Annotated in this window: 65 protein-coding genes and 2 pseudogenes (1 of these 67 cut by a window edge); 37 read left to right on the top strand and 30 right to left on the bottom strand. The window is 66.8% G+C overall.

Annotated elements, in window-relative coordinates:
* Positions 1–42 carry the 3' end of a DUF7836 family putative zinc-binding protein gene (locus DMP03_RS14455; RefSeq protein WP_172967171.1) on the top strand. Its footprint begins 135 nt before the window's first position, so only the last 42 of its 177 coding nucleotides appear in the window; its start codon lies off the left edge, out of view; the stop codon is at positions 40–42.
* On the opposite strand, the gene DMP03_RS13995 is transcribed toward DMP03_RS14455, so the two are convergent.
* On the bottom strand, positions 39–437 hold the full coding sequence (locus tag DMP03_RS13995) for a translation initiation factor IF-2 subunit beta (protein WP_152121159.1): 399 nt from the start codon (positions 435–437) through the stop codon (positions 39–41). The genes DMP03_RS14455 and DMP03_RS13995 overlap by 4 nt on opposite strands.
* Positions 438–589: 152 nt before the next feature.
* On the opposite strand from DMP03_RS13995, the gene DMP03_RS13990 reads away from it, so the two are divergent.
* From DMP03_RS13990 to DMP03_RS13935, 12 genes are all read left to right on the top strand, one after another.
* Positions 590–829 carry a UPF0058 family protein gene (locus DMP03_RS13990; RefSeq protein ID WP_152121158.1) on the top strand — a complete coding sequence of 80 codons (240 nt, stop codon included), beginning with the start codon at positions 590–592 and terminating at the stop codon, positions 827–829.
* Positions 830–916: 87 nt separating this feature from the next.
* A complete protein-coding gene (locus DMP03_RS13985; RefSeq protein ID WP_152121157.1) occupies positions 917–1,834 on the top strand; it encodes a DNA-3-methyladenine glycosylase family protein in 918 nt (305 codons plus the stop codon).
* Between the two features lie 99 nt (positions 1,835–1,933).
* The gene (locus DMP03_RS13980; protein WP_152121156.1) at positions 1,934–2,311 is read left to right on the top strand and encodes an ArsR/SmtB family transcription factor; all 378 of its coding nucleotides are present in this window, start codon (positions 1,934–1,936) and stop codon (positions 2,309–2,311) included.
* Positions 2,304–3,431, top strand: coding sequence for an ACR3 family arsenite efflux transporter (arsB, locus tag DMP03_RS13975; RefSeq protein ID WP_152121155.1), 1,128 nt, complete (start codon positions 2,304–2,306; stop codon positions 3,429–3,431). The genes DMP03_RS13980 and arsB overlap by 8 nt, the downstream gene beginning before the upstream one ends.
* On the top strand, positions 3,428–3,826 hold the full coding sequence (locus DMP03_RS13970; RefSeq protein ID WP_152121154.1) for an arsenate-mycothiol transferase ArsC: 399 nt from the start codon (positions 3,428–3,430) through the stop codon (positions 3,824–3,826). Before arsB ends, DMP03_RS13970 begins: the two co-directional genes overlap by 4 nt.
* A 38-nt stretch (positions 3,827–3,864) precedes the next feature.
* The gene (locus DMP03_RS13965; RefSeq protein WP_152121153.1) at positions 3,865–4,146 is read left to right on the top strand and encodes an acylphosphatase; all 282 of its coding nucleotides are present in this window, start codon (positions 3,865–3,867) and stop codon (positions 4,144–4,146) included.
* A 38-nt stretch (positions 4,147–4,184) separates the two neighbouring features.
* Positions 4,185–5,615: an NAD(P)H-hydrate dehydratase gene (locus DMP03_RS13960; protein WP_152121152.1), complete on the top strand. Its 1,431-nt coding sequence runs from the start codon at positions 4,185–4,187 to the stop codon at positions 5,613–5,615.
* A 68-nt stretch (positions 5,616–5,683) separates the two neighbouring features.
* Positions 5,684–6,952: a Glu/Leu/Phe/Val family dehydrogenase gene (locus DMP03_RS13955; RefSeq protein ID WP_152121151.1), complete on the top strand. Its 1,269-nt coding sequence runs from the start codon at positions 5,684–5,686 to the stop codon at positions 6,950–6,952.
* A gap of 130 nt (positions 6,953–7,082) precedes the next feature.
* The gene (locus DMP03_RS13950; RefSeq protein ID WP_152121150.1) at positions 7,083–9,194 is read left to right on the top strand and encodes an acetate--CoA ligase family protein; all 2,112 of its coding nucleotides are present in this window, start codon (positions 7,083–7,085) and stop codon (positions 9,192–9,194) included.
* Positions 9,191–10,261: a phosphotransacetylase family protein gene (locus DMP03_RS13945; RefSeq protein ID WP_152121149.1), complete on the top strand. Its 1,071-nt coding sequence runs from the start codon at positions 9,191–9,193 to the stop codon at positions 10,259–10,261. The genes DMP03_RS13950 and DMP03_RS13945 overlap by 4 nt, the downstream gene beginning before the upstream one ends.
* Positions 10,262–10,269: 8 nt before the next feature.
* Positions 10,270–10,734 (top strand): metal-dependent hydrolase, encoded by a 465-nt coding sequence (locus DMP03_RS13940; RefSeq protein ID WP_152121148.1) that lies wholly within the window; start codon positions 10,270–10,272, stop codon positions 10,732–10,734.
* Between the two features lie 31 nt (positions 10,735–10,765).
* A complete protein-coding gene (locus DMP03_RS13935; protein ID WP_152121147.1) occupies positions 10,766–11,305 on the top strand; it encodes a phosphatase PAP2 family protein in 540 nt (179 codons plus the stop codon).
* Here the strand turns inward: DMP03_RS13935 and DMP03_RS13930 are convergent, their stop codons facing one another.
* Genes DMP03_RS13930 through DMP03_RS13905 form a run of 6 tightly spaced genes read right to left on the bottom strand, consistent with a single transcriptional unit; the run spans position 11,306 to position 17,023 of the window.
* On the bottom strand, positions 11,306–12,130 hold the full coding sequence (locus tag DMP03_RS13930; RefSeq protein ID WP_235908822.1) for an SAM-dependent methyltransferase: 825 nt from the start codon (positions 12,128–12,130) through the stop codon (positions 11,306–11,308).
* A complete protein-coding gene (locus DMP03_RS13925; protein WP_152121146.1) occupies positions 12,103–12,513 on the bottom strand; it encodes a 6-pyruvoyl trahydropterin synthase family protein in 411 nt (136 codons plus the stop codon). Before DMP03_RS13925 ends, DMP03_RS13930 begins: the two co-directional genes overlap by 28 nt.
* Positions 12,510–13,511: a zinc-dependent alcohol dehydrogenase gene (locus tag DMP03_RS13920; RefSeq protein WP_152121145.1), complete on the bottom strand. Its 1,002-nt coding sequence runs from the start codon at positions 13,509–13,511 to the stop codon at positions 12,510–12,512. The genes DMP03_RS13925 and DMP03_RS13920 overlap by 4 nt, the downstream gene beginning before the upstream one ends.
* On the bottom strand, positions 13,508–14,263 hold the full coding sequence (locus tag DMP03_RS13915) for a GTP cyclohydrolase IIa (protein WP_152121162.1): 756 nt from the start codon (positions 14,261–14,263) through the stop codon (positions 13,508–13,510). The genes DMP03_RS13920 and DMP03_RS13915 overlap by 4 nt, the downstream gene beginning before the upstream one ends.
* A gap of 22 nt (positions 14,264–14,285) precedes the next feature.
* Positions 14,286–15,092, bottom strand: coding sequence for a CDP-alcohol phosphatidyltransferase family protein (locus tag DMP03_RS13910; RefSeq protein ID WP_152121144.1), 807 nt, complete (start codon positions 15,090–15,092; stop codon positions 14,286–14,288).
* Positions 15,089–17,023 carry an aldo/keto reductase gene (locus DMP03_RS13905; protein ID WP_172967170.1) on the bottom strand — a complete coding sequence of 645 codons (1,935 nt, stop codon included), beginning with the start codon at positions 17,021–17,023 and terminating at the stop codon, positions 15,089–15,091. Before DMP03_RS13905 ends, DMP03_RS13910 begins: the two co-directional genes overlap by 4 nt.
* Positions 17,024–17,105: 82 nt before the next feature.
* On the opposite strand from DMP03_RS13905, the gene DMP03_RS13900 reads away from it, so the two are divergent.
* Entirely contained in the window at positions 17,106–18,212 is a 1,107-nt protein-coding gene (locus tag DMP03_RS13900; protein ID WP_152121142.1) for a glycosyltransferase, read from the top strand.
* Between the two features lie 27 nt (positions 18,213–18,239).
* Positions 18,240–18,614 carry a DUF7475 family protein gene (locus DMP03_RS13895; RefSeq protein WP_152121141.1) on the top strand — a complete coding sequence of 125 codons (375 nt, stop codon included), beginning with the start codon at positions 18,240–18,242 and terminating at the stop codon, positions 18,612–18,614.
* Positions 18,615–18,659: 45 nt separating this feature from the next.
* Here the strand turns inward: DMP03_RS13895 and DMP03_RS15010 are convergent.
* The 5 genes and pseudogenes from DMP03_RS15010 to katG form a co-directional block, all read right to left on the bottom strand.
* Positions 18,660–19,318: pseudogene (locus DMP03_RS15010) on the bottom strand (DUF7260 family protein).
* 81 nt (positions 19,319–19,399) lie between these two features.
* Complete coding sequence (locus tag DMP03_RS14450; RefSeq protein ID WP_172967169.1) at positions 19,400–19,537, bottom strand: DUF7552 domain-containing protein; 138 nt, start codon at positions 19,535–19,537, stop codon at positions 19,400–19,402.
* Positions 19,534–19,746, bottom strand: a complete 213-nt coding sequence (locus DMP03_RS13885) for a DUF7552 domain-containing protein (RefSeq protein WP_152121139.1) — start codon at positions 19,744–19,746, stop codon at positions 19,534–19,536. The genes DMP03_RS14450 and DMP03_RS13885 overlap by 4 nt, the downstream gene beginning before the upstream one ends.
* A 61-nt stretch (positions 19,747–19,807) precedes the next feature.
* Positions 19,808–20,920 (bottom strand): M24 family metallopeptidase, encoded by a 1,113-nt coding sequence (locus DMP03_RS13880; protein WP_152121138.1) that lies wholly within the window; start codon positions 20,918–20,920, stop codon positions 19,808–19,810.
* 123 nt (positions 20,921–21,043) lie between these two features.
* On the bottom strand, positions 21,044–23,200 hold the full coding sequence (katG, locus tag DMP03_RS13875; RefSeq protein WP_263970165.1) for a catalase/peroxidase HPI: 2,157 nt from the start codon (positions 23,198–23,200) through the stop codon (positions 21,044–21,046).
* Between the two features lie 217 nt (positions 23,201–23,417).
* Between katG and DMP03_RS13870 the strand changes: the two genes are divergently transcribed.
* The 4 genes from DMP03_RS13870 to DMP03_RS13855 all read left to right on the top strand — a co-directional run bounded on the left by DMP03_RS13870 (position 23,418) and on the right by DMP03_RS13855 (position 26,987).
* A complete protein-coding gene (locus tag DMP03_RS13870) occupies positions 23,418–24,479 on the top strand; it encodes a metal ABC transporter substrate-binding protein (RefSeq protein ID WP_152121136.1) in 1,062 nt (353 codons plus the stop codon).
* Positions 24,476–25,222, top strand: coding sequence for a metal ABC transporter ATP-binding protein (locus DMP03_RS13865; protein ID WP_152121135.1), 747 nt, complete (start codon positions 24,476–24,478; stop codon positions 25,220–25,222). Before DMP03_RS13870 ends, DMP03_RS13865 begins: the two co-directional genes overlap by 4 nt.
* A complete protein-coding gene (locus tag DMP03_RS13860) occupies positions 25,219–26,214 on the top strand; it encodes a metal ABC transporter permease (protein WP_394349309.1) in 996 nt (331 codons plus the stop codon). The genes DMP03_RS13865 and DMP03_RS13860 overlap by 4 nt, the downstream gene beginning before the upstream one ends.
* Before the next feature lie 212 nt (positions 26,215–26,426).
* Positions 26,427–26,987 carry a response regulator transcription factor gene (locus DMP03_RS13855; RefSeq protein ID WP_152121134.1) on the top strand — a complete coding sequence of 187 codons (561 nt, stop codon included), beginning with the start codon at positions 26,427–26,429 and terminating at the stop codon, positions 26,985–26,987.
* Here DMP03_RS13855 and DMP03_RS13850 read toward each other — a convergent pair.
* The gene (locus tag DMP03_RS13850) at positions 26,962–27,999 is read right to left on the bottom strand and encodes a sensor histidine kinase (RefSeq protein WP_152121133.1); all 1,038 of its coding nucleotides are present in this window, start codon (positions 27,997–27,999) and stop codon (positions 26,962–26,964) included. The genes DMP03_RS13855 and DMP03_RS13850 overlap by 26 nt on opposite strands.
* Before the next feature lie 86 nt (positions 28,000–28,085).
* On the opposite strand from DMP03_RS13850, the gene DMP03_RS13845 reads away from it, so the two are divergent.
* Positions 28,086–28,565, top strand: a complete 480-nt coding sequence (locus DMP03_RS13845; protein ID WP_152121132.1) for an acyl-CoA thioesterase — start codon at positions 28,086–28,088, stop codon at positions 28,563–28,565.
* Here the strand turns inward: DMP03_RS13845 and DMP03_RS13840 are convergent.
* Both DMP03_RS13840 and DMP03_RS13835 read right to left on the bottom strand, forming a co-directional pair.
* The gene (locus DMP03_RS13840) at positions 28,545–29,501 is read right to left on the bottom strand and encodes a PfkB family carbohydrate kinase (protein WP_152121131.1); all 957 of its coding nucleotides are present in this window, start codon (positions 29,499–29,501) and stop codon (positions 28,545–28,547) included. The genes DMP03_RS13845 and DMP03_RS13840 overlap by 21 nt on opposite strands.
* A complete protein-coding gene (locus tag DMP03_RS13835; RefSeq protein ID WP_152121130.1) occupies positions 29,498–29,938 on the bottom strand; it encodes a universal stress protein in 441 nt (146 codons plus the stop codon). Before DMP03_RS13835 ends, DMP03_RS13840 begins: the two co-directional genes overlap by 4 nt.
* Before the next feature lie 70 nt (positions 29,939–30,008).
* Between DMP03_RS13835 and DMP03_RS13830 the strand changes: the two genes are divergently transcribed.
* On the top strand, positions 30,009–30,467 hold the full coding sequence (locus tag DMP03_RS13830) for a hypothetical protein (protein ID WP_152121129.1): 459 nt from the start codon (positions 30,009–30,011) through the stop codon (positions 30,465–30,467).
* Here the strand turns inward: DMP03_RS13830 and DMP03_RS13825 are convergent, their stop codons facing one another.
* On the bottom strand, positions 30,468–31,025 hold the full coding sequence (locus DMP03_RS13825; RefSeq protein ID WP_152121128.1) for a YbhB/YbcL family Raf kinase inhibitor-like protein: 558 nt from the start codon (positions 31,023–31,025) through the stop codon (positions 30,468–30,470). It abuts the gene before it with no gap.
* Positions 31,026–31,105: 80 nt separating this feature from the next.
* Here DMP03_RS13825 and DMP03_RS14445 point away from each other — a divergent pair, with 80 nt between their 5' ends.
* On the top strand, positions 31,106–31,279 hold the full coding sequence (locus DMP03_RS14445) for an HEWD family protein (RefSeq protein WP_172967168.1): 174 nt from the start codon (positions 31,106–31,108) through the stop codon (positions 31,277–31,279).
* 65 nt (positions 31,280–31,344) lie between these two features.
* On the top strand, positions 31,345–31,515 hold the full coding sequence (locus DMP03_RS14440) for a hypothetical protein (RefSeq protein ID WP_172967167.1): 171 nt from the start codon (positions 31,345–31,347) through the stop codon (positions 31,513–31,515).
* On the opposite strand, the gene DMP03_RS13820 is transcribed toward DMP03_RS14440, so the two are convergent.
* Genes DMP03_RS13820 through DMP03_RS13805 form a run of 4 tightly spaced genes read right to left on the bottom strand, consistent with a single transcriptional unit; the run spans position 31,512 to position 36,388 of the window.
* Positions 31,512–31,946 (bottom strand): universal stress protein, encoded by a 435-nt coding sequence (locus DMP03_RS13820; RefSeq protein ID WP_152121127.1) that lies wholly within the window; start codon positions 31,944–31,946, stop codon positions 31,512–31,514. The genes DMP03_RS14440 and DMP03_RS13820 overlap by 4 nt on opposite strands.
* A 30-nt stretch (positions 31,947–31,976) precedes the next feature.
* Positions 31,977–32,486, bottom strand: coding sequence for a gamma carbonic anhydrase family protein (locus tag DMP03_RS13815; RefSeq protein ID WP_152121126.1), 510 nt, complete (start codon positions 32,484–32,486; stop codon positions 31,977–31,979).
* A 37-nt stretch (positions 32,487–32,523) separates the two neighbouring features.
* Positions 32,524–33,483: a DUF368 domain-containing protein gene (locus DMP03_RS13810; protein ID WP_152121125.1), complete on the bottom strand. Its 960-nt coding sequence runs from the start codon at positions 33,481–33,483 to the stop codon at positions 32,524–32,526.
* Between the two features lie 7 nt (positions 33,484–33,490).
* Positions 33,491–36,388 (bottom strand): oligosaccharyl transferase, archaeosortase A system-associated, encoded by a 2,898-nt coding sequence (locus tag DMP03_RS13805; RefSeq protein WP_172967166.1) that lies wholly within the window; start codon positions 36,386–36,388, stop codon positions 33,491–33,493.
* A gap of 89 nt (positions 36,389–36,477) precedes the next feature.
* On the opposite strand from DMP03_RS13805, the gene DMP03_RS13800 reads away from it, so the two are divergent.
* The 4 genes from DMP03_RS13800 (at position 36,478) to DMP03_RS13785 (ending at position 39,810) form a co-directional block, all read left to right on the top strand.
* Positions 36,478–37,413 carry a glycosyltransferase family 2 protein gene (locus tag DMP03_RS13800; protein WP_152121123.1) on the top strand — a complete coding sequence of 312 codons (936 nt, stop codon included), beginning with the start codon at positions 36,478–36,480 and terminating at the stop codon, positions 37,411–37,413.
* Positions 37,414–37,475: 62 nt separating this feature from the next.
* Positions 37,476–38,567, top strand: coding sequence for a glycosyltransferase (locus DMP03_RS13795; RefSeq protein ID WP_152121122.1), 1,092 nt, complete (start codon positions 37,476–37,478; stop codon positions 38,565–38,567).
* Between the two features lie 45 nt (positions 38,568–38,612).
* Positions 38,613–39,596, top strand: coding sequence for an S-layer glycoprotein N-glycosyltransferase AglJ (aglJ, locus tag DMP03_RS13790; RefSeq protein WP_152121121.1), 984 nt, complete (start codon positions 38,613–38,615; stop codon positions 39,594–39,596).
* Between the two features lie 4 nt (positions 39,597–39,600).
* Positions 39,601–39,810 carry a ribbon-helix-helix domain-containing protein gene (locus DMP03_RS13785; protein ID WP_075935967.1) on the top strand — a complete coding sequence of 70 codons (210 nt, stop codon included), beginning with the start codon at positions 39,601–39,603 and terminating at the stop codon, positions 39,808–39,810.
* On the opposite strand, the gene DMP03_RS13780 is transcribed toward DMP03_RS13785, so the two are convergent.
* Both DMP03_RS13780 and DMP03_RS13775 read right to left on the bottom strand, forming a co-directional pair.
* Positions 39,807–40,214, bottom strand: coding sequence for a hypothetical protein (locus DMP03_RS13780; protein ID WP_152121120.1), 408 nt, complete (start codon positions 40,212–40,214; stop codon positions 39,807–39,809). The two genes, DMP03_RS13785 and DMP03_RS13780, sit on opposite strands and share 4 nt — an antisense overlap.
* A gap of 36 nt (positions 40,215–40,250) precedes the next feature.
* Positions 40,251–40,910, bottom strand: coding sequence for a hypothetical protein (locus DMP03_RS13775; RefSeq protein WP_152121119.1), 660 nt, complete (start codon positions 40,908–40,910; stop codon positions 40,251–40,253).
* A 75-nt stretch (positions 40,911–40,985) separates the two neighbouring features.
* Here DMP03_RS13775 and DMP03_RS13770 point away from each other — a divergent pair, with 75 nt between their 5' ends.
* On the top strand, positions 40,986–41,474 hold the full coding sequence (locus DMP03_RS13770; protein ID WP_193221861.1) for a cupin domain-containing protein: 489 nt from the start codon (positions 40,986–40,988) through the stop codon (positions 41,472–41,474).
* On the opposite strand, the gene DMP03_RS13765 is transcribed toward DMP03_RS13770, so the two are convergent.
* Complete coding sequence (locus DMP03_RS13765) at positions 41,471–41,755, bottom strand: DUF5779 family protein (protein ID WP_152121118.1); 285 nt, start codon at positions 41,753–41,755, stop codon at positions 41,471–41,473. The genes DMP03_RS13770 and DMP03_RS13765 overlap by 4 nt on opposite strands.
* A 257-nt stretch (positions 41,756–42,012) precedes the next feature.
* Between DMP03_RS13765 and DMP03_RS13760 the strand changes: the two genes are divergently transcribed.
* From DMP03_RS13760 to DMP03_RS13725, 8 genes are all read left to right on the top strand, one after another.
* Complete coding sequence (locus tag DMP03_RS13760) at positions 42,013–43,209, top strand: LeuA family protein (RefSeq protein WP_152121117.1); 1,197 nt, start codon at positions 42,013–42,015, stop codon at positions 43,207–43,209.
* 270 nt (positions 43,210–43,479) lie between these two features.
* A complete protein-coding gene (gene ilvB, locus DMP03_RS13755; protein ID WP_152121116.1) occupies positions 43,480–45,216 on the top strand; it encodes a biosynthetic-type acetolactate synthase large subunit in 1,737 nt (578 codons plus the stop codon).
* A complete protein-coding gene (gene ilvN, locus DMP03_RS13750; protein WP_152121115.1) occupies positions 45,213–45,848 on the top strand; it encodes an acetolactate synthase small subunit in 636 nt (211 codons plus the stop codon). Before ilvB ends, ilvN begins: the two co-directional genes overlap by 4 nt.
* The gene (ilvC, locus tag DMP03_RS13745) at positions 45,848–46,876 is read left to right on the top strand and encodes a ketol-acid reductoisomerase (protein WP_152121114.1); all 1,029 of its coding nucleotides are present in this window, start codon (positions 45,848–45,850) and stop codon (positions 46,874–46,876) included. The genes ilvN and ilvC overlap by 1 nt, the downstream gene beginning before the upstream one ends.
* A complete protein-coding gene (locus DMP03_RS13740; protein WP_075935958.1) occupies positions 46,869–47,084 on the top strand; it encodes a hypothetical protein in 216 nt (71 codons plus the stop codon). The genes ilvC and DMP03_RS13740 overlap by 8 nt, the downstream gene beginning before the upstream one ends.
* 73 nt (positions 47,085–47,157) lie before the next feature.
* Positions 47,158–48,576, top strand: a complete 1,419-nt coding sequence (leuC, locus tag DMP03_RS13735) for a 3-isopropylmalate dehydratase large subunit (protein ID WP_152121113.1) — start codon at positions 47,158–47,160, stop codon at positions 48,574–48,576.
* Positions 48,576–49,172 (top strand): 3-isopropylmalate dehydratase small subunit, encoded by a 597-nt coding sequence (gene leuD / locus DMP03_RS13730; RefSeq protein WP_152121112.1) that lies wholly within the window; start codon positions 48,576–48,578, stop codon positions 49,170–49,172. The genes leuC and leuD overlap by 1 nt, the downstream gene beginning before the upstream one ends.
* On the top strand, positions 49,169–50,134 hold the full coding sequence (locus DMP03_RS13725; RefSeq protein ID WP_152121111.1) for an isocitrate/isopropylmalate dehydrogenase family protein: 966 nt from the start codon (positions 49,169–49,171) through the stop codon (positions 50,132–50,134). The genes leuD and DMP03_RS13725 overlap by 4 nt, the downstream gene beginning before the upstream one ends.
* Position 50,135: 1 nt before the next feature.
* Here the strand turns inward: DMP03_RS13725 and DMP03_RS13720 are convergent, their stop codons facing one another.
* From DMP03_RS13720 to DMP03_RS13695, 6 genes are all read right to left on the bottom strand, one after another.
* The gene (locus DMP03_RS13720) at positions 50,136–50,321 is read right to left on the bottom strand and encodes a hypothetical protein (RefSeq protein ID WP_152121110.1); all 186 of its coding nucleotides are present in this window, start codon (positions 50,319–50,321) and stop codon (positions 50,136–50,138) included.
* On the bottom strand, positions 50,318–50,761 hold the full coding sequence (locus tag DMP03_RS13715; RefSeq protein WP_152121109.1) for a DUF5799 family protein: 444 nt from the start codon (positions 50,759–50,761) through the stop codon (positions 50,318–50,320). Before DMP03_RS13715 ends, DMP03_RS13720 begins: the two co-directional genes overlap by 4 nt.
* 228 nt (positions 50,762–50,989) lie before the next feature.
* Positions 50,990–51,382, bottom strand: a complete 393-nt coding sequence (locus tag DMP03_RS13710; RefSeq protein ID WP_152121108.1) for an OsmC family protein — start codon at positions 51,380–51,382, stop codon at positions 50,990–50,992.
* 57 nt (positions 51,383–51,439) lie between these two features.
* Positions 51,440–52,174, bottom strand: coding sequence for a metal-dependent hydrolase (locus DMP03_RS13705; protein WP_152121107.1), 735 nt, complete (start codon positions 52,172–52,174; stop codon positions 51,440–51,442).
* 74 nt (positions 52,175–52,248) lie between these two features.
* Positions 52,249–52,545 carry a hypothetical protein gene (locus tag DMP03_RS13700; RefSeq protein WP_225870832.1) on the bottom strand — a complete coding sequence of 99 codons (297 nt, stop codon included), beginning with the start codon at positions 52,543–52,545 and terminating at the stop codon, positions 52,249–52,251.
* A 48-nt stretch (positions 52,546–52,593) separates the two neighbouring features.
* Entirely contained in the window at positions 52,594–52,818 is a 225-nt protein-coding gene (locus DMP03_RS13695; RefSeq protein ID WP_235908830.1) for an ArsR/SmtB family transcription factor, read from the bottom strand.
* A gap of 187 nt (positions 52,819–53,005) precedes the next feature.
* Here DMP03_RS13695 and DMP03_RS13690 point away from each other — a divergent pair, with 187 nt between their 5' ends.
* Positions 53,006–53,368, top strand: a complete 363-nt coding sequence (locus DMP03_RS13690) for a hypothetical protein (RefSeq protein WP_152121106.1) — start codon at positions 53,006–53,008, stop codon at positions 53,366–53,368.
* 542 nt (positions 53,369–53,910) lie between these two features.
* Here the strand turns inward: DMP03_RS13690 and DMP03_RS14860 are convergent.
* Positions 53,911–54,022: pseudogene (locus DMP03_RS14860) on the bottom strand (transposase); the annotation flags it as partial.

The raw sequence follows: 54,022 nt of genomic DNA, 5'->3' as shown, positions 1-54,022 counted from the left end.
GCCCGTACCGAACGCGACCTCGAGACGATGCAGACGCTTTAGCTTCCGGCGCGCGTCCGCTCACCGCAGGCTTCACACTGTCTGTAGGTCGTTCCGTTCTCCTCGACGAGCTTCGTATCCGGGAGGGTACACTCCGGACAGATGACGAAGTCGTCGGCGTACGCCTCCAGCGCCTCGCGCACGCGCGACTGCTTGAACGAACCGGTCAGCCGGACCCGACCGTCGTCGAGACTCGCCGCGGTACCGAGCTCCGACTGGAGATACTTCACGACGTGGTCGGTATCACGGTTCAGCCGCGTCACGATGTCGTCGAGATTCTCCAAGAGCGTGAAGTTGCCGTCGGCACGCAGCGACGGATCGGGCAGCGAGAAGCGGCTCGCACTGCTGCTCGCGTCCGTCTCTTCCAGCGCGCGGTCGAGATGGTCGTCGTAGCTCATATTTGAGGGTGTGGCCCACCGCGCAAAAGCCGTTCGTCATCCTCGTCCATGGAAGACGGCTGTTGTTGCCGGTAGCTGGCGATATACACGAATGTGTGGTAACTGTTCTCAGGATAATAATATAACCCTCCAAGCGTAAGCGGTGGTTGTCTATGAAAAAGCAGGAGCTGATTCACCTTCACGGGCTTCTCGCGGAGGTACGAACCCACTACGAAGAGCTTTCGAACACCACCATCGAACACGACGACTACGCTTCTCTCGGCGTGCGGCCGACATCTATCCACAAATCGAAGACCGACCACAAGCAGGCGGTGTTTGCACTCGCAGACGAGCTCACCGACGGGATGGAAGACGAACAGACCCAGCAGCCGACGCCGGCAGCCGCCGACTAACTCCTCGGACACGCGGGTCCACAGACTACCACACCCGACAGCGACCGCTATCGCAACCACAAAGCGCGCGCGCCACCCACCACGGGTATGCACGAGGGGACGATTCCTGTCGCCGAGCTTCCGGGCGGCTTCGACATGCAGGCGACCGTCGAGTCCGGCCAGACGTATCTCTGGGACCGCGCCGACGGAGGCATGTTCGAAGACGACCACGCGTGGGGGAGCGACGCGTGGTACCACACCGTACTACCAGCAACTTTAATTGACATCGACGAGCCGCAGGTGATTCGCGCCCGACAACGCGACGGCCACGTCGAGTGGAACGCCTCCACGCCCGAGGCTCCTGCGTATCTCACTCACCTGCTCCGGCTGGACGACAACCTCGACGCCATCGTCGACGACTGTCCCGACCTCCCGCTGTTGGAGCGTGCCTTCGCCGAGTATCGCGGGATGCGACTCGTCCGTGACCCGCCGTTTCCGTGTCTCGTCTCGTTCATCTGCTCGGCGCAGATGCGCGTCGAACGCATCCACGGAATGTGTACCCGACTCGCACAGCAGTACGGCGACGCGGTCTCATTCGGCGGTGACACCTACTTCGCGTTCCCGACGCCCGCCCAGCTCGCGGACGCCACGGAGACCGACCTCCGCGACCTCTCGCTCGGCTACCGTGCGCCCTACGTCCAGCGAACGGCCGAGATGGTCGCTACCCGAGAGGCGGACCCCGCACACGCGCGTGACCTCGACTACGAGGCCGCACGCGAGTATCTCACCCAGTTCGTCGGCGTCGGAGACAAGGTGGCTGACTGCGTCCTCCTTTTCTCGCTCGACTTCCTCGAGGCGGTCCCCCTCGACACGTGGATTCAGACGGCCATTGAGGAGTACTACCCCGACTGTGACGGTGACAACTACGCCGACACCTCACGGAAGATTCGCCGGCAGTTCGGCGACCGCTACGCCGGCTACGCACAGACCTACGTCTTCTTCTATCTGCGCACCGGCGGCGAGTAAGCTCCCCACCGTCCCGTTCGGCTCCGCGCGACGCTGTACGACTCCCTAATCACCCCGCACGCACAACGCTTACAGTTGAGCGAGTATTCAACTGTACTGATGGCACAGTCAGCAGACCGGCTCGGCCGGTATCTCGAAGACGAACTCGGTTCGTGTTGCGACGAAGACGTACAGCAACGCCTTACGGAGCTGGAATCTCTCGGCGAGGGGTTACATGGACTCGACGTGCTCTCCGCGTTGGCCAACGAGACGCGCTACCGACTGGTGCGTGCTCTCGTCGCTACCGACGGTGAACTCTGCGTCTGTGAGTTGAACGCGCTTTCAGACGTATCTGAAAGCGGGTTGAGTCACGCCCTCTCGAAGCTGGCCGACGCCGGTCTCGTCGCGAGCCGGACCGAGGGACGGTGGAAACACTACCGGGCGACGACCCGGGCGGTCGCGCTCGTGACCGTTCTCGACGGGACCTTCGATGAGTGAGGTCCACGAGCACGGGCCGAACTGCGGCTGTGAGGCCTGTGGCGACCCGCGGTCGATGGACTTCCTCGACAAGTATCTCTCCGTCTGGATTCTGGGTGCGATGGCCGTCGGCGTCGGTATCGGCGCGCTCGCACCCGACGTGACGGCACCAATCGAACGGTTCCGGCTGGTCGAGATTGGGCTCATCCTGATGATGTATCCGCCGCTCGCGAAAGCCGAGTACGGGAAGCTCCGTGCGGTGTTCTCGAACTGGCGCGTCCTCAGCTTGAGTCTCGTGCAAAACTGGCTCATCGGGCCGACGCTGATGTTCGGGCTGGCGGTCGTCTTCTTCGGCGGCGTCGTACCCGGCCTGCCCGCCCGCCCGGAGTATTTCCTCGGCTTGGTGTTCATCGGGATGGCCCGGTGTATCGCGATGGTGCTCGTCTGGAACGAACTCGCCGACGGCTCCACCGAGTACGTCACCGGACTCGTCGCGTTCAACAGCCTCTTTCAGATTCTCACCTACGGCGTCTACGTCTGGCTGTTCGCGCTCGTCGCGCCCTCGCTGCTCGGACTCGACGCGCTCGCGACTCAGATCGACACCTTCGCCGTCTCGCCGCGACAGGTCATCGAGGCCATCGCCGTCTTCCTCGGGATTCCCTTCGCCGCGGGCTTTCTCAGTCGCTACGTCGGCACGCGCGCCAAGAGCAAGGAGTGGTACGAACAGACCGTCGTCCCGCGTATCGACCCGCTCACGCTGGTCGCCCTGCTGTTTACCGTCGTCGTGATGTTCGCCACGCAGGGCGGACGCATCCTCGCGACGCCGGGGGACGTGCTCCTGCTCGCGGTCCCGCTCACCGTCTACTTTGTCGTGATGTTCCTCGTGAGCTTCGCGATGGGGAAATCCGCCGGCGCGGACTACGAGACGACGACGGCCATCGGCTTCACCGCCGCCTCCAACAACTTCGAGTTGGCCATCGCGGTCGCGGTCGCGGTGTTCGGCGTCGGCTCCGGCGTCGCCTTCGCGACCGTCGTCGGTCCGCTCATCGAGGTGCCCGTGCTGCTCGCGCTCGTCAACGTCGCGCTCGCCTTCCAGCGCCGTCTCGACTGGCGGAACACGTCGAACCTCTCACAATCATGACCACGACACTCGCATTCGTCTGTGTACAAAACGCCGGCCGCTCGCAGATGGCCACCGCCTTCGCCGAGCGCGAGCGCGACCGCCGTGACCTCGAGTACGACATCCTGACCGGCGGCACCCACCCGGCCGATTCAGTCCACGAGGAAGTCGTCGACGCGATGCGGGAGGTCGGTATCGACCTCGCTGACCGGACGCCCCGCGCCGTCACCGACGAGGAACTGGCCCGCGCCGACGCCGTGGCGACGATGGGCTGTTCGACGCTCACGCTCCCCGACGGCGTCGAGAGCCACGACTGGGCGCTTGACGACCCCGACGGGGAATCCCCCGAGGAAGTCGCGGCCATCCGCGACGAAATCGAACGCCGGGTCACCAGACTGTTCGACTCCCTCGACTAGCCCCGAGACTTTCCTTTCGCCCCCGTGTATTCTCGCCGATGAGCGAGGAGCGAACCCGCGCACACGTCTTCGTCTCCGGTCGCGTACAGGGCGTCTTCTACCGCGCGAACACCCGCGACACCGCCCGCGAACACGGTGTCGATGGTTGGGTCACGAACTTGGACGACGGGCGCGTCGAGGCCGTCTTCGAGGGGCCACGCGAGGCGGTCGACTCCACGGTCGAGTGGTGTCACGAGGGGAGTCCGCAAGCCCGGGTCGAGGACGTGACCGTCGAGTACGGCGACCCCGAGGGCGAGGACGGCTTCGTGATTCGGCGCTGACGGCTGGCTTTTACTCCTCGGCCGTCGAAGTCGCCGGTATGATTACGAGCGACGAGATGGCCGTAGTGGACGCGAACAGCGAGGCGCTCGGCGTCCCGCGCAAACAGCTGATGGAGTCGTCCGGGAACGCGGTCGCACGCGAGGTGCGTGCGCGAACCGAAGCGGGTGACGCTGTCGCACTCGTCTGTGGCCGCGGCAACAACGGCGGCGACGCTCTCGTCGCCGCGCGCTTTCTCCGCACGCGCGACGTGACCGTCCACCTGCTCGGTCGCCCCGAGACGATTACGACAGATATCGCCCGCGAGAACTGGGACGCCCTCGGACAGACCGATATCGACGCCCGCGTCGTCACCGACTCGCGCGACTTCGACCTCGACTCGCCGGCACTCGCCGTCGACGCGATGCTCGGGACGGGCGTGACGGGTGCGCTTCGCGAACCGGAGGCCACGGTCGCATACGCGCTCAACGACGCGGATGTCCCCGTGCTCGCGGTCGATACGCCCTCCGGTGTCGATGCCGATACTGGCACCGCCGCGGGGGTCGCCGTCGACGCCGACGCGGTCGTCACCTTCCACGACACCAAACCCGGGCTTTCGGAGGTCGACGCCGAGGTGACCGTCGCAGACATCGGAATTCCCACCGCTGCGGAGACCTTCGTCGCCAGTGGCGACCTCCTCCGGCTCTCGCGACTGCCGGACTCACACAAGGGCGACCACGGGGAGGTGCTCGTCGTCGGCGGCGGCCCGTACACCGGTGCACCGGCGCTCGCCGCACAGGCCGCCCTCCGTGCCGGGGCCGACCTCGTGCGCGTCGCCTGCCCGGACGCGATTGCGAGTGACGTACAGGGGTACGCCGAGGACCTCATTGTCCACGGCTACGAGGGCCGGCGACTCGCGTCCGACCACGTCGACGAGGTCCTCGCTCGTGCCCAAGAGCACGACACCGTCGTCTTCGGACCGGGCCTTGGCGACCACGATGCCACCCTCGATGCCGTCGCCTCCTTCCTTGAGCGGTACGACGGTACCGCGGTCGTGGACGCCGACGCCCTGCAGGTCGTCCCCGAGGTCGAGACCGACGCCACGCTCGTCTGTACGCCACACCAGGGCGAACTGCGCGCGATGGGCGGCGAGACGGCCGACGACCCCGAGCGCCGAGCATCGCTGGTCGAGTCGTTCGCGACCGAGGTCGGCCACACGCTCCTCGTGAAGGGAGCCGAAGACGTGATTTCAGACGGCGAATATACCCGCCGCAACCGGACCGGCAACCCCGGCATGACCGTCGGCGGGACCGGTGACGTACTCGCCGGCACGGTCGGGGCGCTCGCCTGCCTGCTCTGCCCTCGCGACGCGGCGGCCGTCGGCGCGTACGCCAACGGCCGGGCGGGTGACCTCGTCCACGAGTCGCTGGGTGCGGGACTCACGGCGAGTGACCTCGTCGACGCGTTGCCCCGCGCCTTCGAGGGCGAGTAGCCTCGCAATTTTTGTCGCGACTCGGGCGAAGTAACATGGCTTAAATACGACGACCGTCACGGAGGTGTATGGCAGAGGACGCACTGGGCAACATGCTCGCTCAGATGGACAACGCCGAGCCGTACGCCGACATCGACGCCGACGTGTTCGAGCGACTCAAACACCCCGAGCGCACGCTGAAGGTGACACTCCCCATCGAGCGCGACGACGGGAGCGTCGACGTGTACGAGGGGTACCGGTGTCAGTTCGACTCCGCGCGCGGTCCGTTCAAGGGCGGCGTCCGCTATCACCCGAGCGTCACGCAAGACGAGGTGACGGCCCTCGCCGGCTGGATGACGTGGAAGACCGCGCTCGTCGACCTCCCGTACGGCGGCGCGAAGGGCGGCGTCGTCGTCGACCCGAACGACATGTCCGACCGCGAAGTCGAGAGTCTCACTCGCCGCTACACCGAGGGTATCCGTCGGATGATCGGCCCGGACATGGACGTGCCGGCCCCCGACATCAACACCGGCGGCCAGGAGATGGCGTGGATGATGGACACCTACTCGATGTACGGCGGCTACGTCATCCCCGACGTGGTGACGGGCAAACCGATCGAGGTCGGCGGCACCGCGGGCCGCGTCGAGGCGACCGGCCGGGGCGTCGCCGTCACCACCCGCCGCGCGTTCGACTTCTTCGACCGCCGACTCGAAGACGCCACCATCGCCGTGCAGGGGTTCGGCAACGTCGGCTCCGTCACCGGCCGACTGCTCTCCTCGATGGGCGCGAACATCGTCGCCGTCTCGGACGTGTCCGGCGCGCTCCACGACCCCGACGGACTCGACGTGATGGCTATCGAGCAGTACATCTCCGAGAACGGCGTGATGGCCGGCTACGAGGACACCGACAACGGGTACGACGACGCCGACCAGATCACGAACGGCGACCTGCTCCGGCTCGACGTGGACGCGCTCATCCCCGCCGCCATCGAGAACGTCATCACCCCCGACGTGGCCGAAGACATCCGCGCCGACGCCGTCATCGAGGCCGCGAACGGTCCGACGACGTTCGACGCCGACATGATTCTCCGCGAGCGCGACATCCCCGTCGTCCCCGACATCCTCGCGAACGCAGGCGGCGTCATCGTCTCGTATCTGGAGTGGGTACAAAACTCCCAGCAGTATTCGTGGGACCTCGAACAGGTGAACGACGACCTCGAAACCCGGCTGGCGCGCGCCTTCGACGAGACCCTCGACGCCTACACGGCTCGTGACGCCCCGGACCTCCGGACCGCAGCGTACATCGTCGCGCTCGAACGCGTCGGCAGCGCCCACGAGATGCGCGGTCTGTTCCCGTGAGCCGTCGGCCCTGACCCAGCGTCACCGGGTGTAGCTTCTTGTGTCGTGCGTGCCAACCTCCATCGAGGATGACACACACGATGCAGTATCCGACGACCTCTAGCGAGCGTCGCGGCCGCCGAGGTGAGCGATGACCGAGGGGACACCCGATGTCGCCGGACTGTTCGCTCCCGACCGCGTCGCCGTCGTCGGCGCGACAGAACGGGAGGGGTCTGTCGGGAGGGCCGTGACCGAGAATCTGCTCGACGGCTACGCCGGCACGACGGTCCCGGTGAATCCGCGCCGCGAGACGGTGCTCGGGGAACCGTGTCTCGATGCCGTCGCCGAGGCCGACGCCGACGTGGCGGTCATCGCCGTCCCGCCCGACTCCGTCGTCGACGTCATCGACGAGTGTGGCGAGGCGGGCGTCGCCAACGTCGTCGTCCTGACGGCCGGCTTCGGGGAGACGGGAGCCGACGGGGCCGCCCGCGAACGCGCGCTCCGCGAGACGGCCGAGGCGTACGACATGGCGCTCGTCGGTCCCAACAGCCTCGGCGTGATGGCGACTTCGCTGTCGATGAACGCGACGTTCGGCCCGGCGCTCCCGCCTTCGGGGAACGTCTCGTTCATGAGCCAGTCGGGCGCGTTCGTCACCGCCGTCGTCGACTGGGCGCTCGAAGCGGGGCTTGGATTCAACGACATCGTCTCGCTTGGCAACAAGAGCGTGCTCGATGAGACTGATTTCGTCCGGGCGTGGGGCGGTGACCCCGACACGGACGTTATCGTCGGCTACCTGGAGAGCGTCGTCGACGGGCGCGGTTTCGTGCAAGCGGCCCGCGAGACGACGCCGGACACTCCGGTCGTCGTAGTGAAGTCGGGGCGTACCGACGCCGGCGCGCAGGCCGCCTCCTCCCACACAGGTGCGATTGCCGGCGCGGACAGCGCCTACGAGGCCGGCTTAGACGCCGCGGGCGTACTTCGCGCCACGTCGGTCCAGGAGCTGTTCGACAGCGCCCGCGCGCTCGCCGGCGGTCTCATTCCAGACACCGACGGCGTGGCCGTCGTGACCAACGCCGGCGGCCCGGGTGTGATGGCGACCGACGCCGTCGGCGACGCCGACCGCCTCCGGCTCGCGTCCTTCTCGGAGACGACCGTCACCGACCTGCAGGAGACGATGCCCGCCGAGGCGAACGTGTACAATCCGGTCGACGTAATCGGCGACGCTGACGTCGATCGGCTCCAATCCGCCCTCGACACCACGCTCGCCGACGGTGACGTGGGGTCAGCGGTCGTCATCACCGCCCCGACCGCGACGCTCGATTTCGCCGCGCTCGGTGGCGCAGTCGCCGACACCGCGGCCGAGCACGACGTGCCGGTCGCCGTCTGTCTGATGGGCGGCGAGACGCTCGCGCCCGCCCGTGAGACGTTCCGCGACCGGTCGATACCCTCCTACTTCGACCCCGCCCGCGCGGTCGGTGGGCTGGAGGCGCTCGCCGAGTACCGCGACATCCGCGGCCGGCGCTACGAGGAACCCAAACCGATCGACGCCGACCGCGAGCGCGTGCGCGAGATACTCGCACAGGTTGAACAGCGCGGGGACAACCGCCTCGGCGTCGAGGCGATGGAGCTGTTCGACGCCTACGGGATTCCGACGCCCGAGGGCGAGGTCGTGGACGACCCGACCGCCGCCGCCGAGGTCGCCGCCCGCATCGACGGCGACGTGGTGATGAAAATCGTCTCCCCGGGTATCCTCCACAAGTCCGACATCGGTGGCGTCAGGGTCGGCGTCTCGGCCGACGACGTTGCGGACACCTACGAGGACCTGGTGAGCCGCGCGAAGAGCTACCAACCGGACGCCCGGATTCTCGGCGTCCAGGTACAGGAGATGCTCGACCTCGACGAAGGGGTCGAGACCATCGTTGGGAGCCACCGCGACCCGCAGTTCGGCCCGCTTGTCATGTTCGGGCTGGGCGGCGTCTTCGTGGAGGTGCTCGAAGACACCACCTTCCGGCTCGCGCCGGTCGCCGCGGGGGAAGCAGAACAGATGACCGCCGACATCGACGCCGCGCCGCTGTTGCGCGGCGCGCGCGGTCGCACGCCCGTCGACTTGGCGGCGACCGTCGACGCGATACGGCGCGTCTCCCAGCTCGTGGCCGACTTCCCGAGCATCGTCGAACTGGACGTGAACCCACTGGTCGCGACGCCCGACGGGGTCCGGGCCGTCGACCTGCGACTCACCGTCGACCCCGACCAACTCCAATGAACCCGTTACTCGTCACAGCAACCGCCGAACGCACCGGCAAGACCGCGATTACCGTCGCGCTTGCTCGCATCGCCGCCGACCGAGGCCGGTCGGTCGGGTATATGAAACCGAAGGGGACACGCCTCCAGAGCGTCGTCGGCAAGACGCTCGATGAGGACCCCATGCTCGCGCGGGCCGTCCTCGGGACGGACGCGGAGATGCACGAGATGGAACCGGTCGTCTACTCCCCGACGTTCATCGAGGGAGCAATCCGCGGCCGCGAGGACAGCACGGAGCTTCGTGACCGCATTCGTGAGGCGTACGACGGTCTCGCCGACGGAACGGACCGGATGTTCATCGAAGGCGGGGGGAACGTGCACACGGGCGGCGTCGTCGGGTTAACCGACCCCGAGGTGGCCGAACTCCTCGACGCCGACGTGGTGCTCGTCGCCGAGTACACCGAACCGGGCGATATCGACGACGTGATCGCCGCGATCGAGGATGTCGGCGACCGACTCGCCGGGGTCGTGTTCAACCGCGTCGACGACGCCACCTACGACGCAGTCGAGGCAGACGTGGTACCGTATCTCTCCACCCGCGACGTACCGGTGCTCGGTATCCTCCCCGTCGCCCCCGAACTGACTGGCGTCACCGTCACAGAGCTGGCGAGTGAACTCGGCGCCGACACGCTCGTCGAGGGGAATCAGGACGTGCTCGTCCAGCGGTTCGCCGTCGGTGCGATGGGTGCAGAGGCCGCGCTTCGTCACTTCCGGCGCTCGCGCGACACCGCCGTCATCACCGGTGGCGACCGCTCGGATATCGCGACCGCGGCTATCGAGGCCAACAGCGTCCGGTGTCTCGTCCTCACCGGCGGCCACCAGCCCTCGGGGTCGGTGCTCGGCAAGGCCGAGGAGTCGGACACGCCCGTGCTCTCGGTCCCCGGTGACACGCTCACGACTATCGACCGAGCCGAGGCCATCATCAGCGGCGGCCGAACGCAGGACGAGGAGACCGTCGCGGTCGTGCGTGACCTGCTGGAGACACACGCCGACGTGGACGCGCTCCTCGGCGCGGGCAGCGAGGACTGAGAGCGGCCGTGCTGTTCGCTACCCATCTCGTGATTGCGTGGTTGCTCGCACGAGCGCGCGGGCTGTCCGTCGTCGCCGCCGTCCTCGGAGCCGCGCTTCCCGATCTCGTGGACAAGCCGCTCGCCTCGGCGGGCGTGGTGGACCTGTTTCACACCGTCGGCCACACCGCGCTCCTCGCGCCGCTGTTTCTCCTGCTCGCGCTCCGCGGAGGGCGGTGGCTCGCGCTCGCGGTCGGGTGGGTCTCACATCTCGCTGCCGACGCGCTCCACATCGTCGTCAACGGCCGGCCGACGGACGCGTTCTTCCTCGGGTGGCCCCTCGTCGAGCCGCCGACGCCCCTCGCGATTCCCCCGGGCGAGTTCGTCTGGTACTACCTGTGGAGTCGCTCCTTCTTCATCGAGGTGGGCATCTGGCTGGTCGCGGCGTGGGTCGTGAGCCGGGCGCTTCGCACGCGGGCGAGCGACCACCGGTAGGCCTATCGGCGTCCTCTCGATACGTACGGCGATGGACGTGCCCGGGAGGCTGCTCGACTGGCTGTTCGCGCTCGACACCCAGACCGCACTGCTGCTCGCGGAGCTTCGGGCGCCGCTGGCGACGAAACTGCTCACCTCGGTCACTGGACTCGGCTCCGCGACTGCGGCGCTGGTCTTTCTCGGACTGTTCTTCGCCGCCGGCTGGCGCGAGGAGACCGAACGCGCCGGTATCGCACTCGCAGTCACCGGCCTCGTCGTCGCGACCCTGATGACGGTCGTCGCGCGCCCGTTTCCACCCATGCCCGTGTGTCAGACCACGGGTGAGGCCGTCGCGTCCTCGTTCCCCTCGGGACACGCCGCCGCGGGCACGGTGTTCGCGCTCACGGCGCGGCGTTCCGAGAAGCTTCCCGTCGCGGTCGTCGCGCCGCTGGCGCTGTTCGTGGCCGTCTCTCGCGTCTATCTCGGCACGCACTACCTGACGGATACGGTCGCCGGGGTCGCAATCGGGGCGGGAGCCGTCGCGCTCGCCGGGGTCGTGCTCGCCCGGTGGTCGCCGCTCACCGGCCGATAATCAGGGCCGCCACACCACGTCGTGGTTGTTCGCCACGTAGGTGAGCCGGTCTTCGGCGAGCTGTGCCCGTCGCGCCGCGAGCCACTCCGCGGCGTGCTCGCCGAGCGCATCCTCGATGATGTCGAGAATCGACGACAGGAAGTAGCGCTCGTCGGCCGGATACTCGCCCGCGTGTGGTCGGACCATCCAGTCGGAGCTGCCGACCGCAAGCACCGTCGCGTCGCGCTCGCCGAGCGCGTTGAGGAGCGTGGTCGCCGCGCGGCTCTGTCCGTCCGTCGCGTCGATGGTGTCGTGAAACGCCCCGAGCACCGTCTCGTCGTCGGGGTGGCGGGGGAGAAACGTCGTCTTCCCGTCGAACGTGAGCGGCGCGTACGCGACGCCGCCGGCTGCGACGCGCTCCTCCACGGCGTCGAGCGCTCCAGCCGTCGACACGAGGTCGAAGAAGGACTGCGCGTACAGCAGGTCACACGGCTCCGTCTCGGTCGCGAGTGCGTCGCCGACGGTGAACTGCATCTCGGAGAGCTCCGCCTCGCGTCGAGCGAACAGCCGCGAGACGAGCGACCGGGCGAACGCCGCCAGCCTCGGGTCGGTCTCGACGCCGTGGTAGGAGTCGAGACTCGTCCACTCGGTCAGCGTCGGAACCGACAGCCCGACGCCGGGACCCCACTCGACGACACGCGGGGTCGCCGGTAGCTCCGCGAGCAGTCGGCGGCGAACGCGGTCGTTGCGCGCGCGCTCGTCGACGCTGTGTTTGGCCGTCAGATAGCGCCGCTGTCCGTGGTCGTGGCCGTCGGCGGTCACAGTCGACGCTCGTGGCTCGCCCACGCGAGGTCGTCCTCCCAGAGTCGAACCGTGAGCGCGGTCGGGTTCGGGTCGGCGAGATGCTCGACCAGTCGGTCGCCGAACGCTTTCGCGAACCGCTCGACGCTCGGATTCGCCCCGTCGAACTCGGGGAGGTCGTTGAGCAGGGTGTCCCGGTAGCGGTTTTCAAGCGCGTCGAGTCGCTCCTCGACGGCGTCGATGTCGACGAGATAGCCGAACTCGTCCAGCGTCGCCCCGGCGAACTCCACCTCGGCCGTGAAGACGTGGCTGTGTGGCTCCCCCTCGACGGGACCGGGATCGGGGACGGTGAGGTAGTGTTGGGCGACGAACTCACGGCGGACGGTGAGCGTGTACGACTCGGCTGGCTGGGGTGTGGTGTCTGTCATCGATAGGTGAAGGTGACGTGTGGTCGCTTGACGGTGCCGTCCGCGAGTGTCCGGTAGGCGTCGGCTGCGGCGTCGAAGGCGAACGCCTCACCGCACAGCCGCTCGGTGTCGAGCGTCTGGAGGTGGTCAAACGCCACGTCGAACCGGCGTTCGCGGTCCCACCGACCCCGGAGGTCGGGGTCGATGGTGCTTACCTGACTGGATTCGAGGCTGATGCGCTCGCGGTGGAACGACCCGCCGAGATTAATCGGAGCGCGCTTCTTGCCGTACCACGAGCCGACGACGACGCGCCCGTCGTAGCCGACCGTCTCGATTGCGTCGTCGAGCGTCGCCGGTTGCCCGGACAGCTCGTACACCATGTCGACGGCCGAGGGTGCGGCGTCGCTGCCGACGGCCGCGGGCGCGATAGCTCGGTCCGCGCCGAACTGCGCTGCCAGTCGCCGGCGGGTGGCAACAGGCTCGACGACGGTGAGATTCGAGAGCGGAAACTGCGAGAGGACGTGGACGGTACACAGTCCGACCAGTCCCGCGCCGAAGACGACGACCTCCTCCCCGACGCGGGGGTTCCCGTCGAGGACGAGATTCGTGGCGGTCTCTACCGACGGGAGCAGAGTCGCTTCCGTCGGTGTGATTCCCTCGCGCAAGGGGACGAGCGTGTCTGTGGACGCGACGAACCGGTCTGCGTGTGGCTCGAACGCGAAGACGGTCCGACCGCGCCACGACTCGTCGACGCCCGCGCCACAGTCGGTGACGGTACCCACGGCAGCGTAGCCGTACGGCAGCGGGTACTCGAAGGTGCCGGCGAGCGCCTCAATGGTCTCGTCGACGGCGGTCTCTTCGGGGAACTCGCCGCGGTAAACGAGCAGCTCGGAGCCGGGACTAATGCCCGACTCGGCCGTCTCGACGACGACTTCGCCCTCCTCGGGGGCGTCCAGCGTGACGGATCTGACCTCGACCTCGCAGGGGTCCGTGAAGTAGAGTCGGCGCGCGTCGATCATCGTTCGACGAGGCTGAACGCGGCGTGAATGCGCTCGCCCGTCTCGCGGCAGTGTTCGAGTGCGTGTTTCGCGCCGTCGCCGGCCGCGTGGGCGGTCGGCCCGCGTCCGACACCGACCTGTAGCTCCACCCCCGTCGTCTCCCGGACGTGGTCGTTGACGGAGTCGAGCGTCGACGGCGTCAGCGACGGACAGACGGCGATGGCGTTGTCGCCGCCGACGAACTGGGTGACCGCCCCGTGACGCTCCCACATCTGTTCGCGGAGTTCGAGTACCGCCCGGCGGATGGTGTGGCTCGCCTCGGCAGAGGAGACGCGGTCGGTCAGTGTGCCAGTCGCGTCCACCACGTCGAAGTGGGCGATCGTCACGGTTCCCGCGGTCGCGTCGTCGACGACCCGGTGGTCGTGGACCTCGGTCCGGTCTGCGTCCTGTGCGCTGCCGGCCTGCTGGAGGACGCCGTTGGCGGCTTCGAGGGCCGTGCGAGGCGTTCCGGCCGTGCCGACGCCGACGCTCACGGTTACTGGGTACTGATTCGCGACCTGCGTCTGGAGCCGTTCGAAAATCGCCGGGCCGGCCCCGTTCGCGACGCCGATCATGTTGTCGTAGCGGTCTGCGAAGGCGTACCCGTCGAACCGGGCGAAGAAGTCGGCGACGGTCGCGAACAGCCGCGATTGGAGCGCCTGTAAGTCCGTCTCCCGTCGTGGCTCCGGCGTGGTCGTCCACGGACCGTAGTCGTCGATCTGTAGGGCGACCATCCGGGTGCCATCGTGTGACACGTCAGTCATCTACTCGGGTTACGGGTGTACGTTCTTTAGCGTTTGCTTCGTTCCGTCGTCCGGTAACCGACAGATAATCCCGGAGGAACACCACGAGCGTTGGAATCATGGCCGCGGTTGCGAGTGGCCAGGAGACGCTCGCCGGGACAGGTGGCACGAGCGCGACGGCGATAGTGAGCATCTGGAGGGCGGCGAGCGGTCGCCGGACGCGGCTCTCCGGCAGCTCCCCGACGGGAAGCCCGCGGCGCTCGCGGAGCCAGCAGCCGAGTTTGAACAGATATCGGGCGGCCGACACCGACAGATACCACACCGGGAGCGCACCCCAGACCACGCCGACGACCGGCGCGAGCAGGAATCCCATGGTGTCGAACGCGAGGTCGAGCCGCTCGCCCAGTCGCGTCCGCCGGCTCACGGTGCGGGCCGTCGCGCCGTCAACCCAGTCGAGCCCGATACCGGCGCTGTACGCGACGGCCGGCAGCCACCGCCACGGCGTCCCGGCCGGCGGGACGACGAGCACGAACCCGCCCAGACACGCGTAGAGCCAGCCGCGCGCGACCGTGATACCGTTCGCCAGCCCGAGCGTCTGATACACGCCCGAGCCGGGGGCGTCATCGGGTGGGCGATTCTCGGGGAGCGTGCGTCGGAGGAACCACGCGAGAAACACGACCGGAGCGAGCGCACCGGCGAACCACCGTCCGCCCGCAGCCGGCGAGAGCTGGCGCGCGACGAGCGCACCGACTGTTCCGGTCGCGAGGGTACTCGCGACGAGGACGCCCCACCAGCGTCGGCGCAACGAGTTCAGGCTCATCGGACTAGCCCGTCCAACTGCGTCATCGCTCGCTCGTCGAGTCGGCGGCGCGCGGCCGCGAGATTCGCCGTCGCGTGCTCGGGGTCGGTCGTCGTCGGGATCGGGACGACGCCCCGCTGGACCTGCCACGCCAACAGCGCGGTCGTCGGCGTGATCTCGTGTCTGTCGGCGACGGACCTGACGACCGGGTCCTCGCGAAGCTCGGCCGAGAGGGGGGAGTGGGCGATTACCCGAATGCCGTGGCGGTGACACCACCGGACCAGGGCGTGGCGTGGCGCGTACGGATTCGACTCCACCTGGACAAGTGCAGGCGGGATTCGCGCCTCGTCCACGACCGCGGCGAGTTGCGGCAGCGTCACGTTACAGATGCCGAGCGTCCGGGCCAGCCGCTCGTCGACGAGCCGCTCCATTCGCTGCCACGTTTCGAGGAGGGTGTGGCTCGCGCGGGCCGGCTCGCCGTTCGCGTCGGTCGGGAAGGTCAGTCGCTCCTGTTGGGCGACTGGCTGCTTCGAAAGCTCCGACAGCGGGGCGGTGTATTCCCACGCCCCGGGCCAGTGGAGCGCGTAGCAGTCGAAGGCGTCGGCACCGAGTTCCGCGAGCGACCCGCGACAAGCGCGTTCGAGGTGGCCGGGACCGTGGTTCGTGCGCCACGGCTTCCCGAGTAACAAGAGGCTGTCGCGGTCGGGACCGTCGGCGAGTAAATCGCCGAGTCGCCACTCGTTGCCGTACAGTTCCGCCGTGTCGAACAGCCGGTAGCCGGCGTCGACAGCCGCACCGAGTGCCGGCGTCACGTAGTCGCCGTGTCGGTAGCGCGAACAGCCGAAGCCGACCGGCGGGAGATGCAGCGCCCTGTCGGCGGTGCTGGATTCGGGTTCCCAGACGCGCTTCGGCCGCGCCCCCGCGGGAGCATCGCTCCCGACGGTCACCGCACCACCCCCGTCCGCGGCGGCCTCGATGGCGTTACACACCGCGGCGACGTGTGCACCACGCCGCGCGGTCGTCCGGTCCGGGGCGTCGCGCCGGACCGAGTCGGCCAGCCGCTCGACCGCTTCGAGCCGTGACTGCTCACGACGCGGGGCCGGGTGGGGTGCGGTCGTCGGCTCGCGGTCGCCGCCGCGGACGGTGACGGCCGACGCCTCGGCGGCGAGCGCGCCGGTGTCGTCCAGATACAGGGTACCGTCGTCGCCGTGACACTCCAGGCCGTAGAACTCCCGGCTCCGGTGGTCGACGTAGAAGCTGGCCCGGAGCGCGACGGTCGGGCCGTCGGCGAATTCGAGCGTCGCCTCGACGTGTGGCGCGTCGGTGTAGCTCTCGTCCGGGTCGGCGCCACCGGGCCACAGCGGGAGGGCGTCGGCCCGTCGGACGCACTCGACGCGCCCGAACCACGCGACGAGCAGGGTGAGGGGGTAGACGCCACCGTCGTACAGCGGGCCGACGCGGAGAAACGAGTCTGGACGGTCGTGCCACGCCCCGACGCGCCCGACGTTCGCGGTCGCGGTGACGAACTGCACCTCGCCGAGTCGCCCGTCGGCGAGCAGCGTCCGGGCGTGTCGCTGCACGTCGCCGGTAGGGTTCGCCGGCGCGCAGCCGAGCGCGAGACCTCGGTCGCGAGCGAGCGCAACGAGGTCGGCTGCGGTCGCCGCGTCCACCGCCAGCGGCTTCTCCGAGAAGACGTGTCGGCCCGCATCGAGACAGGTACGCGTCACCGGCGCGTGTGCCCCGTGGCTCGTGAGGTTCACGACGAGCGGCGCGGATTCGGCGGCGAGCATCGCATCGAGGTCGGTGTAGGCGGTCGCGTCGATTTGCCCCGCGAGCGCGGTCGCGCGGTCGCGGTCGAGGTCACAGACGCCGACGGGCTGGAGATTCGCGTCCGCGATGCCGTCGACGTACTCGCGTGCCACGCTGCCTGCCCCCACTACCAAGCAGTTCACTACCGCAAACTGCGGGTGCGTCCACCAATACATTGTCGCCGGCGGCGACAGGGTTCAAGCCGACAGCGCCCACACGACGCGTATGGCGAAGGTCGCGGTGTTCCACAACACGCTCGATTTCGAGGGGGGTGCGGACATGGTGTGTCTCCACGTCTGTGCCGCCCTCGATGCCGCCCACAACGTGACGCTGTTCACGCTGTCGGCGACGGCCCCCGAGCGTGTGGCCGTGAAGTTCGACGTACCGTTCGACGTGACGGTCGCGACCCCGCCGGGAAATCGCCCGCTCGCGACCGGCTTGAACCTCGCCGCGCCGTACCTCGGTCCACAGCTCCCCGCCCGGTCGGTGCTCTTGCGAGCGTATCTCCACCGCCGACGGAGCGAGTTCGACATCGTCGTCAGCACGGCGAACGAACTCTCGACTTCGGGACCGTCAGTGCAGTACGTTCACTTCCCGCAGTTCCACGGCGACCGCATCGACGCCGGCGAGACCGGTCGACTCGACGGCGTGTGGTCCCGGCTCGCCGCGCCCGACCGCCGACAGCTCGACGACTCGACCCGGCTGCTGGCGAACTCGGCGTGGACCGCCGACGTGACCGCCGACATCTACGGGGTTCGTCCGACCGTCTGTCACCCGCCGGTCGACCCAATCGAGGGGCGGCCGTGGGTAGCACGCGACGCCGGCGTGCTCGTGCTCGGTCGCGTCGCGCCGGACAAGCGCGTGCTCGACGCCATCGAGGTGGTCGAGCGACTGCGTGCGCGCGGGTACGACCTCACCTGTCACGTCGTCGGCTCCGCGCCGACCGCCTACCGGGAGTACGTCCGCCGGGTCGAGTCGGCGGCCGCCCGCAGCGAGGGCGTCCGCGTCGAGACCGACGTGTCTCGCGACCGCGTCGAGACGCTGCTCGGTCGCTACCGGTACGGACTCAACATGAAGCCGAGCGAGCACTTCGGGATGGCCGTCGCCGAGTACGCCGCCGCGGGAATGGTTCCCTTCGCTCCCCGCGAAGGCGGGCAGGTCGACGTGCTCGACGGCGACGACCGACTGCTGTTTCACGGCATCGAGGGGGCGGTGGAGACGGTCGCGACGGCGCTCGATGCTGACCTCCGGCCGTTCCTCGCCCGGGACCGATTCGCCAGCGACCGGTTCGCGACCGAGATTCGGAACCACGTCTCCGCGACCCTCAAATAAAAGTCGTGTCACGCCCTCACACGATGTATGGGGACCCGAGAAGCAACAGGTGGGGGCGTCCAGACGGGGTCGCTAACCTCGATACACTGGGCCGGCATCGCACTCGCGGTCGCGACCGGACTCCTGCATCTGTATCTGGTCGCGTTGTACGGACTCTCGACGTACGGTATCAGTTTCGCCGTCGCGGGCGTCGGCTTCCTCGGGGGGGCCGCCGTGCTCGCGCTCGACGTTGACGTACCAAGACGGCCACTCTACGCGCTCGGTGCGCTGTGGACGCTCGGGCAGATCGTCGCGTGGTACGTCATCAACGCGGGGAGCTTCTCCACGCTCGGCTACGTCGACAAGGCGATTCAGGTCGCCCTGATTGCGGTGCTCGCCGTACTGATTCAACGCGAGGGGTAGCTACGCTCGCCGGCTGAGATGCGCACGGACCGCCCGCTGGCAGGACTAACAGGCGACAGACAGCCGGGTGACGGTCGCCAGCGCGGGGTGTTCGTCCGGGAACGACTGGTACAGATACGACGGGAACAGCCGGTGGCTCACGCCGACCGCTGTGCCGGCGTTGGTCGTCCCATCGAGGAACGCCTGCCGCTCGCGGACGACGGTCTCCACCGGTCGCGGTAGCCGGCCAGTCGCTCGTGGCGCTCGTGGAGCGCGTCGAAGCCGAGGTCGGTCAGCGGCGTCTCCTCTGCTCGGGCGATCCAACCCGTCACCTCCTCGACGAGCGACTCGGCCCGCCGTAGCTGGTCGACCTCGCGTCCGAGCGCGCGAACCAACACCGCCGTCTCCGCCCGGCGCGACTCCGCCTCGCCGACGAGTGCCTGCTTCAGCGTCGCGGAGAAGGTCGCGTCGGTCGTCGGTGCGAGCGCGACGGCCAACTCCTCGGACAGTTCGTTGCCGATAGCGGCGTGGACCGACTCCGTCCCATCGATTTCATCGAGCGCGTGTGGATACACCGTCTCGGCGAACGCCTGCCGGACCGTGCGACACCGGCTGTCGCCCGCGTCGTTCCCCTCGACCAGCCCGCCGGTCGTCGCGATGGTGGGTGTCGCCCGTGCCTTCGATGCCGGCGAAAGCTCGGCGACGCGTTCCGTGAACTGCGCGATGGCGTCCCGTTTTTTGCGATGACAGCGCGCTCGTCGCTCGCTCGCTCGATGGCGTCGCCAACGTGGGTCTCGACAGCCATCCTACGCCTCCGAGTGGGTGGCGATTCCGGCGTCGAACGGTCGCGACTCCGTCTCCGGGCCGGTCTCACAGACGATTATCTCGTAGCGGGGCAAGGCGGGGTCGTACTCCCGGAGCCGCTTTCGGTACCGCGCCGTCACGTCTGCGGCGACGCGCGCGCGACGGCACGGCTGTCGAACCTGAGCCGCGCGGCGGGAACCGGTCGGTCGCCACAGCGTGCACAGACCAGATAGTAGCTCCCCGACTCACTCGCTAGCGTCTCGATTCGGTCACGCAGCGCGTGCAGCGGTGATTCACTCATCCGCCCCTCCGACCGGTCGTCCCCGGCGGCTCGGTCGCTCCGTTCCATGCGAGTCAGGTCGGCCTAAAACGGTAAAGTCGTTCCGATTTTTAGGACAGCCAAAACCAAGCTACTGGCTTTCTGTTCGCCAACCGTGCGGCGAGTCGTTCAGTCGTTCACTGCCGTCGTCGGTGACGGCGACGATATCCTCGATGCGGACGCCGAACTCGCCGTCGAGATAGACGCCCGGTTCGACGGAAAACACCATCCCCGGTTCGAGCGGCTGGTCGTTCCCTTCGACGATGTACGGTGGCTCGTGCACCTCCAAGCCGAGACCGTGGCCCGTCCGGTGGATGAACTGCTCGCCGTAGCCGGCAGCCTCGATGACCTGCCGGGCCGCGGCGTCGACCTCGTGTGCACTGACTCCCGGTTCGACGGCGTCGACGCCGGCCTCTAGTGCCTCGCGGACAATCTGGTGGACACGCTCGAACGCCTCGGGCGGCGTCCCGTCGAAGACGACGGTCCGCGTCTGGTCGCTCGGATAGCCGTCGACGCGCGTCCCGAAGTCGAGGACGACGGGGTCGCCGGCTTGGATTTCTCTGTCCCCGTGGCGGTGGTGCGGCTTCGCGCCGTTGGGTCCCGACGCGACGATCGGCTCGAAGGAGACGCCGTCCCCGCCGTGGCTGTCGAGTTCCGTCTCGATGCGCCCCGCGAGTTCGCGCTCGGTTAGTCCGACCGCGTCGCGTCCGAGCGACCGAATCGCCGCGCTCGCCGCGTCGGCGACCGCCCCGGCCGACCGCAACGCCGCGAGTTCGGCGTCGTCCTTTCGGAGCCGCAGCGGGCCGACGGCCTCGCTCGCGAGACCGAACGTCGCGTCGGGGAATCGGTCGCGCAGCTCCGTCGTGAACAGCGCCCACATCCGGTCGTCGACGAGCAGGCGCTCGCCCGTGAACCCGCACTCCGCTGCGACCGTCTCGACGAGCGCGTACGGGTCGTCGCCGTCGCCCCACGTCCGGATGTCCTCGACCCACGAGGCGTCGCGTATCTGTTCGTCGTACATCTCCGGGGCGACGAAAATCGGCTCGCCCTCCCGGGGAACGATGAGAAACAACACCCGCTCCATCGGCTCGTCGGTGAAGCCGGAGAGATACGCCATGTCGACGCTGGGAAACAGGAGTGCCGCCGCAGCGTCCGCGTTCGCGAGTTCCCGACGACAGGCGTCGACGCGTTGCTGTCGATTCATACGTGCCCGTCTCTGTCCTGAGAAAAAGCAGGTTCGGTCGCCCGTCGCAGTTTCAACCGACCCGACGCTCGCTGCTCTCACATGTGCGGGACGACGAGGAAAAATCGGTCGCAGCCGCGGGGGTTACTCCAAGTCGAAGCGGTCGGCCGTCATGACTTCGTGCCACGTGTCGACGAAGTCGTTCACGAATGTCTCCTCGGCGTCGTCGGCACCGTACACCTCTGCGATGGCGCGGAGCCGGGAGTTCGACCCGAAGACGAGGTCCGCACGGGTACCCGTCCAGACGACCTCGCCCGTGTCACGGTCGTAGGCCTCGTAGACGCCCTCCTCGTCCGTCTCTTCCCACTCCGTGTCCATGCTGAGGAGGTTCTGGAAGAAGTCGTTCGTCAGCGTCTCCGGTTCGTCGGTGAACACGCCGTGCTCGGAGTCGTCGTAGTTAGTGTCGAGCATGCGCATCCCGCCCACGAGCACCGTCATCTCGTCGGCCGTCAGGCCGAGCAGGTCGGCCTTGTCCACGAGCGCCTCCTCTGCGGGGCGGTCGTCGCGGTCGGCCTGGAAGTTGCGGAACCCGTCAGCGCGCGGGTTCAGCGCTTCGAACGACTCGGCGTCGGTCTGCGCTTCGGTCGCGTCGACGCGACCCGGCTCGAACGGCACCTCGACGTCGTAGCCGGCGTCGGCTGCCGCCTGCTCGACGGCGGCGTTCCCGCCCAGCACGATGAGGTCCGCAAGCGAGACGCGGACGCTCTCGTCGCCCGACTCGTCAAACTCGGATTTGATCTCGCGGTAGGTGTCGAGCACCTGTGCGAGCTGTTCGGGCTTGTTGACCTCCCAGTCGCGCTGCGGGCGGAGACGCACGCGTGCGCCGTTTGCGCCGCCGCGCATGTCGCTGTCGCGGAACGACGAGGCGGACGCCCACGCCGTCTCGACCAGCTCGGAGACCGAGTGGTCGGTGTCGAGAATCGTCTCTTTCAGCTCCTCGGCGTCGGCCTCGGAGATGGTGTCGTACTCTGCCTCCGGCAGCGGATCCTGCCAGAGCATCGTCTCCTCGGGCACCTCGGGACCGAGGAACCGCGTCGGCGGGCCCATGTCTCGGTGGGTCAGTTTGTACCACGCCTTCGCGAAGGCCATCCCGAACTTCATCGGGTTGTCCTGGAACTCCTCGATGACTTCGCGGTAGTCGTCGTCCTTCTTGAGCGCCACGTCGGTCGTGAGCATCATCGGGGTGGCCGCATCCTCCTCGTCGTGGGCCGGCTCCGCGCTGCCTTCGAGCGACTCGTCGGTTGGCTTCCACTGCCACGCGCCGCCGGGGCCCTTGTGCGGTTCCCATTCGTACTCGAGGAGGTTGTTGAGATAGCCCATGTCCCACTCCGTCGGCGACTGGGTCCACGGTCCCTCGATACCGCTCGTAATCATCTCGCCGCCCTTCACGGGTCCGTCCGTGTCCTCACGCTCCCAGCCGAAGCCCTGTGACTCCATCGGGGCCGCCTCCGGCTCCGGGCCGAGGTTCTCGGGGTCGCCCGACCCGTGGACCTTCCCGAACGTGTGGCCGCCGGCGATGAGTGCAGCGGTCTCCTCGTCGTTCATCGCCATCCGGCTGAACGTCGTGCGGATGCGCTCTGCGGACCACTCGGGGTCTGGGTTCGCCTCCGGTCCCTCCGGATTGACGTAGATGAGCCCCATGACCGACGCGCCGAGTGGCTCCTGCAGGAAGTCCTCCTCGTCGAAGCGGTCCCACGTCTCCATCTCGTCTTCGGGACCCCAGTCGACCGCCTTGTCCGTCTCGAAGGCGTCCTCGCGGCCGCCGGCGAAGCCGAAGGTTTTGAATCCCATCGACTCGATAGCGACGTTGCCCGCAAGCACCATCAGGTCCGCCCACGAGAGCTTCTGGCCGTACTTCTCCTTGATGGGCCACAGCAGACGACGGGCCTTATCGAGGTTCGTGTTGTCCGGCCAGCTGTTGAGCGGGGCGAACCGCTGGCGACCGCCGCCCGCGCCGCCGCGGCCATCGACCGTCCGGTACGTCCCGGCGCTGTGCCACGCCATCCGAATCATCAACGGGCCGTAGTGGCCGTAGTCGGCCGGCCACCAGTCCTGCGAGTCGGTCAGCCGCTCCTCGATGTCCGCCTTCGCTTCGTCGAGGTCGAGCTTCTGGAACTCCTCGGCGTAGTCGAACTCCTCGTCCAACGGGTTCGAACTGCGCGCGTTCTGGTCGAGAACGTCGAGCTGCAACTGGTTCGGCCACCAGTCCTCGTTTCGTTTGCTCATGTAAGTGTACTGTATGGGCTGAGGGTTAAGATTTCGTTTGGTATATGACCTTGCCCCAGTCCAACAGTCGGCATACGGGCGCGCAGTCTGTGTGCTTCTCGGAATTCGGATGACAATTGTTAGCGCCCATCTGGCTCGCTCTCACGCTCGCGCTCCGACAAGATTAGGCCAATCTAATATATTAATTTGATAGATAGAACTATAGGTTGTGGCGTCTGTTTCTCAGATACGCATGAGGACGACCCACGGTACAGACCACGGTATAGACGGCGGGGACCGGCTGTCGAGACGCCGGGCGCTCACTGCTAGTGCGGGAGCGCTCGCGACGGGGCTCGCGGGCTGTCTCGGCTCCTTGACGGACGACGGCGACGGCCCGGTCGCCGTCGCTTCCTTCTTCAGCTTCTACGACTTCGCGCGCACCATCGCTGAGGGAACGCCCGTCCGAATCGAGAATCTCGTGCCCACCGGGCTTCACGGCCACGGCTGGCAGCCGAACGCCAGCGTCACACGGGACATCATCGAGGCGGACGCCTTCGTCCACGTCGGGCCGGGGTTCCAGCCGTGGGCCGATCGCGCCATCCAGACGCTCGAAGACGACGACATCGACACCCAACTCATCAACTCCCGAACCGGCGTCGAGCTGGTCGACCTCGCTGCGAGCCTCGACCGCGAGGAGGAGGGGGTCGGCGACCGGCAGGGGCTTGACCCCCACTTCTGGCTCGACCCACTGCGGGCCAAAACCTCGGTCGACAATATCACCGAGGGGTTGGTCGAACTCGCGCCCGACCACGAGTCGCAGCTTCGGTCGAACGGCGAGACGTACAAGACCGAGACGCTGGACGCAATCGACGCCGACTATCAGGCGATTTTCGACACAGCGTCCCGCGGGGTCGTACAGCTCGCCGCCCACAACGCCTTCCAGTATCTCGGTGTGCGCTACGGCGTCGAGATGCGCCCGCTCGTGGCGAATCTCGCGGCCAGCGGCGACGTGGCTCCCGAGGACATCCGCCGGGCACAGGAGGTCATCGCCGAGAACGACATCCGGTACATCGCCAACGGCGTCTTCGAGGCGCGCCGGCCCGCCGTCCAACTCATCGAGGAGACGCGGGCCGAGGCGTACTTCCCGGTCACCCCGTACGCGGGCGTTCGCGAGGATTGGGTGGAAAACAGGTGGGGCTACGCCGAGATTGCCTACAACATCAACATGCCGACCTTCGAGGTCGTGCTCGGAAACAAACCGCCCGAGGCGGCCGGTCCCGACGGCTGGGCCACAGCGTGGCGGAGCTTCGAATGAGCGAGCGAGTCCCCGGCCGCGTCATCGACCTCTCGAACGTCGCGTTCGGCTACACCGCGACGCCGGTCGTCGAGGATATCGACCTCACGGTCGACGCCGGCGAGTATCTCGCCGTCGTCGGGCCGAACGGGTCGGGCAAGTCGACGCTGATGAAGCTGCTGCTCGGGCTGTTGGAACCCGACCGCGGGACCACACGCCTGTTCGGCGACCCGGCCCACGCCTTCGACGACGGGTCGCGACTCGGCTACGTCGCCCAACACGCGAGCGCCGCGAAGGAGATGCCGATTACTGTCCGCGAGGTGGTGAAGATGGGTCGGTTCCCGCACGTCGGCTTCGGCACGCTCTCGGTCTCGGACTGGGATATCGTCGACCGGGCGCTCGACACCGTCGGGATGTCAGACTTCGCCGGCCGCCGCATCACGCAGCTGTCGGGAGGCCAGCGCCAGCGGGCGTTCATCGCGCGGGCGCTCGCCGGCGAGGCAGAGCTGCTCGTGCTCGATGAGCCGACCGTCGGGGTCGACGCCGAGTCAGTCGAGGCGTTTTACCGACTCCTGGCGTCGCTGAACGCCCGCGGTATCACCGTCCTGCTCATCGAACACGACTTCGGGGCGGTCACGGACCACGCACAGCGGGTCGTCTGTCTCAACCGCCGCGTCTACTTCGACGGGCCGACTGACGAATTCGTCGAGAGTGACGCGCTGGCGCGGGCGTTCGGTACCGCCGTCGTCGGGAGGTCACAGTGAGCTTCCTTCTCCAGACGGCGCTCGATACGGTGCTTTCCCCTCTCTACTGGCTGTTGTCGCTCTGGTCTGAGTTCATGAACGTCCTGTTTCGAATCACCGGACTCGGCATCTTCGAGTACGCGTTCATGCATCGGGCGCTGCTCGTCGGTCTCTGTATCGGCGTGATGGCTCCCCTCATCGGGACGTTCCTCGTCCACCGGCAGTTGGCACTTATCGGTGACGCGCTCGCACACACCGCCTTCGCCGGGGTCGCCGTCGGCCTGTTTCTCAACGCCGTCATCGACTTGGGAGTGACGCCGTATCTGACGGCCGTCGTCGTCGCCGTCGTCGCCGCGCTGTTCATCGAACTCATCTCCGAGGCGACCGACGCCTACAACGACGTGTCGATGGCCATCGTGCTCTCGACCGGATTCGCGCTCGGAACGACGCTGATTAGTATCAACGCCGGCGGGCTGACCGTCAGCGTCGACCAGTATCTGTTCGGCAACCTCTCGACGGTGACCCAACAGAGTGCGGCTATCCTGCTCGTGTTGTTCGCCGCCGTCGTCGGCGTCGTCGGGCTCACCCGGAACCAACTGCTGTACGTCACCTTCGACGAGACGGCCGCCGCGGTGTCCGGGCTTCCCGTGGTCTGGTACAATCGGCTAATGGTGATGGTGACGGCACTCGTCGTCGTCGGTGCGATGCAGATCATGGGCGTCATCCTCGTGGCCGCGATGTTGGTCGTCCCGGTCGCCGGGGCGACGCAGGTGTCGGGCAGCTTCACCGAATCGCTGGTCGTCTCGGTGCTGCTCGCTGAACTGTCGGTCGTGCTCGGTATTGCCGTTGCCTACTACGCCGGCGCGACCGCCGGCGGAGTGGTCGTCCTCTGTGCGGTCGCCATCTACGCCGCCGCGGTCGCGCTCGGCCGAATACAGGACAGCTACGGCGACGACACGAGCCCGGAGATGGGGGCAATCACGACGACCGACGACGGCTCCACGGGCGACTGAGCATCGTCCGGAGTGTCGCCGAAACCCCCGGCTTGCGGCTCGCCGTCACCGACAGCGAACCCGACGGCACGCGCTTCGAGTTCCGATTCGATTGACATCCTCCCCGCCCTGAAGGGCGGGGCTTTCTCCTCGATTCTCCGTAACCCCACAGTTTGAAGCCGCATTCTGCCGTAGGGGTAGTATGATGCACAAGCCGACCGGGGTGTCGGACGGTGAGTGAGACACCGACGGTCCTCGCCGTGGACGACGAGGAGAGCGTCGCGGAAGGGTACGGCCTGTGGCTCTCCGGCGACTACGAGGTTCGCGTGACGACGGGCGGAGAGGAGGCGCTCGACGCGCTCGACGCCGACGTGGACGCCGTCCTCCTCGACCGGCGGATGCCCGGTCTCTCGGGCGATGAGGTGCTCGATCGAATCGACGAGCGCGACGACACCGACCCACGAGTCGCGATGGTGACTGCGGTCGACCCGGACTTCGACATCGTCGACATGCCCTTCGACGCCTACCTGACGAAGCCCGTCGAGCGCGAGACGCTCCTCGACACCGTCGACCAGCTCGTCGCGCTAGCCGACCACGACGACACCGTCAACGAACGATTCCGCGTCGCAGAAAAGAAGGCGAGTCTCGAAAAGCGGAAATTACAGAGCGAGCTCGAGGACAGCGAGAAGTATCAACAGCTCAAAACGAAGCTCGAGGAACTCGAAGCCGAGAGCGAAGACGCGGTCGACGGGATGGACCACGACACGTTCACGACGGCGATTCGCGATCTGTAAGCGCCGGGCGGAGTTCGATACACACCCGTTGGTTTTCGAAGTACAGCGTCCCGCCGCGTCCCTCAGCGATCCACTTTGCGATCCACAGCCCGAGCCCGTCGCTGTGGGTGAGTTGTGACAGCTCCGTCTCGTCGGAGAGCACCTGCTTCACCTGTGCGGGCAGCGTCTCCCCGTCGTCGTGAATCCGGACCGCGACGTGCTCACCTTGCAACCGGTCGTGGGTCACTTCGACGCAGTCGGCGTCGCGCTCAGCGGCGCTTTCGAGCACGTCCGAGAAGACGCGCTGGAGCTTCCCGTCGCTCTCGACGGGAAGCGTCTCCGGCAGTCCGTTTTGCACCGCCAACCCGTGCGTCCGACCCATCTCGTGACACACCTCCCGGAGGAGCCGCGCCGCGTCGACGGTCTCTGATTCGGGCGTGGCCGACAGTTCGGACTCGGCGACGCGGGCCTTCTCGTCCAGGCGAGCCACGTCGAGGGCCGTCTCGTGAATCGTGGTGGCCGCCTCGGCGATGGTGTCGTCGTCGGTGCGGGCGGCAATCGTCTCGGCGCGTGCGGAGATGGCGTTCATCTCGTTGCGCAGCGTGTGACGGAGCACGCGGGTCAACACGCGCTGGTAGCGTTCGCGTCGCTCGTCTTCGGTCACGTCGAGGTAGACGATGAGCGCGCGGTCGCCGTCGAACAGCGGGATGCCCGACGCCTGGAACGTTCGGGGACCGTCCGCGGTCTCGCGTTCGACCGTCTCGGTGACGACCTCGCCGTCGCGGACGCGTGCGCGGTTGCTGTCGAAGTCTTGGGTGTTCTCGGAGCGGAGCCATTCGGCCAGCGGGCTGTCGAGGACGCGCTCGCCGTCGTAGCCGAACACCGACTCGAAGGCCTCGTTCACGTCGACGATGTGGTACTCGCCGTGCCGCCAGACGACTTCGAGTGCCGCACCGGGGAGGTTCGCGAAGAGGTTACGGAACCGGTCGCCACTCTCGTCGCAACCGCTGACAGAATGGGGGGTGTCTGACATTGTATTCAGTACGCTACTTCGACACTTCAAATCGGGGGGACGGGCCGAACCGCAACCACCTTTCGGGACCGGAGCAACCGACCCCTATGGACTACGCTCGACTCACCGACTCCTTCACAGAGATGACGGAGCTGCTGTTGCCAGACGACACGAACAACCTCGGACGCGCGCTCGGCGGTGCAGTGCTCCACTGGATGGATATCTGCGGGGCAGTCGCGGCGATGCGGTTCGCCGGCAATCAGTGTGTCACCGCCTCTATCGACCACGTTGACTTCCTCTCCCCAATCGACCTCGGCGAAGTGGCCGTCATCGAGGGGTACGTCTTCAACGCCGGCGAGACGAGCATCGACGTGCGCGTCGACGTGCGCGCGGAAGACCCACGTATCGGCGAGTCGCGCGCGACGACCACCTCCTTCCTGACGTTCGTCGCGCTCGACGAGGACGGCACACCGACGACCGTTCCGGACCTCGTCTGCGAGACGGCAAACGAGGAGGCGCTGCGAGAGCGCGCGCTGAACCAACGCCGCGAGCAGCTCTCGGACATCTCAGACACGCTCGCGGAGTGACGCGACCGCCTCGCAGCCACCGAATTGTCCCCCACTGACTCGGTGGGCCGCACACCACGTCCCGAGTCTCGCGGCGTCGACGACCGACCAGTCGCTCGCCAGCCCGGTAGCGAGCCCGCCGACGAACGCGTCACCGCCGCCCGTCCGACTCGTTCGCTCGACGTTCGGCGTGTCGAGTCGTCGCACCTCGTCAGTAATGATCCGCGTTGTCGGGTGGTCGTGGACGACGAACGCGTCGATACCGAGTCGGTCCCGGAGCCGCGGGGCGACATCGCCACCGGCGTCGAGGCCGAGCGCCTCGGCGAACGCGGTCGTCTCCGCCGCGTTGGGGCTGACGACGACGGGGCGACGGTCGGCGAGGTCACCGAGCGCCGAACACAGCGTCTCCGCTCGCGACGCCGCGATACCGGTAATCGGCCCGGGGTCGAAGACGACCGGGGTCTCGCCGGCGGCGAACTCCCGGAGGATGTCAGGAATATGTACAACCGAGACAGCGTTCCCGACGAAGACTGCGTCGGCTGGCGCGGCGTACAGCCCTACCTGACGGAGCCGGGCCGCGTCACAGCTGTCGAAGGCATCGGGGTCGTCGGCTATCATCAGGTCCTCACCGTCGAACGCGCGGACCGTTACGCGGGACGGTGCGCCGAGTGACTCGACGCTGAACGGGAACGAGAGCGTTTCGGCGCCACAGTGACCGAACAGCGTCACGTCGCCCCCGAGCGCGTGGGATTGACGCGCGACATTCACCGCCTGGCCGCCCGGGACGGTCCGCTGTGGCTCGACGCTGAAGGAGCGTTCGCCCGATCGAAGCCGGGACGCGAGTTCGTCCCGGCTCGTGAGCCGCTCGGAGCCGTCGTACAGGTGGGTGTAGCTGTCGACGCTCCCGTCTGGACAGGCGACGACGTGCCCGGCGAGGGTGTCGAGGGGTGGTGTCACCGGACGACGACCACCGGACAGTGGGCGCGGCGGACGACCGACTCGGCGACCGAGCCGAGGAGGACACGAGAGAGTCCCGTACGACCGTGGCTCCCAATGACGATAGCGTCGGCGTCGATGTCCGCCGCGTGCTTAACGATAGTTTTCGCCGGCGGGCCGTTCTCAACTGCTGTTTCGATACGACCCGTGAAGATTGGGTGGTCGGCCGCACGCTCGCGGGCCTGCTCGAAGCGCGACTCCGCGCCGTCGCGACGGGTGGTCTCCCACGTCTGGAAGTATCTCCCAGCGCCGCCCTCTATCGGTGCACCGTAGCTCGCTGCGGCGAAATCGAGGACGTACAACAGCTGTATCGTCGCGTCCGGGTGGTCATCGAGCGCCTGCTCGAAGGCCCGCTCGGCCATCGGCGACTCGTCGTAGGGCACGAGTACGGTCGACATGCCACAGCTACCGGGGCCGGGGCGCTAAAACATCCGGGTGGGTTTTGGCCGCGGGGGCGCAACGCCGGGTATGACCCTCGACGTGCCCGCGCCGCCGGTACCCGAACTCGCCGTCGGACAGGACGCCGGCAGCTACGACGACGCCGACCCGCAAAGCGACGAGTATCGCCGCGAGGAGCTACAGGAACTGCTCTACGACGGAGCGTGGGAGGACGCCTTCGAACAGTGGATAGAGACGACGCCAGTCGAAGAAGCCGACTGGGAGATTGTACGCGACCTCGGCTTGACGAGTCAGTTCGACTTCTTTTGGGACGACTTCGCCGACCGCGTCGGCTATCACGCCCCCGGGCTACCCGAAGACTGGAAAGAGCGCGAGCTTCACCCGGAACTGGAGTCGTGGTCGCGCGTGTCGCGTATCAACGCCGGGCTGACGGAGTTCGGTCAGCTCGTCTGTGACGTGTTGAAATCGGAGTACATCGACTGGGAGTCCTCCTTCGAGCCGCCGGAGGACCTCCCCGACTTCGAGTAGCTACCGCCGCCGGTAGCTCGCCATCGTCAGCTTCGAGGCGAGCGTCGCTGACTCCAACTCCTCTTCGAGCGCGTCCCGCGACGCGCCCGGGTCTAGTTCGATGTCGCGCTGACAGGCGTACAACGTGAACCACTGGTCGTACGACTCACCGGGCGGTGGACACACCGGCAGGTAACCGACGTCGCCGCGCTCGTTTGTCCCCTGTACGCCGCCGCCGAGCTCATCGGGGCGGTCACCGGTCGCGACAGCCGCCGGAATCCGACCGACGTCCGGAGGGATGTTCCACGCCGTCCACAGCGTCACCTGCGAGCCGATGTCGTTCGGGAAGGTGAGCTTCAACGCGAGCGAGGTCGTTTCGGGAGGGACGCGCTCGACCGCGACGGCCGGAGAGATACCGTCGCCGTCACAGGTGTAGCGGGGCGGAATCGTCCCACCGTCGAACGCCGGCACGGAGTACGCGAACGCGGCCGGTGTCGAGGTGCCACCGTCCGTCCCACAACCAGCGAGACCGGTAGTGACTCCGGCACCGAGCGTTGCCAGCAGCCGTCGTCGTCGCATTGTCCTCGCTTGGACCCGACGAGGTATAGTGGTCTCGACACGCCGCAGGGTTGAAGCAGACTGCGAGCAGAGCGTAGTGTATGGGAATCGAACTCGTGCCGCCGACCGAGCGGGTGTGCGAGCGGTGTGGCCGCCGCGACGAGTGGGACAACGAGACAGAAAACTGGGTCATCGTCGGCAAGTCCGGTTCGGCCACATGCATCCACGAGTGGGACATCAACGGGACACACGACCCGATCAACGAGACCGCCTGAGCTTCACTTTCACTTTCGCCGCGGGGTAGGCTGGGGTTAACTACGCTGTCGCGCCGACGGCCTGTATGTCGAGCACCAGCGGCCCGTCGTTACCCCCGGCAGCGTGGCTCGTCGGCGCAGACGGCGTCGACGTGACCGGACTGTCGCCGGATAGAATCGAGGCGTACGCGAACCGGACCGACCGCGAGGTTTATTTCGAACGCCGCGGCGACCGGACCCGACTGTACACGCGTTAGTCTTCGTCGACTTTCCGCATCACCGAGACGACCGGTCGGTCCGCGTCCATGAGTAGCGTCTGCGTCTTCGAGCCGAACAGCGCCTTCCCGACCGGCGAGCGCTTGCGACCGCCGATGACGAGATACCGTGCGTCCACGTCGTGTGCCACGTCGATGATGGTCTCGGCGACCGGGCCGACCTCTCCACGGAACTGTGTGTCACCGACACCGCCGAGCGTCCCGCGGGTGACCCGGCGTGCGAGACTCCGCCCGGCTTCCTCCGCATCCTCGAGGAAATAATCCGGCGTCGAGTCCTGCCGGTCGGCGAACTCGGCGTTCGGCATGACGTGGACCGCGAGCAGTTCCTCGTCGTAGGCGTTCGCTAGGTCGAACCCGGTTCGGAGCGCCTCGTCTTCCTCGTAATCGCCGTCGACGGCTGCAAGAATTGTCATATTTCCATCCCTGTCTCGGGGGCTAAAGTATCATGGGGAATCGACCCGCTCGCTCGTCTCGGCGTGGCGCGCGGCGAGTTCGACATACCGGTCGCCGGCGGCCGCCCACGGCGACTCCTCGTACTCGCGGACCACCTCCGCGGGGACGCCGGCGACCAGCGTCCGCGCCGGCACGTCGGTCCCCTGCTGGACGAGGGCGTTCGCGGCGACCATCGCCTCTTCGCCGACGACGCTCCCGTCGAGCACGGTCGACCCCATGCCGACGAGTGCGCGTTCCTCGACCGTCGCGGCGTGGACGATGGCGTTGTGTCCGACCGTGGCGTGGGAACCGATTGTCGCGCCCTCGTGACACACCGCACCGTCTTGGACGTTTGCCCCCTCACGGAGGACGATTTCGCCGTGGTCACCCCGCAAAACTGCGTTAGGCCAGACGGAGGCGTCGGCTTCGAGTGTCACGTCGCCGACGACGACTGCCGTCTCGTCGACGTGGCTCTCCTCGTGAATCTGTGGCTCCGTCCCGTCGAAGGTGCGAACGACCATGCCCGTCGTGGCCGCCCGCGCGACTAAGATTTCCCGGTCAGACCGCGAGGTCGTCGGTGGCGTAGTTGAGCCCGCCGACGAGCAGCGCGCCGACCGCGACGGCCGCGAGCACACCGACGGCGACGCCGGGCGTCCACCGTCCGACGTTGCCGGCGACGCGAACCGCCGGGACGCGGAGCGCGCCGACGATGAGCGCGACGAGGAAGGTGAGCGTCGCCCGTCGGTGTGTGGCGAGCGCGTACCTGACGGCGTGTGAGATAGTGAGCAACCCGACCAGCGCGCCGGTGACGAAGACGGCGACGACGACTCCGGTCGCCAGGAGAGTCGTCCCCGCGACGCTCGCGCCGAGCAGTTGGTCGATGAACTGCCCCGGTATCTCGGTCATATACTCGTACAATCCGAGCAGCACGAGGATGAACGAGCCGGAGACGCCGGGCAGGAGCATCGCCGAGACGGCGAGCGCGCCCGCGAGGAAGACGAACGGTAGCGTCGGATTCCCACCGGGGGCTGTCGCCTCGCCGGAGACGACGAACGCGAGCGAGAAGCCGGCGACGGCAGCGGTGACGCCCCGGCGGTCCGTGAGCCACAGCTCCCCTCGGAGGACGACCGCGCTCGCGCCGATGAGACCGAAGAAGAAGGCGTAGGTCACGATGGGGTAGCCAGTGACTGCGGTGTGCATGATTCCAGACATGACGACGACGGCGGTCACGACGCCGAGTCCGAGCGCCGTGAGAAACGGCACGTCCATCGCGACGAGCCGTCGGGCGAACTGCGTGCGCCCCTCGCGGGTGTGGAGTCCCGACAGGTCGGCGAGGACGCGCGGCGACAGCGCCGTGAGCGCACCGATGAGCCGTTCGTAGATACCGACGATGAGGGCGATAGTGCCTCCGGAGACGCCGGGGACGGCGTCGGCCGCGCCCATACAGATACCCTTCAGATAGACGACGAGCAGCGACCGGAAGCCGCCGACCTCGTCCGTACGGGCGCGTGCATCCATGTGGGTGTTACCCCGAGAGTTCGGGCGTTGGGGCTATCATCTCGGTCGTGTTCGACTCCTGTGCGCCCTCGGGCCGGTCAATGACCGTCTGTTCGAGCGTAATCGTGGAGCCGTCCTCCTGGCCGAGGACCTGTCCTTCGGTCACGTCTGCCGTCGCGTTGTAACGGTCGGTGACGAGCGTCTCCTCGTCAGTCTCGGTCGGCGTCGTGAACTGGTACGGACCGGCGGCACGGACGCTGACGTTCGTGTAGCCGGCATCGACGCCGTACTCCTCGTAGCCGGTCGTCGAGTACGGGAGCCGGAACGTCGCCTCTCCGTCGGCGTTCGTCGTCACCTGCTGTTCGTAGACGAACGTCTCCGGCTCGCCGGTGCTAGCGTACTGGACCTGCCCGTCGACGACCGTCGGCCGCTGGCGCTCGCGGGCGGTCATGTTCATCTGGACCTGTGCGGTGACAGTCGTCTCGGCGGGTCCCTCGACGGTCACCTCGGCACCGGGAACGCGTTCGAAGGTCTTGACTGCGGCGCGTCGCGGGTCACGTGCGGACGACTCGCTGCTCGCGTGGACGAGCCGGAACCGTTCGAGCGCTTCGACGGTCTCGGTCGGGGTGCCCGGCACGCCGCCGATCTGTGCGGTGCCGTCCTCCTCGACGAACTCCTGTGCGGCGCTCATGTTGGCGAACTGCCGGGTGAGGTTCCCCTGTGAGGCGACTGGGATACCACTGTTCAGGTCCCAGTCGTAGACGGTGACGCTACCGTCGGCGTTGATCGGCGACATGCGACTCCCGTGGCCCTGATACAGGCGGACGCGGAGACTCTCGTAGGCGCGCTGTGAGCTCAACAGCGTGAGCGTCCGTGCGAGGCTGTTGTCCTGCTGTTCGATGACTTGGTCGATGGAGGAGGCCGTGTAGATGTACTGCTGAAGCTCCGTCGCGCTCACGTCGTACTCGGTGAATCTGGTTGGGGCACTGTACTTACGCGTGCCAGGCATCCCGAGCTGGTAATCGACCATGACGTAGCGAGTCTCCTCGCCGTTGCCGTTGTCAAGCAGGCCGGTCGCGGTCTCCTCGTCGGGCGCGAGCAGCACGTCGGCCGCGTAGCCGGCGTTCTGCTGGAACGGGTTCGCGTTCGGGATTCGCTCGCCGAGGACGGTGATCCAGTGGCCGTAGTCCCACCACGCGAGGGTGCCGTACTCGCCTTCGTCGTACTGGAAGTCGTCGGTGCGGTCGTACGTGCCGTAGTATTCGAGGTCGCTCGCCGTCCCGTCGCCGTAGGCACCGATTGCCGGCGTGTTCTCGTTCATCCAGTCGAGCGTCCCCGTCCACCGGGTCACCTCACCGGGGTTCGAGGAACTTTGCGCGATATCGACCGCGTTGTAGCGTTGCGTCCCTGCCTGCGTCTGCTGGGAAATCGTGCCGACGGCAAGCGGGGCGGCGACGACGAGCAGGACGGTCACGACTGCCATCACCTGATAGGCCGTCGGCTGCTCCATGGCGGCGATTCGCTCGCGCACGTCGACGATGCCGAAGGAGAACGCGGCCGCGTAGCCGGTGAGCGCCGCGACCGGCACCGCGAGGTAGTAGCCGAACCGCTGTTGTGTGATGGTGGCGAGGAACATTCCGACGAACAACACGAGCACGAACAGCACGTCGCTGCGAGGCTCGTCGTCGGTGGCGAGCCGGTAGAGCGCCACGGCCACGCCCACGAGCGCGACGTAGAATCCCAGCCCGAAGCTCTGGTAGAATCGCGTGCCAACCTCGCTGAGCGGAATCGGCTGAGCCTCCTGAACGGTCCGTGACTCCTCGGTCGCGGTGTAGCCGAAGATGCGCGACACCTGCCCGAGGAAGTAGTCGAACGTCTCCGGCAACACGAGCGCGAACGCGCCGAGCCCGACGACGCCCACGCCGAGCACGCCAAGCGGATACAGTCGCGCGTCGACGTCTCGGTCGTCCCACAGGCGAGCGAACGCGGCGAGGAAGCCACAGCCGGCAGCGAGCCCGATGCCGAGAAGCGGCTGGAGCAGCGAGAGCTTCACCGCGTCGATAGTAAACACGTCGATGGTGACCAGCGTGAGCAGCGCGAAGACGGCACCCATAATCGCTCCGACGAAGAGCACGTGGTCGGGGCTGACCCCGCGGACCTGATACAGCGAGGCGGCGAGCGCGAAGAAGATACCGAGCAGCCCGACGAAGAACACGGCCGGCGGCCACGTCCAGACGTACAGCGCGAGCGCGAGTCCGGAGAGGCATCCCCAGACGAGCGGGCGACGGAGGGCGTCGAACTCACGCTGGGCGAGGAGTTCGAAGATGGGTTTCTCTTCCATGGCGACACGGAGCGTCGCGGCGACGGTCGCAGCGGCGACGGCGAAGAAGAGCACCTCGGCGATGTGGTGGTCGGAACTGCCGACGAGACCGCGCTGGAGGAACGCGCCCGACGCGAGTGACAAGAAGAGCACGGAGACGAGTCCACCAGTCCGGTCGGAAAGACCACGCGCGAGGACGTAGATGGGAAGGAGTGCGAGGGCACCGAAGACGACCGGCGCGAACAGGTGGACCATCTGGACGGTCTGTTCACTCGGGCTACCGAGTCCGATGACGAGTGCGGCCGTGGCGATGAGCTGGTCGAACAGCGTGCCGAACTGGCCGACTGCGACGCCTTCCGGATAGCCGGACCAGGGGTCGAAGCCGATGGTAAACGGCCAGTGTTCGACGGTGTACTGGACGGCGCGATAATGGTACCACGGGTCGTTGCTGGCAAACAGGATGCCGTCGTCGGTGGCGTACTGTTGCCACCCGCGCGTGCGCACCCACGCCGCGAACAGCACGGCGAGTGCTAAAAGCGGGATATGATACACCTCGCGGAGCCGGTCGAACACCGACTGCTCGCGAGATTCGGCGGAGTCACTCATTGGTTCGAAGTGCTCGAAAACACTCATAAGCCTTCTCATGTTCCCGACGAGAGACAAGACCCATATCGCCCGCCCGTGGAGTGGTCTGCATGCAGGTGTCAGTCGTGGTCTGTACCCACGAGCCGGACCGCTACACCGACCTCCGGGCCGCCGCCGATTCCGTGCTCGCGGGCACGTACGACGACGTGGAGGTCGTCCTCGTCTCGGACGGCTCCGCGCGCGTGACTGAGCTGATGGAACGCGACTACGGCGGCCACCCGGACGTGCGAATTGCGAGCCTCGATGAGAATCAAGGACTGCTCGTCGCTCGCAACCGCGGTGGAGCCGTCGCGACGGGCGACATCATCGCGTTCATCGACGACGACGCCATCGCCGCCCCCGACTGGCTCGAGAAGCTCGTCGCCGCCCACGAGAGCCACGACCGCCACGCCACGGGAGGCCGGATGGTTCCCCGGTGGGTCGCCGACAAACCCTCGTTTCTCCCCGAGGAGTTCTACTTCCTCATCGGCGCGGCCCACCGCGGCTTTGGCCCGGACGGCGACCGCGAGCAGGCGGGCGAGATCCGCAACGGCATGGGGTCGAATCTCGCCGTCCGCGCCGAGACGTTCGAAGCGCTCGGCGGCTTCGAGCCGACCGTCGGCGGTCGGAAGGGGGACAAACAGATGCAGGGCGGCGAGACGGAGCTGTGTATCCGGCTCGCAGACGAGTTCGGCGAAGGGGTCTGGTACGTCCCCGACGCGCTCGTCGAGCACAGAATCTACGAGTACCGGACGGACTCCGTGTGGCTCCTCAAACGCGCCTTCTGGCAGGGCGTCTCGAAGCGGGGGATGGCGCGCTTCGTCCCCGAGTCGAGCAGCGACGAGACCGCCTTCCTCCGGCGGCTCGTAGGCGAGTACCTGCCCGAGCGCGTTCGCGGACTCGTCTCGGAGCCGACGAGCGCGAAGCTCCAGCAGTTCGTGATGTTACTCGTCTTGACGTTCGCGACCGGGCTCGGCTATCTGTACGGTTACTACCACTGGCGGTGAACAGTCGCGGACGACACACGACGGGAGACAACCAATAAGAGGCGACGCCGAGAGAGCCGAGTATGACAGAAATCGCCGTCGTCCACGGTAACTACCTCGCACACGGTGGCGGCGAGGTGGTCGCTGAACGGCTCGCAGAGACGTTCGACGCGCCGCTGTACTACGGCTTCGGCGACGACGACGCCCTCCCGGACAGCGATACCGAGCACGTGAGCCTGTTCGACGACTCCCCGCTCGCCCGCTGGAAGGAATCGCCCCTCGTGCGTGATGCGTTCTACGCCTGGGCGTTCCAGCACGTCCCCGAGTTGCACGAGTACGACGTGCTCGTCCAGAGCGGGAACGAGCCGGGGTGGTACGTCCCGCCGGACGACCAGCCAGTGGTAAAGTACGTCCACTCGACACCGCGGGCCGCATACGACCGGTTTCCGGATAAGGGCGGTGACCCCCTCGTTCGCGCGTACGCATTCACGACGCGCGTCCTCTACGCGCAGAACCTCGCGTACCCCGACGTGTACGTCGCCAACTCCGAACTCATCGCGCGGCGGGTGCGCCGCTACTGGGGTATCGACGACGTGCGCGTCGTCTACCCGCCGGTGCCGGTCGACAGCTACGAGGTGCGCCCGCACGACGAGCGTGAGGCGTTCTTCTTCACCTTCTCGCGGCTGGACGAGTCGAAGCGCATCGACGAGATCGTGCGCGCCTTCGCCGACCGCGACGACCGGCTCGTCGTCGGCGGCGACGGCCCCGAAGCCGACCGCCTGGAGTCGATGGCGACGGACAACGTCGAGTTCCGGGGCTTTCTCTCAGAGTCGGAGAAACGTGACCTGCTCGCACGGGCGAAGGGCTTCGTCTTCGCGGCTCGCAACGAGGACTTCGGTATCGTCCCCGTCGAGGCGTTGGCGAGTGGGACGCCCGTCGTCGGAGTCCGCGACGGCTACACGCGCTATCAGATTCGCGACGGCGAGAACGGCCTGCTGTACGACCGGGGAAGCGAGCACCTCGCTGCGGCCCTCGACCGCCTGTGCGAGTCGGGCGTCGAGTGGGACGCCGCGGCGATTGCCGCGGGAGCAGAACAGTACGGCGAGGCCGCCTTCACAGACGGAATGCGCGAGGCCGTCACCGAGGCGCGCGAGCGGGTGCGAATCGAGCCGTAACCGCCTGTCGGAAGCTTTTCACAGGCGGGGAAACCACCTCGGCGTATGAATCCTGCCGAGGTCTGCGTCCTCCTGCCGGCGATGAACGAGGCCGAGACCGTCGGCTCCGTGGTCGCCGGGTTCCGCGACGTTGGCTTCGACGAGGTACTCGTCGTTGACGGCGGCTCCGACGACGACACGCGAGCACGAGCGCGGGACGCCGGCGCGCGCGTCGTCGAACAGTGCGGCCACGGCAAGGGACAGGCGATTCGACAGGCTATCGACGAGGAGATTCACCGTCCCGTGGTGTTGATGGCCGACGCCGACGGCACCTACGACCCGGCAGACGCCGAGCGCATGCTCGACCCGATTCAGCACGGCCGGGCCGACCACGTCATCGGCGACCGGTTCGCGAATCTGGAACCGGGGGCGATGACCCGGCTCAACAAAATTGGAAATCGCTTAGCGAACCGCGTCTTCGGAGTTATTCATGGGGAGCGACTCAGCGACATCCTCTCGGGGTATCGCGCGTTCACCCGACGGTCGTTCCAGCGATACGCCCTCTCCGCGGACGGCTTCGGCATCGAGACGGAACTCTCCGTCGAGGCAGTCAAACACGGCACGACCGTCGAGGTCGTCCCCGTCACGTACCGCGCCCGACCGGCCGGTTCGGAGACGAACCTCCACCCGATTGCCGACGGCGCACGCATTTTCGCGACGCTGTACCGGCTGGCCAAGACCAGCAATCCGCTCTTTTATTTCGGGTCGGTCGGCACCGTCTCGCTGCTCGCTGGGCTGGTGATTGCCGTCTACGTCGGCGTCGAGTGGTTCCTGCGGACGCCGCCCGTCTCACACGAGGCGCTCACCGTCGTCGGGGCGGCGGCCGTCATCCTCGGGGTCCAACTGCTCGTCTTCGGGGTACTGTCGGACGTAATCATCACGGCGAACCGCGAACAGACTCGACGGATGGAGCAGTTGGTCGAGCGACTCGCCGACGAGGAGGAACCGGAGTCGCCGCCGAAACGCAAAACAGCCGGGAGCGACGAGTAGCGGTATGACCGACTACACCACGGTGTCGATTCCGAAGGATCTCGCCGAGCGCGTCGACGAGACCATCGAAGGGACGAGCTTCTCTTCGACCTCGGATCTCGTTCGCTTTCTCCTGCGAAGTATCGTCATCCAACACCAGCAGGGCGGCGAGTTGACGGAAGCCGAGTTCCAAGAGATCGCCGACCAGCTGCACGACCTCGGCTATCTGCGTTAACCCTCGAAGGGCACCTCATCAGGCTCGACGTCGAGCACGGTGAGCGGCAGTTCGGTCCCGGAGCGGTCGAACGCGGCCAGCGAGTCGCGGTCGTACGGCGGGACGGCGACGAAGACGACGCTGTGGAAGTCATCGGTCACGGTCACGTCCAGTGGGCCGTCGGGGTGTGAGACGAAACGCCCGTCGGAGTCGGGGGTCCCGATGTCCATCCCGAAGACGGCATCGAGCGAGCCGGCCGCGTCTGGCAGGTAGAACTCGGTGAAGACCGGCTGGGCCGGGTCGAGCGTACAGCCGTCGAGGTCACCCGCCGGCTGCGTCACGAGCGCGACCGTCAGCGATTCCGGGTCGCGGTCGCTCGCCATCTCCAAGAGCACGGTCACGAGTCCACGGGTGAGATACAGCACACGAGCACAGAGGTGCGTCGCGGGTATAACGGTGACTCAGAGGAGGTCGCGCAGGGCCCCGAGATACGCCTTCGGCAGGCGGCGGCGCGCGTTGTCGACGGCGTCGCGAATCAGCATCGTCGTCTCCGCGGCGACGCCTGCACCGTGGCCGACGCGCACTCGCCGCGTATCGTACTCGCGGAGCGACCGCGGCGGAAACAGCCGCAACATCGGGTGAACACCGATCGGCTCGTCGCCGGCACAGAAGTAGCCGACCGTCCCGAGCGCTTCGGGGACGACGAGCGTCTCGCCGTCCGTGAGAATCGCCTCGTCCCACACTGACACGTCGAGGTCGATACAGTCGTAGTCGGTGTCGGCGAGGAACTCCTCGATTGGGTCGGCGCTCCCGTCGAGTTTCTTGTCGACGTTCATCCACGACGGCGCGTAGACGGGCACGTCGTGGCGGTCGGCGAACACCTCGGCGTCACGGACGTGTCTGTCGAGCAAGATAGCGATGCCGCCCACCTCACCGCGGTCGGCGTAGAGTTCCTCGACGCCGTCGGCGTCGACCGGGTCGACGAGCAGCGTGCCGGCGTCGGTCGCGAGCGCGTGTGAGGCGCGCTGCATCCCTTCGTCGGGATAGGCGATCCAGCCGACCCCGTCGTCGGCGTCGTCGATTTTGCGCGGCTCCGTCGTGCCGTCCCCCTTCATTGGCATATCAGGAACGAGGGGCGGCGGGCTAATAAGCCCCACAGCCGCACACGCTTTGGTCGTGTGCGACACAGTGTCGGTGTGACCGACCACGAGTACGAGCACGTCGTCGTCGACGCGCTGTCCGACGCCCCGAACCCCACCCGCCACAAGAAGGAAATCGACGAGGCCGTCGGCGCGAGCGAGTTCGGCTTCAACGTGATTACCGCCGACCCCGGCGAACGAATCCCGTGGGGCTATCATCACCATCCCGACCACGAGGAACTGTTCTACGTGCTCGACGGGACCCTTCTGGTCGAGACGCCCGAGGAAGAACACACCGTCGAGGCGGGCGAGGTGTTCTTCGTCCCCGCCGGCGCACCACAGAAGGGCGTCGCTGGCCCGGACGGCTGTCGGCTCGTCGCGGCGGGGGCACCGAAGGATAGCGACGACGCCGTCATCGAGGAGGAGTGTCCGTCTTGCGGTGCGGCGACCGACCGCGACTACCGTGTCGAGGGTGACAGCTACGTGCTGGAGTGTGCTAGCTGTGGCGCGGACGTGGACGAATTACGCTCCGGCCCGGAGAGTTAGAGTCGATCGGTGTCGATGTCGCGGCCAGGCGGCGAGACGACGAGGAAGCCGCGGAAATGCATCAGCTCGCCGCCCCGGTCCGTAATCTCGGTCGCGAAGCCGGCCGCGAGCTCGGAGAGGTCGCCTTCGATGTCGAGGACGAGCGTGTTGCCTGCCTCGACGAGCGCAATCCACTCGGCGTCTGGCGTCTCGCCGTCCAGGATACCGAGAACTACGCTGTCCTCGTCGGGCACGTCCATGTCCCCCTCGGCCGACTGTAAGTCGAGTTCGAACTCGCTCATAGCTACCCGTGGACGCCCGGCGGGCAAAAATCCACGCGCCCGCAGCCGGTGACTCGTGCTCGACCGGGAGTGGGAGCAGTTTGTGGACATTTAAATTGTATACGACGCTCAAATCACTATCCACACAGATTTTGTGGCAAATAAGCATCTGAATCGGCCGAATGTTTTGCGCGAGTCGGCAACAACTGTGCCGACACAACGATTAAATACCGTGACCCCTCTGAATAGAGATACCATGACACAAGAGGTAACGTCGACTGAGTCGGCGGGTCGAGTTCTTCGCGGGCACAGTATCTAACACCCCCGAAATCGACGAGGCACGGATTTTCGACACCACGCTGCGCGACGGCGAACAGTCGCCACGCACGTCCTTCTCGTACGGGGACAAACGCGAGATAGCGGCGGTACTCGACGAGATGGGGACCCACGTCATCGAGGCGGGGTTCCCGGTCAACTCCGACGCGGAGTTCGAGGCTGTCCGCGACATCGCGGAACACACGAGCGGGACGACCTGCGGCTTGGCGCGCGTCGTAGAGGGAGACGTGGAAGCGGCACTCGACAGCGGCGTCGAGATGGTCCACGTCTTCGTCTCCACGAGTGACGTTCAGCTACAAGACAGCATGCACGCGACCCGCGAGGACGCGGTCGAGCGTGCAGTCGCCAGCGTCGAACGGGTCAAGGAAGCGGGCGTCGAGTGCATGTTCTCGCCCATGGACGCAACCCGGACGGAGGAATCGTTCCTGATCGAGATTATCGAGGCAGTCAGTGCGGCCGGCACGGACTGGATCAACATCCCCGACACCTGCGGCGTCGGGACCCCGAGCACCTTCGCCGACGTGGTGCGGACGGTGTTGGACCACACGGACGCCAGCGTCGACGTGCACGCGCACGACGACTTCGGGCTGGCGTCGGCAAACGCCCTCTCGGGCTTCGAGGCCGGTGCGACGCAGGCGCAGGTGTCGGTCAACGGCATCGGCGAGCGCGCCGGCAACGCAGCCTACGAGGAGGTCGTGATGGCACTGGAGTCGCTGTACAACTACGACACCGGCATCGACACCACGCGCATCACGGAGCTGTCGCGGCTGGTCGCGGACCGCAGTGACATGCCCGTTCCGGACAACAAGCCCGTCGTGGGCGCGAACGCGTTCGCCCACGAATCCGGGATTCACGCGGCCGGTGTTATCGAGAACAGCGACACGTTCGAACCGGGCGTGATGACTCCGGAGATGGTGGGTGCAACCCGCGAACTGGTGTTGGGTAAACACACCGGCCAACACTCGGTTCGGGAACGGCTCACCGAGCAGGGGTACGACCCGACCGACGACGAGGTGCGCGAGGTGACGCGGCGCGTGAAAGACCGCGGCGCTGAAAAAGAGCGCATCACCGTCGCCGTCCTAGAGCGATTCGCCGACGACATCGGCATCAAGAAGCGGGAGTCTGAGGTCAGAACGTGAGGTCGACACCCGCGACCGCGCCCGGCGGCGAGCGTCGCGCCCGCCGTCGCGGTAACGTTTGCGCGAGTGTATGCCGTTTTATTCACCCACGACGAGAGACGCGTACAGATGACCGACGCACACACGCCGGGTCGTCCGACGGTGAGCGTCGCCCAGATTCGTATTGTAGGGGTCTGACCCCCTACAGTACCCACTCTTCTCGACCGTTCGCACCGTTTTCGACCACCAGCCAGCCCTATCGATGGCACGACACCACCACACCACGAACCAATGAGTAGCGAACAGACAACAGCGAGTGACCAATCCGACGAGCCGACGCCGGTGACGACAGGGGCCGAGTCGGTCGTCCGCGCGCTAGAGAACGCCGGCGTCGAACATCTGTTCGGCGTACAGGGCGGAGCAATCATGCCCGTCTACGACGCGCTGTACGACTCCGAGATGACCCATCTCACGATGGCCCACGAACAGGGAGCGGTTCACGCCGCCGACGCCTACGGGGCAGTGGACGGGGACCCCGGCATCTGTCTGGCCACGTCCGGGCCGGGCGCGACGAATCTCGTCACCGGCATCGCCGACGCCGACATGGACTCCGACCCCGTGCTCGCGTTGACTGGACAGGTGCCGACGGATTTCGTCGGCAGCGACGCCTTCCAGGAGACGGACACGACCGGCGTCACCCGTCCGATTACGAAGGAGAACTACTTCGCGGACGACCCCGATTCAGTCGGCGACACCGTCGGCGAGGCGTTCGCGATGGCCAACCGGGGCCGGCAGGGACCGACGCTCGTCGACCTCCCGAAGGACGTCTCGAACGGCGAGACCGACCGCGAACCCGGCCCACCGCGCACGCCACCGACGTACGTGCCCGCCGAGACGGCAGACGAACGCGCCGTCGGCCGCGCCGCGGACGCGCTCCAGCAGGCCGACCGCCCCGTCATCCTCGCGGGCGGCGGTGTCATCCGCGCGGAGGCGAGCGAGCAGCTGCGCGAGTTCGCCATCGAACACGAGATTCCGGTCGTCACGACGATGCCCGGTATCGGCGCGTTCCCGGAAGACCACGACCTCTCCTTAGAGTGGGGTGGGATGCACGGGTCCGGCTACGCCAACATGGCGCTGACGATGACCGACTGCATGTTCGCCGTCGGGACGCGGTTCGACGATCGACTGACCGGCGGCGTGGAGACGTTCGCGCCCGACGCCGAAATCATCCACATCGACATCGACCCCGCCGAGATCTCGAAGAACGTCGAGGCGGACTTCGGGCTGGTCGGTGACGCCCGCGCGGTCATCGAGCAGTTCGCGGCCGCGATGGACCGCTCGCCGGACACCGCCGACTGGTGTGAGCGGTGTCGCGACTGGAAGCAAGAGTATCCGCTCGATTATCACATCGACGAGGACGACCCCGTCAAACCACAGTTCGTCGTGGAGGCTGTCGACGCCGCGACCGACGACGACACCGTCGTCACGACCGGCGTCGGGCAACACCAGATGTGGGCCTGTCAGTACTGGACCTTCACCCAGCCGCGAACGTGGATTTCGAGCCACGGACTGGGGACGATGGGCTACGGCGTGCCCGCCGCCATCGGCGCGCGCGTCGCGGCCGACGACGACCAGACCGTCGTCTGTTTCGACGGCGACGGCTCCTTCCTGATGACATGTCAGGAACTGACCGTCGCGGCCCGCGAACAGATGGACATCACCGTCTTCGTGTTGAACAACCAGTTCATCGGGATGGTGCGCCAGTGGCAGGACGGCTTCTTCGAGGGCCGCCGGATGGCCTCGGAGTACGACTGGATGCCGAAGTTCGACGCCGTCGCCGAGGCGTTCGGCGCGGAGGGGTTCGCCATCGACGGCTACGACGACGTGGAAGCCACCATCGAGGCGGCCCTCGACTACGAGGGACCCTCGGTCGTGGACGTTCGCATCGCCCCGGAGGAGGACGTGTTCCCGATGGTCCCCAGCGGCGGGGACAACGGTCTCTTCGCCCTGCGAGGTGAGCACCTGTGAGCCGCGAGGAGACTGAACCACCCGAGTCCGGACTGCTCGGTCCGGACCCGGAGAGCCGGGAGCGACCCGTCGGACGACGCAACAGCCAGGGGATTCGTATCGACCCCGAGACGGAGGCGGCCCGCGAGCCGCGCCGGACCACTATCACCGCGCTCGTCGCGAACGAGCCGGGCGTGCTCTCGAAGGTGACCGGCCTGTTCAGCCGCCGCCAGTACAACATCGAATCGCTGACCGTCGGCACGACGCAGAACCCCGACTGGTCGCGCATCACGGTCGTGGTCGAGGAGCCGGACCCGAACATCGACCAGATCGAAAAGCAACTGGACAAGCTCGTCCCGGTCATCCACACGCGCGAACTCGAACGCGAGGCCGTCAAGCGCGAGCTCGTCTTGGTGAAGATGGACGCCGACGAGCCGGACAAGGTCCACGCCATCACCGAGATGTACGAGGGACGCACCCTCGATGCCGGTCCCCGAACCATCACCGTCGAGTTGACCGGTCGCGAACAGAAGATCGACGACGCGCTCGACGCGCTCGAGCAGTTCGGCATTCGTGAGATAGCCCGCACGGGACGCACTGCCCTCGCCCGTGGTGAGACGAAGACGTCCATCGCGCCGGAGCGACTCAAATAATGACAGATATCTACTACGACGACGACGCTGACGAATCGGTACTGAACGACACGACGGTAGCCATCCTCGGCTACGGCAGTCAGGGCCACGCCCACGCCCAGAACCTCGACGACTCCGGCGTCGACGTGGTCGTCGGACTCCGGAAGGGGTCCTCCTCGCGCAAGGCGGCGAAGGCCGACGGCCTCGACGTGACGACGCCGGTGAAGGCCGCCCGTCGTGCAGATATCGTGAATCTGCTCGTGCCGGATACGGTCCAGCCGGACGTGTACGACGCCATCGCCGACGAGCTGGACGCCGGCGACACCCTCCAGTTTGCCCACGGGTTCAACATCCACTACAACCAGATTACCCCGCGTGAGGACGTGAACGTCCAGATGGTCGCACCGAAATCCCCCGGCCACCTCGTCCGACGCAACTACGAGCACGACGAGGGAACGCCGGGGCTGCTCGCGGTGTATCAGGACGCGACCGGCGACGCCCACGAGACGGGGCTCGCGTACGCGAAGGCGATCGGCTGTACCCGCGCGGGCGTCATCGAGACGACGTTCCAGGAAGAGACCGAGACCGACCTGTTCGGCGAGCAGGCCGTCCTCTGTGGCGGCGTCACCTCGCTGGTCAAGCAGGGGTACGAGACGCTGGTCGAGGCGGGCTACTCCCGCGAGATGGCCTACTTCGAGTGTCTGAACGAGCTCAAGCTCATCGTGGACCTGATGTACGAAGGCGGCCACGCCGAGATGTGGGACTCCGTGTCCGACACCGCCGAGTTCGGCGGGCTGACCCGGGGGGACCGCATCGTCGACGAGCACGCCCGCGAGAACATGGAGGAGGTGCTCGAAGAGGTCCAAAACGGCGAGTTCGCCCGTGAGTGGATTTCGGAAAACCAGGCCGGACGCCCGAGCTACACCCAGCTTCGACAGGCGGAGAAGAGCCACGACATCGAGGACGTGGGCGAGGAGCTGCGCGCGCTGTTCGCGTGGGGCGGCGACGAGGACGAACAGGAGACAGAACGGGTGTCCGCCGATGACTGAGCTGGGCGACATCGAGCACACGAACCCCTACACCGGGGAGTCGTTCGGCGAGACTCAGACGTACGGCCGCGGGCGGTTCGTCGCCGCCGACGGCGGCGAACCGGCGAGTGACCGCGACGACGCGGAGGCTTCACTCGGAGACATTTCGCACACGCCGCCGCGGAACGCCCCGAGCGCCAACGGCGTCTACGACAGCACAGACCGATGAGTTCCGTGAGACATTCCTGCTCGCGTCGCTGCGCGGGCTGTGACTCACCGCCTCATGCTCGCGGGGTGCTCGCATGAGTTCCGGAACACTGTACGACAAAGTGTGGGACCGCCACAAGGTCGCGGACCTGCCGGACGGTCGCGACCAGCTGTTCATCGGACTCCACCTGATGCACGAGGTGACGAGTCCGCAGGCGTTCGGCATGTTGCGCGAGCGCGATATCGACGTGGCGTTCCCGGAGCGAACGCTCGCGACGACCGACCACATCATCCCGACGGACCCGGCAGAGCGCGACCGTCCGTTCGAGGACGAGCAGGCCGAGACGATGTTGCAGGCGCTCGAGTCCAACGTGGAGGAGGCCGGCATCGACTTCTACGGACTGGAGTCCGGCAAGCAGGGGATCGCTCACGTCGTCGGGCCGGAGTTGGGCGCGACCCAGCCGGGCCAGACCATCGTCTGTGGCGACTCGCACACCTCGACGCACGGCGCGTTCGGGGCCGTCGCGATGGGTATCGGCACCTCGCAGATTCGCGACGTGCTGGCGACGGGCTGTATCGCGGCCGAGAAGATGGACGTGCGCCGCGTCGAGGTGACGGGTGAACTCTCCGACGGCGTCGCGCCGAAGGACGTCATTCTCCACATCATCGGGCAACTCGGCGTCGACGGCGGCGTCGGCCACGTGTACGAGTACGGCGGCGAGGCAATCGAGGCGATGGACATGGAGGGACGGCTCTCCGTCTGTAACATGTCCATCGAGGGGGGTGCCCGCGCGGGCTATGTCAACCCCGACCAGACGACCTACGACTACTTGGAGGGTCGCCAGTACGCGCCCGAGGGCGATGAGTGGAATCGACTCGTCGCCGACTGGGAGACCATCAGTTCAGACCCCGACGCCGAGTACGACGACGTGGTGACCGTCGACGCCGACGGCCTGGACCCGATGGTGACGTGGGGTATCAACCCCGGACAGGTCACCGGCATCACGGAGCCGATTCCGTCACCCGACGACTTCGACGGGAAGGACCGGAAGAACGCCGAGGACGCGGTCGAGCACATGGAGATTACGCCCGGCGAGACGATGGAGGGGTACGAGGTCGACGTTGCCTTCCTCGGCACCTGCACCAACGGCCGGGTCTCCGACTTCCGGCGCGCCGCCGAGATTCTGGAGGGCAACACCGTCGACGAGGGCGTGCGCGCACTCGCCGTCCCCGGCTCCGAGACCGTCCGCACCCGGTGTGAGGAGGAAGGCATCGACCAGATATTCAAAGACGCCGGCTTCCAGTGGCGACAGGCCGGTTGTTCGATGTGTCTCGCGATGAACGGCGACTCGCTGGAGGGCGATGAGGTGTGTGCCTCCTCGTCGAACCGGAACTTCATCGGCCGACAGGGGTCCAAAGAGGGTCGGACCGTCCTGATGTCGCCGGCGATGGTGGCCGCCGCCGCTGTCGAGGGCGAAATCGCTGACGTGCGGAGCTTCGGAGGTGCGAACTGATGGTCCGTTCCATCACGCGCGTCACCGGCACCGGCATCCCCGTGCGCGGCGACGACATCGACACCGACCAGATCGTCCCGGCGCGGTTCCTGAAGGAGATCACCTTCGACGACATGGGCGAGTACGCCTTCTACGACGCTCGCCGCGACGACGAGGGGAATCTCAACGACCACCCGTTCAACGAGTACCACGGCGCGAACATCCTCGTCGTGAACGACAACTTCGGCTGTGGCTCCTCGCGTGAACACGCGCCGCAGGCGCTGATGCGCTGGGGAATCCGGGCTATCGTCGGTGAGTCCTTCGCGGAGATCTTCCGCGACAACTGCAAGTCGCTGGGTATTCCGACCGTGACGGCGGACACCGACACCGTCGACCGACTCCAGTCGTTCATCGAGTCGAATCCGGAGGCTGGCATCGAGGTCGACATCGAAGAGGAGCGTGTCGTCTACGACGGCAGCGAGGTCGGCGCCGGTGTCGACCCGTCGATGAAGGAAGCCCTCGTGGAAGGGAAGTGGGACACCACGGCGCTGATGTACCAGAACCTCCCCGAGACCCGGAAGGTCGCGAACGAACTGCCGTACATCGACGCAGAATGACGGAGACCGTCGCGGTCATCGAGGGTGACGGCGTCGGTCGAGAGGTCGTTCCCGTCGCCGTGGACGTACTCGATGCGGTCGGGGAGTTCTCGTTCGTCCACGCCGAGGCCGGCGACGCGGTGGCCGAACGGACGGGCGACCCGCTGCCGTCGGCGACTTACGAGACGGTCGCCGACGCCGACGCGACGCTGTTCGGCGCGGCCGGCGAGACGGCCGCCGACGTGATTCTCCCGCTGCGGGAGGCCGTCGGCTCCTTCGTCAACGTCCGGCCCGCCCGCGCGTATCCGGGCGTGGACGCGCTCCGCCCGGAGACTGACGTGGTGTTCCTGCGTGAGAACACGGAGGGCGTCTACTCGGGCCACGAGGACCGCCTCTCGGATGACCTCTCGACGCTGACGCGCGTCACGACGACGAGCGCGAGCGAGCGGCTCGCGGAGTTCGCCGTCGAGTTCGCGCCCGAGGGGTTCCACATCGCACACAAGGCGAACGTGATGCGCGAGACGGACGGGCGGTTCCGCGACGCGGTCCAGCGGGTCGCCGACGCGCACGACGTAGCGACCGAGGAAGTGCTGATGGACGCGTTCGCGACCAGACTCCCGCTCGACCCCGCGTCGTTCGACGTGGTCGTCTGTCCGAACCTCGCGGGCGACGTGTTGTCCGACCTCGCTGCCGGGCTCGTGGGCGGACTCGGACTGCTCCCGTCGGCGAACATCGGTCCCGAGAACGCGCTGTTCGAGCCGGTTCACGGCACCGCACCCGACATCGCCGGCGAGGGTATCGCGAACCCCGCTGCCACGGTGTTGTCGGCCGCGATGTTGTTAGAGCATCTCGGCTACGACGAGGACGGAACGCGCGTCCGTGAGGCGGTCGAGTCGGTGCTCGCCGACGGACCACGGACGCCCGACCTCGGCGGCGATGCGTCGACCGGCGGCGTGGGCGACGCAATCCTCGGCCGGCTGTAGGCTACTCTTCTTCCGGCACGACCCGTCCGAATCCCGCCGGCGTGACGGTTGCGAGGAACGCGACCGTGCCGAGCAGAACGGCGACGATACCGACGAACAGCGCCATCCCGTCTGGTATCGCCGGCGCTGACGCGACGACAGCAAGGAGGATAGCGAACAGCAGCACGTCGCGCGTCCGGTCGCTCATTCTTGCTCGCGGTAGGCGGCGACGATATCCGCCCATGTGCCCCGGGATTCGAGGTGTGATTGGAGTTCGTCGGCGTACTGCTGGGTCAGCTGTTCTGCCTCGGCAAGCTGGTCGGAGAGGTCCTCCCCGTCGTCGCCGCCCAGCCCGAGCGCCGAAGTGACTTTCCCGAGGATTCCACTACTGGACTCCTGTTGTGTTCCGCCCATCGGTCCCTGCGCGGTCATCTTCTGGACCTCTGGCATGATATCTTCCAGGTGCGCGGTGTTGGCATACAGCCGCGGTTCGTCCCCGTCCTCGATGTCGAACTCCGTCGCAGTCATGATGAGACCCCACTCCTGTCGGGAGAAGCTGCTCGCCTCGACGCGGTCATCGAACTCGGTGTCGACGCTCATTCGCGCGCCGACGAGACGGTCCTGCCAGCCGGAATCGTCATCGCTCATACCCCGTGTGGGAGCGCACCCGACATGAGGGTGTCGTCGCCGTAGTCGGCGGCGAGTGCGTGTGCCCTTGCCCGCGAGATTGGGGTCGCGTCGGAGCGCCGTTCCCATTCCCGCCGCGTGGGCGACCACAACGCCGTCGTCGGAGCTGTCGACGCCCGCGACGACGGCGACCGGTCGTCGTTCACAGCCGTCGCTGCGCGGCGGCGAAAAAATCTGAGAAGCGGCGTGTTACTCGACGTTAATCTCGGCGTACATGCCCTCGTGGAGGGCGGCGTGGACGTGACAGATTTCCTCGCCGAGTTCCACGAGCGCCTCGATTTGCTCGTCGTCGAGGTCGTCCTCGACGTGGAGGGTGAACTTCACCGAGTCGTCGACGATGTCGTCGTCGTCATCGAGGTCGGCTTCGGCCTCGGTCTCGATTTCGCCGAGTTCGATGTCGTGTTCGCGCATCGCGCCGGCGCGGAACGCGAACGTGTAACAGGAGGCGTAGTCGGCGAGGAGTACCTCGTTGGGCGAGGGACCCTCCTCCTTCGTCGCGTCGATGGAGAGTTCGTAGTTGCCGACACGGCTGGTCGCGGCGAAGCCGCCTTCGTTGACGGTGTGGGATTCGAGGTCTGCCATTACACCCTACCGGACGACCGGATGAGATAAAAAGGTACGCAGACGCCGTGTGGGCTGTTATCGCGGCACTTCGAGCGTGAACGTCTCGTCGCCATCGAGGACGACGACCTCGGCGTCGGAGCCGGTGCCGGCGACCTCGCTTTCGAACTCCTCGGTATCGATTTCGATGGGCGGGAACGTGTCGTAGTGCATCGGCAGCGCGTAGTCCACGTCGAGCCAGTCGACGGCGACGGCCGCCTGCATCGGTCCCATCGTGAAGTGGTCGCCGACCGGGACGGCGGCCACGTCGGGTTCGAGGAACGGCCCGATGACGTCGCGCATCTCGGACATCAACGAGGTGTCGCCGGCGTGATAGAACGTCTCGCTCTCCTCGTCCTCGATTTGGGTCGGCTTCGTGTTGGAGATGACGAAGCCGGCCGGCGGACCGGCGCTGTACTCGTAGTCGGTCATGATGCCGTTGCTGTGGTCTGCACGGACCATCGTGACGTAGGCGTCGCCGGCCTCGACGGTGCCGCCCATGTTCATCCCCATCCCGCCGATGAGGTTCTCGTAGCCGAACTCCTCACTGGCATAGGTCGCGAGTTCGGGAACGGCGATGAGCGTCGCGCCGGAAAAGGCCTCGGCGTGGGCGATGTGGTCTTCGTGGCCGTGCGTGAACAGGACGTAGTCGGGCGTGTCGAGGTCCGACGGGTCGAGGTCTGTCTTCGGGTTGCCGAAGAACGGGTCGACGAGTAGACTCGTTTCGTCAACTTCGACGCCGAACGTGGAGTGGCCGTACCAAGTGATTTCCATGACACGAGGGACTATACACGCGTCGAACATAACCATTCAGGCTGTCTGCACGATCGAAGAAATCGGCCGGAAAATCAACCCAGCGTGACGTAGGTGAGGAGCGCAACGGCGACGGCTTCGAGGACGTGAAACACCGCCATCGCGACCCACGGCCCGTCGGGGACCTGCTCGCTGAACCAGACGGACAAGACCGGGTCGAGCGAGTAGACGTAGAAGGCGAAGCCGTTCTCGACGAGCAGAATGGCCGCGACACGAGCATCCCGAGCGTCTGGCGCGAGCGGATCTGTCGGTAGTTCTTCCCCCAGACGATGACGAGCACGCTCAACAGGAGGAGCGTCACTGCGGTCGCCGCCTGTGCCGTGAGTATCCAAGTGTTCATCGTGAGTGGCTCCGGGAGGGAGTGTGAGTCGGTCGTGTGCTCATGAGTCGAGTTGGGTTATGATTGTTCCGACGGTGTCCCAGTTGTCGCGGGCCGTCTCGCTCGGGAGGTAGACGGCTCCGTAGTCGTCGCCACTGGCCTCGATAACGTCGTCATCCGCTAACACGTCGAGATGGTGGCGAATCGTGTCGTAGTTCAAATCGAGGTGGTCGGCGAGCTGGTTCGGATTCCGGGGGCGGTTGTCGAGGGTCTGCAGGATGCGAATGCGGTTGGGACCGCCACGCGTCCCTGCGGGTGTGTATCATAAGACCGCCTCCATTGTGTCGAAGGCACACGCCGGGTGTACCTAAGTGCGTCGTCGCGACTCAGTTCACGATGAATTGATGAGGTTCTCTCAACTCCTCCAAACCCACATATATGAAATATAATACTAATGCCGCAGAGTATGTGCTATGGTAGAAGGCATCATCTTCGTGATTGGCCTTTTTTGGCTGAGTACCGCCCTCGGCGTCGGCTGGGACGCCCGGAAGCATGGTGGGAGTTTTCTCAAATGGTTCGTCCTCGTCGGCATCACCGGCATCTTCGGACTGATGTGGTACGCAATCGCCCACAACAACGCTCGCACACCAACCACAGACAGTGACCGGACACTCCTCGTGAGTAGCGAAGTCGTTGATGTGGAAACCGGCGAGGAGTCTGCCGTCCAACTCACAGTACACACCGACAGCACCTCGTATGCTGTGGAGCGGTTTGAGCAGAAATGTCGGGACGAGGGATACCAACCGACAGAGAAACCCAAAATAGAGGTACAGTAACTCGATGAGGCCGGGGACAGTCTACTCCTCGCCGTACTGACGCTCTAACTCTGCCTCGACATCTTCGAGAACCCGAGCCATCTCATCAACGACCTCCGCTTTCGGCACACTCCCGTCAGAATCATCCAATCGTTCTTGAGCCAACTGTATACCAGTCCTCGAACCAACTGCTCCGCCTCGCTGGAGGGTACAGTGAATAGTCCGCACTCTGGATGTTGGTTCGGTCCGAGCGTCTTCGTCAGCCGGACCCGGACAGGTCGGTCAGACATCGAGCAGACCACCCATCCGGTTCGATGCGGCCACCCAAATGGAGTTACTCACTTTCTGCTCTGTCCCGGTCGCTCCCCGAGTTCGAGACCTCGAAACCAACCCCTGCCGAAACCTCCATGGCTTGGGCTGCGTTGAACTCTCGTTCTCAATCCCTATCGAGTGGCTCCAGTCGTACCGACCCGATGAGCGCCGCCGCGGTCGCTCCGGCCTCGGGGCAGTTTCCGAGACGAACCTCTCTCTGCCTCTGTACATACTCTGTCAACTACCCCACCCTAAGCGCCTTCGGCACTTTGAGGGTGGGGCTTGTCCGTGAACTCGGCCTCAAACCCATCAGGGTAGGCGGTAAATCCGCCACTCAGTGTCACAGTTCCAGACTTTAGGGCG

This window comes from Halosegnis rubeus, from assembly GCF_009184545.1.
Lineage (GTDB): Archaea > Halobacteriota > Halobacteria > Halobacteriales > Haloarculaceae > Halosegnis > Halosegnis rubeus.
Note: the sequence above shows the minus strand (reverse complement) of the source record. Positions and strands in the feature narration are given on the sequence as shown.

Coding starts and splice junctions, on each gene's coding strand:
- DMP03_RS13720 (WP_152121110.1), bottom strand. CDS start 50,321: ATGAGCGACCGGACGCGCGACGTGCTGCTGTTCGCTATCCTCCTTGCT.
- DMP03_RS14440 (WP_172967167.1), top strand. CDS start 31,345: ATGTCGAGCACCAGCGGCCCGTCGTTACCCCCGGCAGCGTGGCTCGTC.
- DMP03_RS13980 (WP_152121156.1), top strand. CDS start 1,934: ATGGCACAGTCAGCAGACCGGCTCGGCCGGTATCTCGAAGACGAACTC.
- DMP03_RS13775 (WP_152121119.1), bottom strand. CDS start 40,910: ATGCCAATGAAGGGGGACGGCACGACGGAGCCGCGCAAAATCGACGAC.
- DMP03_RS13880 (WP_152121138.1), bottom strand. CDS start 20,920: ATGAATCGACAGCAACGCGTCGACGCCTGTCGTCGGGAACTCGCGAAC.
- DMP03_RS13845 (WP_152121132.1), top strand. CDS start 28,086: ATGGACTACGCTCGACTCACCGACTCCTTCACAGAGATGACGGAGCTG.
- DMP03_RS13895 (WP_152121141.1), top strand. CDS start 18,240: ATGGGGACCCGAGAAGCAACAGGTGGGGGCGTCCAGACGGGGTCGCTA.
- DMP03_RS13825 (WP_152121128.1), bottom strand. CDS start 31,025: ATGCGACGACGACGGCTGCTGGCAACGCTCGGTGCCGGAGTCACTACC.
- DMP03_RS13715 (WP_152121109.1), bottom strand. CDS start 50,761: ATGAGCGATGACGATTCCGGCTGGCAGGACCGTCTCGTCGGCGCGCGA.
- DMP03_RS13820 (WP_152121127.1), bottom strand. CDS start 31,946: ATGACAATTCTTGCAGCCGTCGACGGCGATTACGAGGAAGACGAGGCG.
- DMP03_RS13765 (WP_152121118.1), bottom strand. CDS start 41,755: ATGAGCGAGTTCGAACTCGACTTACAGTCGGCCGAGGGGGACATGGAC.
- ilvB (WP_152121116.1), top strand. CDS start 43,480: ATGAGTAGCGAACAGACAACAGCGAGTGACCAATCCGACGAGCCGACG.
- DMP03_RS13950 (WP_152121150.1), top strand. CDS start 7,083: ATGACCGAGGGGACACCCGATGTCGCCGGACTGTTCGCTCCCGACCGC.
- DMP03_RS13690 (WP_152121106.1), top strand. CDS start 53,006: ATGGTAGAAGGCATCATCTTCGTGATTGGCCTTTTTTGGCTGAGTACC.
- DMP03_RS13815 (WP_152121126.1), bottom strand. CDS start 32,486: ATGGTCGTTCGCACCTTCGACGGGACGGAGCCACAGATTCACGAGGAG.
- DMP03_RS13910 (WP_152121144.1), bottom strand. CDS start 15,092: ATGAGCCTGAACTCGTTGCGCCGACGCTGGTGGGGCGTCCTCGTCGCG.
- arsB (WP_152121155.1), top strand. CDS start 2,304: ATGAGTGAGGTCCACGAGCACGGGCCGAACTGCGGCTGTGAGGCCTGT.
- DMP03_RS13850 (WP_152121133.1), bottom strand. CDS start 27,999: ATGTCAGACACCCCCCATTCTGTCAGCGGTTGCGACGAGAGTGGCGAC.
- leuD (WP_152121112.1), top strand. CDS start 48,576: ATGGTCCGTTCCATCACGCGCGTCACCGGCACCGGCATCCCCGTGCGC.
- aglJ (WP_152121121.1), top strand. CDS start 38,613: ATGAATCCTGCCGAGGTCTGCGTCCTCCTGCCGGCGATGAACGAGGCC.
- DMP03_RS13915 (WP_152121162.1), bottom strand. CDS start 14,263: ATGGTCGCCCTACAGATCGACGACTACGGTCCGTGGACGACCACGCCG.
- DMP03_RS13830 (WP_152121129.1), top strand. CDS start 30,009: ATGACCCTCGACGTGCCCGCGCCGCCGGTACCCGAACTCGCCGTCGGA.
- DMP03_RS13800 (WP_152121123.1), top strand. CDS start 36,478: ATGCAGGTGTCAGTCGTGGTCTGTACCCACGAGCCGGACCGCTACACC.
- leuC (WP_152121113.1), top strand. CDS start 47,158: ATGAGTTCCGGAACACTGTACGACAAAGTGTGGGACCGCCACAAGGTC.
- DMP03_RS13900 (WP_152121142.1), top strand. CDS start 17,106: ATGGCGAAGGTCGCGGTGTTCCACAACACGCTCGATTTCGAGGGGGGT.
- DMP03_RS13835 (WP_152121130.1), bottom strand. CDS start 29,938: ATGTCGACCGTACTCGTGCCCTACGACGAGTCGCCGATGGCCGAGCGG.
- DMP03_RS13710 (WP_152121108.1), bottom strand. CDS start 51,382: ATGGCAGACCTCGAATCCCACACCGTCAACGAAGGCGGCTTCGCCGCG.
- DMP03_RS13960 (WP_152121152.1), top strand. CDS start 4,185: ATGATTACGAGCGACGAGATGGCCGTAGTGGACGCGAACAGCGAGGCG.
- DMP03_RS13810 (WP_152121125.1), bottom strand. CDS start 33,483: ATGGATGCACGCGCCCGTACGGACGAGGTCGGCGGCTTCCGGTCGCTG.
- DMP03_RS13925 (WP_152121146.1), bottom strand. CDS start 12,513: ATGACAGACACCACACCCCAGCCAGCCGAGTCGTACACGCTCACCGTC.
- DMP03_RS13725 (WP_152121111.1), top strand. CDS start 49,169: ATGACGGAGACCGTCGCGGTCATCGAGGGTGACGGCGTCGGTCGAGAG.
- DMP03_RS13920 (WP_152121145.1), bottom strand. CDS start 13,511: ATGATCGACGCGCGCCGACTCTACTTCACGGACCCCTGCGAGGTCGAG.
- DMP03_RS13885 (WP_152121139.1), bottom strand. CDS start 19,746: ATGGAACGGAGCGACCGAGCCGCCGGGGACGACCGGTCGGAGGGGCGG.
- DMP03_RS13740 (WP_075935958.1), top strand. CDS start 46,869: ATGACTGAGCTGGGCGACATCGAGCACACGAACCCCTACACCGGGGAG.
- DMP03_RS13995 (WP_152121159.1), bottom strand. CDS start 437: ATGAGCTACGACGACCATCTCGACCGCGCGCTGGAAGAGACGGACGCG.
- DMP03_RS13990 (WP_152121158.1), top strand. CDS start 590: ATGAAAAAGCAGGAGCTGATTCACCTTCACGGGCTTCTCGCGGAGGTA.
- DMP03_RS13785 (WP_075935967.1), top strand. CDS start 39,601: ATGACCGACTACACCACGGTGTCGATTCCGAAGGATCTCGCCGAGCGC.
- DMP03_RS13985 (WP_152121157.1), top strand. CDS start 917: ATGCACGAGGGGACGATTCCTGTCGCCGAGCTTCCGGGCGGCTTCGAC.
- ilvC (WP_152121114.1), top strand. CDS start 45,848: ATGACAGATATCTACTACGACGACGACGCTGACGAATCGGTACTGAAC.
- DMP03_RS13705 (WP_152121107.1), bottom strand. CDS start 52,174: ATGGAAATCACTTGGTACGGCCACTCCACGTTCGGCGTCGAAGTTGAC.
- DMP03_RS13965 (WP_152121153.1), top strand. CDS start 3,865: ATGAGCGAGGAGCGAACCCGCGCACACGTCTTCGTCTCCGGTCGCGTA.
- DMP03_RS13970 (WP_152121154.1), top strand. CDS start 3,428: ATGACCACGACACTCGCATTCGTCTGTGTACAAAACGCCGGCCGCTCG.
- DMP03_RS13805 (WP_172967166.1), bottom strand. CDS start 36,388: ATGAGTGACTCCGCCGAATCTCGCGAGCAGTCGGTGTTCGACCGGCTC.
- DMP03_RS14445 (WP_172967168.1), top strand. CDS start 31,106: ATGGGAATCGAACTCGTGCCGCCGACCGAGCGGGTGTGCGAGCGGTGT.
- DMP03_RS13865 (WP_152121135.1), top strand. CDS start 24,476: ATGAGCGAGCGAGTCCCCGGCCGCGTCATCGACCTCTCGAACGTCGCG.
- DMP03_RS13955 (WP_152121151.1), top strand. CDS start 5,684: ATGGCAGAGGACGCACTGGGCAACATGCTCGCTCAGATGGACAACGCC.
- DMP03_RS13935 (WP_152121147.1), top strand. CDS start 10,766: ATGGACGTGCCCGGGAGGCTGCTCGACTGGCTGTTCGCGCTCGACACC.
- DMP03_RS13945 (WP_152121149.1), top strand. CDS start 9,191: ATGAACCCGTTACTCGTCACAGCAACCGCCGAACGCACCGGCAAGACC.
- DMP03_RS13870 (WP_152121136.1), top strand. CDS start 23,418: ATGAGGACGACCCACGGTACAGACCACGGTATAGACGGCGGGGACCGG.
- DMP03_RS13795 (WP_152121122.1), top strand. CDS start 37,476: ATGACAGAAATCGCCGTCGTCCACGGTAACTACCTCGCACACGGTGGC.